Here is a 44386-nt window from a genome sequence, read left to right as displayed (position 1 = left end):
CAAATCGGAATGCCGGCCGGAATGAAATCGGAATGACTGGCCGGCTTCAAATTGGAATCAGTGGCCGGCTTCAGTGGAATACGCAAATTCGGTGCCCTCTGTAGGCGGTCTCGCCGGGTAGCCCGGCCAACGCCATTGCGACCAGAGCCTCGGGCGCGTTGCCAGATGCAGCAGCGGCTCGTTGAGAAAACCGGCCGGCGTCAGGTTAGGTCCTGACGCCAGCAGCGCACCGCCGACCACCGGCAGGATCGACTCGCTGCATAGATAGGTGCAGGTGGCGCGCGCCCAAACCGGCTGTCCGTAGTGGATGGCGACTTCGAAATTCTCTTCATCGAAATCGAACGGCGCCGAGCGCGCGCCAACATTGAGGATCACGCCCGGGTGCTGGCGCAGGAAATCAGGCAAGCGCGGACTAAGCCAGCGGCTGCCGAATGTCGGCAAAGTGGCGATGCTCAGGCTTGACCTGGCGTCGGCGGAGGACATTGTCCGCAGCATCGTTTCCTCGGCTTGCTGCAGCAACTTTCGTGCCTCCGGCAGGAAGCGCCGCCCGTCCTCGGAAAGCACCACGCGCTGTCGGATGCGTTCGAACAGCAACGCGCCGAGATAGACTTCCAGATCCTTGACCTGACGGCTGACGGCGCTCTGGGTGAGGTTGAGCTCCCTGCCGGCACGCGTGAAGCTCACGTGTCTTGCCGCGCATTCGAACGCCTGGATTGCAACCAGGTCTGGCATCAACTTTCTGCTCAATATCATGCGTATCTCGCATCAACCTAGTCGACATCGTCGCGAGATATGCCGGACGGACTCCGATATCACTCTTTTCCGGAATGATCTCATGTTTTCTCAGAAGCGAGACCGCACCGTGCAAAATGCTGCTTTCGTTGCATCCGATGACATTCGCTCCGCCTTTTCGGCGGCGATGTCAGGCATGTACCGGGTCGAAGTTCCCGCCTACGGCACGCTGATGGAACTGGTCGCCGGGGTGAATGCCGGAGTGCTGGATGCCACGCCAGTACTGCGCCAGCAGCTCGAGGCCACGGATTCGCTTGACCGTTTAGCGGAAGAGCGGCACGGCGCGATCCGCCTGGGAACGCCGGCCGAACTCTCGATGATGCGGCGAGTGTTCGCAGTGATGGGCATGCATCCGGTCGGTTACTATGACCTCAGCACGGCGGGCGTGCCGGTCCATTCGACGGCGTTTCGTCCGGTTGGTGCCGAAGCGCTAAGCCGCAATCCATTTCGCGTCTTTACCTCGTTGCTCAGAATCGACCTGATCGGCGACGAGGCTCTGCGAGCGCAAGTGGAGGGCATTCTTGCCGCTCGTCGAATTTTCACGGACATCGCCGTCGAACTCACCGAAAAGGCCGAGACGCAGGGCGGTCTGCATCGACAAGATGCGGATCGGTTTGTCGCTGAAATCCTCGAAACCTTCCGCTGGCACAATCAGGCGTGCGTTGGCATGGAGATGTATCACAGGCTGCACCAGCAACATCGGCTGGTCGCCGACGTGGTTTCCTTCAAGGGCCCGCATATCAACCACCTGACGCCGCGCACGCTCGACATCGACGCGGTGCAGACGGGCATGCCGTCGCGCGGCATCGAGCCCAAGGCGATCGTCGAGGGTCCACCCACCCGCCAATGCCCGATCCTGCTCAGGCAGCATCGTTCAAGGCACTGGACGAACCGGTCTCGTTCAGGCAGCGGCGGCTGGACGGCTTGCTCGCACACGGCGCGTTTCGGCGAGATCGAGCAGCGTGGCGTGGCGCTGACTCCCAAGGGCAGGGCGCTCTACGACAGCCTGCTGGATGCCACGCGCAAAATCATCAGGCCGGCGGCCGACGGGTCAAATGCCGCTGATTACGTCGAGGCGTTGTCGCGGACATTCCAGTCGTTTCCCGACACATGGGATGATATCCGCATTGCTGGTCTTGGCTATTTCACCTATTCGCTGACCGAGCGAGGGCGTCAGGTCGGCAGCGTCCATGCAGAAGGTGTCGATCAGCTGGTGGCGGATGGCTTTGTCCGTTTCGACCCGATCGTCTACGAGGATTCCCTGCCCGTCAGCGCGGCCGGTAGTTTCCAGTCCAATCTGGGCGATGAAGCGGGCCAGGATTTCGTCGCCAGTCCCAACCAGAAGCGCTTCGAGGCCGCCCTCGGCGCCGGCGTCCTCGATGAATTCGAGCACTATGCGGCGATCGAGCGGGCGTCGATCGACGACTGCCGACGCGCTCTGCGCGAAGTTCAGGCAGCGGAGTAGACAGTCGGCATGATCGGCGAGCGGCACAAGACAGCTTTTGTCGAAATCCTCGGCGCGGACGGGGTTGTCCAGGATTCCGGCAGCCTGGCAGCCTACGAGAATGGCGCGCGCTATGACCGGGGTAGCGCGCATGCGTGCTGCGCCCTCGCAGCACTGCGGAGGTATCGCGCTCATCCCGCAGTCCGGCAACACCGGCCTGGTCTCCGGCTCGACGCCGGACACCAGTGGAGCGCAGGTCGTGCTCAGCCTCGACCGGATGACACGCATTTTCGATCTCGATATCGACAACCGTTCGGTCCATGTCGACGCTGGAACCAGACTGTGCGTCAGAAAAATAATGTCACATTGACGACGCTGCAGATCATGGCAAAAGGCTTGCAAGTGTCTTTTGCAGAACTGCTCGCCGGCGGTAAGAAAGCTCCGGAATGGGCGCATCGGTTGGACGACAATGCGATCCGCAAGCGGTTGGCGCGGATCATCGATTTTGAGCGACAACGACGTACTTTGCACCGTTATGAGATGGCCGAACTCATCGGCGTGGCGGAGGCGACATTCACGAAACTGGAACGCGCGAGCGGCAACATCAGCGTGGATACGATTGCCGCGATCGCCAAGGCGTTGAAACTGAACCCAGCGACCTTCCTCTTTTCCGAAAAGATCCCGCCAACCACTGTTCTAGCTTTTTTCGACAAAGTGGAGAAGTAGGCTTCTATTCGAGAGCCGATCCAGCATAGACCCAGCAAACATGAAAGCGCACTGATGGCAATTTCACACGGGGCCTGATTGCATACACCTCAGCGCAGTCGGCCCTTCGGGTGCCGGATTTGGCTAGACTGCTCGTCGATAGGTCCAGAGCTGCGCCGGCGGTATGTTGCGGACGACGAAGTCATAGTGGGAAACCACGTAGCGGTCGGGCATCTTGATCACCGGCGACAGAGGCCCATAGGTAATTTGAATTACCGGCCGACCGGCAGGAATGCGGGCAAGCAAATCCTCAACCAGGGCAACGCGCTGTTCCATAGGAAAGCTCAGCAGCGGAACTGCACTGACGACACAATCGAACTGTTCACCTTTGCGCTCACCCAGAACTTCATTCAGCGCAAATGCGTTGCCCAATCTGAAGTCCACGCCCGGGAAGCGTTGCACCAGGCCGTTGTAGAAATTTCTGGAGTATTCGACCGACACCAACTGAGCGGTTTAATGCCCCTCTCCAGGATTGCCTTGGTGATGACGCCGGTTCCCGCGCCAAGCTCCAGGACCGGCATCCCGGACCGCGGGTTGGCCACGCTTGCCATCCGGCGCGCCGCATAAATCGAAGTGGGGATAAGAGCCCCCACGCCCTTCTTGTCCTTCTGCCAGCCTTTGAAGAATTGCACCTCTTCATCAAACCTCTTGCCGAGCAACTCCTTCAGTCGGAAAACCATGCTCTCTCCGTGCTCCGGCCATTTAGCGAAGCGCGTTGTGGCCAAGCTCTGCGAATTTTGCAAGCCCGTTACAACTTGCTTGCGTGTTAAGGCCCGTCACAGGCAGTCACGAACAGCGAGGGGGTCTTGCGCTCGCAGGGCCACGCAATTTTTGCTCTTCGCCCGCCCCTCTTCCGTCTTGACTAGCATGAGCTTACAGACTATCTCACCGCCACGTTAGCACTCGCCACTGTCGAGTGCTAACGACGCTCCGGCAACGGGCAACCATTCAATCTCCGCATCAGGGACATCCAAAAATGGCAAAGTCGAAGTTCCGCCCGCTTCATGACCGCGTGGTCGTTCGCCGGGTCGAATCCGAATCCAAGACCGCTGGCGGGATCATCATCCCCGACACGGCAAAGGAAAAGCCGCAGGAAGGCGAGATCATCGCTGTCGGCTCCGGCGCTCGTGACGAAGCTGGCAAGCTGGTCCCGCTGGACGTCAAGGCCGGCGACCGCATCCTGTTCGGCAAGTGGTCGGGCACCGAAGTCAAGCTCAATGGCGAAGACCTTCTGATCATGAAGGAATCCGACATCATGGGCATCATCGGCTGATATCAGGCCTTTCCGTCAACTGAATTCCCGGGCTCAATCCAAGCCCTTGCCAGGAGTTAAAAATGGCTGCCAAAGACGTAAAATTCTCCCGTGATGCCCGTGAGCGCATGCTGCGCGGCGTCAACATCCTCGCCGACGCGGTGAAGATCACGCTTGGCCCCAAGGGCCGCAACGTCGTCATCGACAAGTCGTTCGGCGCCCCGCGGATCACCAAGGACGGCGTCACCGTCGCCAAGGAAATCGAGCTTGAAGACAAGTTCGAGAACATGGGCGCGCAGATGGTCCGCGAGGTTGCTTCGAAGACCAACGACATCGCCGGCGACGGCACCACGACCGCGACCGTTCTGGCGCAGTCGATCGTCCAGGAAGGCCACAAGGCGGTTGCCGCCGGCATGAACCCGATGGACCTGAAGCGCGGTATCGATCTGGCCGTCACCGAAGTTGTCGCGGCGCTCGGCAAGGCTGCCAAGAAGATCAAGACCTCCGAGGAAGTTGCCCAGGTCGGCACGATTGCCGGCAATGGCGACGAGTCCGTCGGCAAGATGATCGCCGAAGCGATGCAGAAGGTCGGCAACGAAGGCGTCATCACGGTTGAAGAAGCCAAGACCGCCGAGACCGAGCTGGAAGTCGTCGAAGGCATGCAGTTCGATCGCGGCTACCTTTCGCCCTACTTCGTCACCAACGCCGACAAGATGGTTGCCGATCTGGAAGACGTCTACATCCTCCTCCACGAGAAGAAGCTTTCCAACCTGCAGGCCATGTTGCCGGTCCTCGAAGCCGTCGTGCAGACCTCGAAGCCGCTGCTCATCATCTCCGAAGACGTCGAAGGCGAGGCTCTGGCCACGCTGGTCGTCAACAAGCTGCGTGGCGGCCTGAAGATCGCCGCCGTCAAGGCGCCGGGCTTCGGTGATCGCCGCAAGGCCATGCTGGAAGACATCGCCATCCTCACCGGTGGCCAGGTCATTTCCGAAGACCTCGGCATCAAGCTCGAGAACGTCACGCTGGCCATGCTCGGCCGCGCCAAGAAGGTGTCGATCTCCAAGGAGAACACCACCATCGTCGACGGCGCCGGCAAGAAGGCCGAGATCCAGGGCCGCGTTGCCCAGATCAAGCAGCAGATCGAAGAGACCACTTCGGACTACGACAAGGAGAAGCTGCAGGAACGTCTGGCGAAGCTCGCCGGCGGCGTTGCGGTGATCCGCGTCGGCGGCGCGACGGAAGTCGAAGTCAAGGAAAAGAAGGACCGCGTCGATGACGCCCTCAACGCGACCCGCGCGGCCGTCGAAGAAGGCATCGTTGCTGGTGGTGGCGTTGCGCTGCTGCGCGCTTCGGCCAACATCAAGGCCACCGGCGTCAATGCCGACCAGGCCGCCGGCATCAACATCGTGCGTCGTGCGCTGCAGGCTCCGGCCCGCCAGATCGCGGCCAACGCCGGTGCGGAAGCATCGATCGTTGCCGGCAAGATCCTCGAGAACAAGGGCGCGACCTTCGGTTACAACGCCCAGACCGGCGAGTATGGCGACATGATCGCCATGGGTATCGTCGATCCGGTCAAGGTCGTGCGCACGGCTCTCCAGGACGCGGCTTCGGTCGCCGGCCTGCTCGTCACCACCGAAGCCATGATCGCGGAGGCTCCGAAGAAGGAGTCGGCTGGCGGCGGCATGCCTGGCGGCATGGGCGGCGGCGGCATGGGCGGCATGGGTGGCATGGGCTTTTAAAGGTCCACGCATCTCGACAATTTCGAAAGGGCGGCAAGCAATGCCGCCCTTTCTTCGTGCCCTTGCGCCGGTTGTCGGCGACCCGCAAGCCGGGGTATACGCCCGCCAAGGGTATGCTTATGTTTGAACGGATACTGCCTTTTTTCCTGGGGCTGGCCTTACTGTCGGGCAGCGGCTGCGCGCACAGCGATGATGGTACGGTGATTATTCCGAGATCGCTTGATGCCAGGCGATTCTTTGACAAAGAGCCGCCACGCCTGCAGCAGCCGCGGATCGAAGCCAGCGTGTTTCCGGTTGCGCCACAGGAGCCGGAGCGGCTCGAACCGCGCCGGACGGCACGTCGCAAGACATCAAAGAGAGTCGTTTGGCGGGCCGCAAGTCCGCCGCTCTCCTCTTCCGAGCCACACAAGCCGCTTGTCTGCAAGAACATCAGCGAGCCCGGCAAGCGGTACCGTGTGGTTTGCGAATAAGGCACTTGGTTTGGCCAGCATTCTACCCTCAGAGCGTCGCGGTGCCTTTCCGGATCAGATTGTCCAGAGCGACGCCTCCCTTCTTTCCCCATGATCCAGTCGTTCTAGCATTCCCAGCTTCACGAAACGGAACGAGTTTTGCCGGCGCTTCCCGCGAAGCGCTTGGCTGCCGATCAGAACAGTCTTTGAAAGAAAAGGCCGCGCTCTGCCGCGATCGCAACCGCATGGGCCAAGCTTTTGGCACCAAGCTTGGCCCGTGCCAGATCAAGATGAAATCGGACCGTGCGAGGGGATAGCGACAGTATCTCTGCGGTCCGTTTGACCTTCTCTCCCCTCGCGTACCATTTCAGGCATTCGATCTCTCTATCGGAGCAGACCGTCGGATGGCGTGGCCTTCCTTGGATTCGACCGATAGCATTGTGAAATTCACCGGCGAGATGCTGGAAGTCGCGAACCTCGGATTTGAGAAACGTCTGCCACGCCGCTGCGTTCTCGTTGCTCGTCACGGTCAGAATGCCGCGGTCGCCGTCGACACCCCTAACCGGGAACGTGACGCCATGCTTCCCGACACCATGTTCCCTCGCTTCACCGAAGAACGTGCGCACGGGCTTGTCCGATAGATCGATCTCCTTCCAATCAACCAATTTCACAGCACGCAGCCCATAGCGAAGCACGGGATCGATGTCGAAAAAATCCTTCTCGATGTAGCGTTTCACCCAGTCAGGCGAATAGGTGGTCACATAGAACGGCTTATTCGGTTCCTCGTAAACCGGCCCGACGGTAAGAAAGGCCGCCGTCTCAAGACCGTAACTTTCGACAATTGTGTTCAGAAGGTCCGCCGCGTCCGCAGGAGAGGCAACTGCGTGAATACGCTCCGTCACGTCGTGAAAATTTGAGTCAAATCTCGCCATATCCAGCTTACCTCCTTGCTATCGACGCGCCTCTCCAAGCCATTCGCGCGGCTATCTCCTCGCTGGATTCCAGCGTCTCACGACCTGTCAAAAGTGACAGGCAAAACCGCCAGTATACATAGGTTGCAACCCGCATTATTCCAGATTGGATGACCACAACCCGGCGTGGAGGAAACGCCTTGGATACGATTTTACTTTCGTCAAACGATGTGGCTCGGCAGACTAACTCCACGCGTGGCAAGCGCCGTGCATCACATCAGCGTTCCGCAACGGACGACCACGAAATTTGCCGTCTCTGCTCGGAGCTAAAACAATTAGACGCTGATCGGGAGGCTCTTTTTGCTTTCTTCCCCCCGCCTGCGCCGGGCAACCCTGCGCAGAGCAGGCAGTTTTTCACAAAGCTGAACTCGATTACGGCTCGCTATTTAGCGCTCGAACAGCGGCTTCGAAAGGCTCGCAGCGATATCAGGCAAGGCCGGCCACGAAGCCGCTGAGTTCGTCCAGCGGATGCCGCTGCGACCGCCACGGCAAGCGCGCATTCAGAGTATCGATTGCCTGATGGCCCCGCGTCAACTCGACACCGAGGCCCTGCCCGGCCCATCGGGGGCGGATCCGGATACGAGCACCCTCCTCCCCTCGCGGGATATGAGTCAGAGACACTTGCACAGCGATTAGCAAGATAGTTTACTGACTCAATGAATCTGAAGAGGAGTGACCCATGGGGAACCAGCAATCAACTTTTGCTTCGTGCACCTATCGCGGCGTCGACGGCTGCGACCTGGGCCAGACCGCGACGCTGGGAAAGCAGGCGTTACCTTGTGGCGTTGTCGCCATGGCATGGCTCGTACCCGCCACCTTGAAAAAATGGCTTGTCTGCTTACCGGTCCGGAAAGACGCAGCTGTCATCGTCGCGCGTTGTGCAACCAGCGAAATGGCCGCCGTCGCCGGCGAAAGGCGGAAAGCAGGGTAGCCGTCACCCTCCCCGATGAACTCGATCGTCGCATCCCCCTCTACGCCCAGATCGAGCGTCAGGCTCGCAAAACCCATCGCGGCATTTGGGCCAGCACCTTCCAGATGCCTTGGCTTCACCGGAATTCTCACCTGCAAACCCATGACCCCCGAGCACGATATGCGTTCTTTTCGTCACATCCTCCACCTCGTCGCATCCGCGGCCTTGCTCGCCGGTTGCGCCGAGCGAGCGCCGGACGCTTCACATTCGGCCGGCCCCGTTTCGGCTACGGACTCCTATTGGAAGCCTGATCGGGTCAGGCGCAGCCGGCAAGAATATGCGCCAGACTGGGGGCGCTTCCCGCCGGTCATTACCCGGCGAGCCGGCTACCCAACCGAAGCTCAGGCGAATAACGCCTTGCGCCGCTCGCATTGGAACTCCGTGCCTGTGCGCACGCTCATCACCAAGGAAGGCATCAAGACGATCTCCGTCCCCGCGGAAGCCCCGGACACGATCGCTGCAGGCGTTCGCGTCTTTGCCTGCCGGCCAGGAGCGCTCAACGGCTATACTGGCCGCGTGCAATTTTACGACGGCCCCGTCGTCGCCTGCGCTTCCGACCTCCTGTCTGCCGATGGTCGCGTGCTCGCCCGAGTACCCCTCAATTTCTACTACTGGCAAAAGGCTTGGCGCGTCCAAGACCCGAGGCCGTCCTACAAGTCTGTCCCGTGGGCCTATCAGGAACCCTCGCCGCCCAAGAGCAAGGGCTGGTTCGGCGACCGCTACTAAGCGGCGGCCGTCACACTGCCGCGTGTCGGCTGGCCAGATGCGGACAGAAGCCGACGGCCAAACCAACGGCGCCGGCGTCGGCAAGATTGTCCGCGGGCGTATGAGAGGTACGCGGCGAGCGGCTTTTACGACGCTCCGGATGTGTCGTCACGCAGCGTGCCAATTCCCCCCCGCGTCTCTTCGTGCAGATCCCAGTTCGAAGATTGCGACGACCGTCCTCGGCGATTTCGAGCGTATTGCGTGTGGTCGCGCCAGCAGTCATGGCGACCTTCACGCATGGAGGCCGCATCGCTCACCTCCGGCCGAAAAATCATGCTTCCCTATGCGAGACCGATCAGTCGTTCGGCCAAAGCGTTTCGCAAGGCTTTAGTTCAATCTCTTTCCTGGCGAAATCAGTGTCAGTGCATGGCATTGCTGAAGGTCGTCCACGAAGATCAAACTGCCGATATCGTGCATTCAGCATTCCGGGGGATCGAGCGGCAGGCCGCACAGCCCACCAATGGTAGCTACTTCGCGGTCGAAGTCATCTACCGGTCAGGTTCTGCTCTTCTGCTGGGAGCTCGCTTCGCACGAACACGTCCAGCACTTGCGCAATATCGACCCCTGACGGCGATCCGTTGCGCACCATACCCCTCGATACCGCCGAGCGCATGGCTCCAATGACACAGCATGCCGCGACGAGCGCTGCCAGGGCATCGCCGTCGGTCTCGGTCAATAGCTGCTCCGCCAGCGCCCTCGCTCCTCGCGGAATTTGATCGACATCTTCACCACCAAGCGACCACTGACGATTTTCTTCCGTCACGGCAACACCTCCCGGACTGTTCGATTTGACCATTGGCGGCCGAGCTGGCGGAGCGGATCTCCGATTGCCACCGTCAGCACATGAGACAGCCCGATCGCGACCGCGATCGAGAGCGTTGCCGTCGCCGGAGCGTCCAGGAATTGGCCAAGCGACCAGTTGAACAGCGCCAGCACCGGCAGATGGATCAGATAGAGGGAATAGGAGATGCCTCCCAAGCGGCGCAGCATCCGCCCCGGCCAGTTCACAGAATCATCCCGCAAGGTCGCCCTTGTCACGATCCACCCGCACATCAGCGCCAGCACGGCAGTCGCCACGCCATGCATCGCCGGCGGCAAGATCGCCAACATGAAGGCCGCGATCGACATCCAGAACGCCGCTTCCATGTTGCCGATCACCCGCACGTGTTCCGCCAGACGGGGCCATGCGCTTGTGCCCATGGTTGCTCCGATCGCCAGCCCGACCGCGATTGCATCGATGCGGAACGTCCAAAGCGTCCCGCCCCAGGGCCGCAGCGTGAACGTCCCGACCACGAGAACGAGTCCAGCCAGCGCGAGGAGCGCCCGCCGCGGTAGCAAGAACACCAGGAGCGGAGCCAGTAGATAAAATTGCATCTCGGCGGCAATCGACCAGAATGGCCCAAACGCAAAGGCGTTCCCGCATCCTGTGGCGCCCCCGAAACAGGGCGCCCAATGCGCATTCGAGATGAAGGCGAATGCCGCCTTCGCGTCTGCAGGCTCAACGCCGCTTCCCGGGATGATCAACCCGATCGAGAGGATGGCGCCGACGCACCAGGCCAGCGGCACGATCCGCATAGCACGCCTGACATAGAAGGCGGAGGCCGCCTCGAGCGCACCGCGCTCGAGGCGCAGGCTTCGCAATGAGCGTTCCACCACCAGGCCGGAAATCACAAAGAACAGGTCGACCCCGACGCTCCACGCCGGCGCAAACAGCAGAGCGGCGACCGTCCCGCCTTCTCCGAAGACCGGCCCGACATGCGACAGCACCACCAGCCCGATCGCCAGGCCTCGCAATTCATCCAGCCCCGATAGGCGGGCTTTTTGTCCCATCCAAATATCACGCTCGACAATCATCACAACATTGATTTAATCATAGGGCACACAAGCGAGGCAAGGAATGCATGCACGCCTGACATTTGTCGCAGTCGCGGCTGCCCTTAGATTGGCGCCCCACGCTTCGGCCCAGCCGCTCACGCATGATCCGAACGCCTGGCGCGCCGTCGCCTATGCCGATCTCGAGCTCCCGAACTCGGAAGCCGTGCCCTACGCCTCCCTATGGGCCGACCGACTGAAGAAGAACAACGACGCCTACGTGGTCAAAGGCGATACACGCTTTGCGGTCGCCAACGCGCCGGCTTCCGAGAGTCACATCGTCGTTCGCAGCCCGACCAAAACCGTCGTCCTCTCGGTCCTGCACACACTCACCGGCTGCTCGCCGATCCGCACCGATCCTGTCGGCAATGCCACGCTGAAACGATGTCCCATGCGCTTGGCGATCTACCAGAACGGCCGATCAACGGTCGCTGACGCAGGCTCCGGGTGTTTCATCGAATATGGCGCGCAACCGAATAACGTCCGCCCCGACCTCGCTCGGAATGGTGCGATGGGTGCATATGATGTTCAAGCCAAAACCATTCGTGCCGGCATCGTATTCCAAGGTGAAATCGCCCAGGAATGCCAATTCCGGGTCCCTGTCCCGCAACCCTAGGGGAAGCCGCGATGCCCGGTGCGTTTCCGGCAACTTCGCTATTCGAAAGGAGCGCAATCATGATCGACATGGAGAACCTGACGTTATTCAGGACACAAGCCTGCCACCGGCCACCACCAACTGATCAAGGCTTCCCTGACGGCGCGCGATGCGCGGCGTTGACCGCGGCTCCTGCCGGCGGCCACGGCGGGATGATGTTCAGGGGATCTGCCATGGCCAGCCCGACTATCTTCGCGACTCTAGCCGTCTTGATCTCGCCGGCAATCGCGCAAGAACTTGATCCGCTCAAGGCTCCGCAGGGATCATATGTAGCGTCCACACACACATGTGCCGACCTCGACCAAGGCGTCGGCGCTCTCGAACTTGCCGAGTTCGACGGCGACGCAATCACCGTCGGCGCAAGCACCTGCAAGATAGCAGGCACTCGTCATGCAGACGATGCGTTCCAAGCCTCATGTACAGAGCGTGGCAGCAGCTCCCCGGTCATCACGCCGATGAAGATTACGCGCCCATCCAGCGACGCGCTCTCCATCAATGGCGCCATCTATAATTTCTGCCCGGGGAAGTAAGATGCTGCGTCCCTTCCCAATACTCCTCTCCGCGCTCCTGGTCGTTGGACAAGCGCCTGTTGCGCAAGCGAATTCCTTCGATCAGGATGCAAGTTCTTGCGATCTCCATGACAAAACAACCTTGCGTTCCCTTTGTACGAACGGTGCGGGTCTGCCGAGCTATCCGTCCACGCAAGAGATGACGGAGCGCAGCCCGAACATCGCCAATATGATTGTAGACGCTGCCAACAAGTATGGCGTTGATCCCAAGCTCGCTCTTGCCGTATCCGCTCACGAAGGCGCGATGTCGGCATGTGCCGGCTCCTTCAGTGGCGTTCTTGGACCGATGCAGCTTACGGGGGCGACCGGCCGGGCCTACGGAATGGATCGGGGCATCTTGTCCGAAAACATTGAAGGCGGCGTAATGACGCTTCGCGATGCCGTCAAATCGTGCGGCGGCACGTCAAGTATTCGCTGCCTCGCCGATCGTTACAACGGCAGCACTGAAAGCCAGCGCCGTAACTGGACGAACGACGTAAACCGCCGCTATGCCGCCCTCAATCCGGCCGGCCAATCCATTCCTCAGGGATGCGGCGCGCAAGCGGTCTGCCAAATGGGACCAGGCGACTTTCCGACGCCCAACGGTGGTGAGACAAAACTCGCTTCATCCGCTCCCGCTCCCGCCGGGAGCGACATCAACGTTGCCCCTGGTCAGGTTTGACGCCGTCTCGCCATTGAGGGCCATGCCGTCGGCGCGCCGCCTTCAATGGGAGAGATTGCGCGACGAGAGCTTTACAAATCCCCGTTTCAGATGGCTTGCCAGCTCCTGGCGCACATCATCAGGCCATTGCTCCATCACGACGCAGTTCACTTCGGCCGCAACCAGCGACCAGTACAGCAGATCCGCGTATCGTCCTTCGAACAAAGCCGCCACGATGAACTGTCCGATCACCAAAGTGATCGTCTCGGGCTTGCCTTTCTTCCGCAGAAATTCCGAAACCTCTTCCACCCATGGTTTCGGGTGGCAATCGACAAACGCCGCCGTTTCCTTATAGAGCGCATTGTCTCCTGCGACTTGCCAGATATTCGCTTGCATCGTGAACCCTTCAGCAAAATGATGCCTTTGCATCGATGCTGGCGGATTTTCTGATGCGAGTCAAAGAAATATACAATAGATTTCTGCCATTCGTAGCAAATGAATCTATGCTGGTAGTTTAGCAGCTTCTACTTTTCTTGTATCTACTGGTTTGCCCTGCGTCCCTTTTTGGCCGGAGGCAGCCGCTTCTTCTCGGAGGCTGCCCCAGCGGGGCTGGCTGCCTCTTTCAAAGAAGGTACACCGCTGAACTCCGTCATCGAGCGCTTCACAGCACGCGTGGCCTCGATATGCCGCGCAATCTCGTTGAAGTTGAAGCCGAACGTCTCGATGTCCCGCTTGACGCTGTCGTCGTCACCAGTCCGACCAATGAGCGCCCACACCGGAACCTTCAGGTGCCGTGCCAGCCGCTCCAGGGTGACGAACGTCGGGTTCCCCTTCCCCGTCCGCAACTGGTAGAGCGTGCCGCGCGATAGCCCCGTAGCGTCGGCAAAACTCGCATAGTCCGGGTACTCGTTCTCGATTTGGCGAAGTCGCAGCGCGAGTAGGATCGAAAGCCAACCATCGCTGTCTTCTGTCTTGTTTTTGAATATCGGCACAGCTGCCCCCCTGCTTATCGGTCGGAATATGACGGCCATTTTTTGCAGAATGTCTAGTGCTCAGGGCTTGTAGCCGAAACGATAACTCATTGCCCTATTAAAGTGTCTCGGCATATCCTCCCATACTCCCGCAAAGTGACGGCGTACAGCTTTTGACCCGTCAAATCGTTCCAGATGCACGATAGCATTTGACCATCTGCATGCCCTATTGAAATGAATAATTAAATGAATCCGGTTTGGATCTCGTGGTCCCCTTACTAATGAATTTGTCGTGTGCCACCCAATCGGGAGGGACAGCCCTGATCTCTGCCCTTGCGGCAGGTAGGCCCTGCAATCGTTGCCCGATACCACTTCGAATGACCTGGTCAGGTCGGCCAGAAGCGAGACCTCGACGCCGGTGGTTCTGCCGATTACACTCAAGACGGGGCCGCAGGGCTTGCCCCGGAACCAATCTCTATCCCTGTTCGAGATGGAACGGCGCCGGGTAATACTCTGAAGCCGATACCGCCAAAAACGGCACCCTGCCCCCAGCCGTCGAAAAACGCTTGGTCCATGAGGGGCCAGCCTATCTCCAATGATCATTAGAATGACGATCAATCTGTGATATTATAATGATCAACATCGAAATAGGAGACTCGCCGTCATGTTCATGAGGTTCGCGTTTGCGATTTTCGCCGGCGGCGTGCTCGCTTTCTTCGCCCTGCCCGATCAGGAAGCCGGCCTTCGCATGCTCAGCTTTTCCACTGCTTTCTTGATCCTGTCCCTCGCCGCCGTCTGTGTCATCGAATTTCTAGCCCACAGTATCGGACGTCATCGTCTTCGGTCGTCGTTACAACTGTCGCGCTGTGATGACGATCTTCCTTTGCATGACGCTGCAAAGTTCGAGCGCTCCGCCTGGTCAACGTCCGGCGTCAGCCCCCAAGATCCGAAACTGGCCTGGCAGTACCGCGTCAACGATCAGCGCCTTGGCCGCTTCTAACTCTAACAGGCTCTTCTTGCCGGGATCTGCTCAATCACGCACAGAGGATCCTGCTCTTCCGTCAGGTCTGTGATCTCCTGATACGGTAGCCCCAAAGGATTCGAGGCTTGCACAAGGCAGCGTCCCGAATCCCCCAGGGCCCAGACCGAGACGCCCAGGAACGCCGCCATTGTGCCGATCGTCTGAAGGTCGGGTTGCGCGTCCGCGCGCAGTCATAAGGCGTTCCTGCGCAGACACCACCATGCTGCGGTTCGCGTGCAAATGGTTCTCGTAATTACCCTCATGATCAGGTAGCCCAAGCCTGCATCGCTGAGAGCGCCATTCGCAAACACTCGAGATTAGCGATCAGGAGCCGTTGCATCCGAGGCGATCCTGCCGTCACGTCACGAGGGCTAAGTCCTGGCCCTTGAACCGCACCGGCTATTTCGCCGGTAATGTTGAACGCGCTATTGAATCATTCTATTGATCCGATAGCGGGTTGGCGGCATTATGAGGTCCATGACAAAGGTGTCGTGGCCAAGCGCTGCGCAGGTATATCGCGCTTTAGGAGGGTACCCGGCGCGCGGCAGCTACTTGTGCCGTTGCCCAGTACCAAGTCACGGGCAGGGGAAAGGCGACCGCCATCCCTCCCTCTCTGTTCGTGACGGGGATTATCGTCTTATGCTCTACTGCTTTGCAGGCTGCGATCCCGTCGACATCCAGACCGCCATTGCGGACCTGGATTTGTCGAAGCGCGCGGCCGAGCCTCTGCGTCGTGTTCGTCCGGCGGCGCCCAAAACCACGGCAGCGGACGCGCTCGCGCTCTGGTCGAGAGCGACTGCGCTCGCCGGTACGCACGGCGAAGCTTATCTTGCCTCTCGCCGTCTGCCGGCGACGTTGCCAACTTTGCGCTATCTGCCGGATTATCGGTTGGGCAAGAACCGCTTTCCCGCGCTGGTGGCTGCTCTGCAGGCCCCAGACCGTTCAATCTGTTCGGTGCAACTCACCCTCTTGCACCCGACACGGCCAGAAAAGGCAGGGCTGGACGAGCCGCGCCGCATCATCGGCCCCAGCCGGGGCTTTGCCTTGCGGCTCGCCCCAGCGGCCGCCGTCCTTGGTATTGCCGAAGGCTATGAGACCGGCCATGCCGTAATGCTGCGATACGGCCTGCCCGTCTGGTGCTCACTGGGGGCACCACGTTTGCCGTTTCTTCAGCTGCCCGAATTCGTACAGCGGATCGTCGTCTTCGCCGATCCGGACAAGCCCGGCCTCAGCGCCGCCGAACGCGTTCGCGAAGCCAACCCTGAGCGCCAGGTCCTCATTCACAGACCGCCCGACGACCGGGATTTCGCGAAGCTGTGGGAGGACGATCCGACTCCCGAGACCCTACCCTTGGATCTTCTGCTGCGCGAAACACTCGGCGCAGACACCTGAACCTCTCGGCGGCGGTTCGCGCTGGGACTTGCAGGGCGCATATCCGATCACCCTGCGATCCTTGCTGTCACGCGTTAGCCTTTGGCGCCCGCCAGCAGCATCAGTCCCACCGACACCTCGACTGCGTAGCCCTTCGAAAAGCGCTAAGGCGGCGAGTGCGAACCGCTTGGTCGCGAATGATTGACACCAGGAAAAACGCGTTTCCGCCAGCGCTGAACAAGAAAGCCCGGAAGAAAGAATGGCCGGGCTCGGATACGGCCCGGCCAAAGAAGGTTAAAGCCTTCAGGGAGGAACACCGTCCGGTGGAAATGGGAGGAAACCATCGAACGATTTTACCTGTTTGATCTTATTTCAACGCCTTGGCGACGAATAGGATTCCAAAGATCATATAAAACGGCACAAATTCGTGCGCCACATTACAGAACGTCACAAGCGCGCGGTTCCGGTCTTGAGAGGTCACCATAGTGGCGTAGCTTCGTCGGATCATCCGGCACGAGGACATGACCGCGTGCTCTTCATGCACGCCATCGATGAAACAGTCTAGGTCGAGGACCGGATTGTCATCATGCTTCACCATCCCAGGCGAATCACGCCGCGGACGGCTACATCGCCGCCACAGCCGCTGCTTGCGGCTCTATGGTCGCCTACCTGAAACATCAGCCCCTTCGAGTCTGCTGGGTTAACCACTGTCAATCCATGGGAAGCATCGTTGAACCCAATGGGTTGAACGAAACATCGGTTCAATGATTTAATCATAAGCGAACGATCTAAAGTCGGATGGCACCTTATGAGTGACTTTGCTATTCTGGGTCGCACGGTTGGCCCGCAGCACCCGGAAATCCAGACGCTCTTGCGTCAGGCGCGGGATCAGCAGGCTCGCGTCTTGTGTTTGTGTCGGCATCCCGGGGTGCCGATGTACATCGCCGCCGTCGGCGAGGAATTGATCATCAAGCGCATGCCGAACACCGGCAAGGACCATGCGGTCGACTGTGATCGCTATGAACTGCCCCTTGCACTGTCGGGAAAGGCGGAGATCCTGGGTCAAGCAATCATCGAGGATCCTGCATCGGAGGCGGCGCGGCTGAAGCTGGCCTTCGCACTGACACAAGGCAAGGCGCGACAGGGATCATCCGGCGAGGGGGCTTCCCACCATACTGTGAAGGCCGATCCGAAGAAGCTCACGCTGCGAGGCTTGCTCGACTATCTCTGGGAAGAGGCGGAGCTGACATTAATGGCACCCGGCTTTGTGGGAAAAAGAAATTGGGGGTTGGTCCGGAAATTTCTTTGGGGCGCGGCCGATGCGAAGTCGAGCCAGAAGTTCCAGTTGCGCGAGCTGCTGTTTATGCCGGCAATGTACTCCCCTGAGCACAAGGATCGCCTGGCAGCGGATCGGGAGCGGGCTTTCGCGGCGGCAGCCAAGGCGAAGCACAAGAAGGTCGTGATCGGCATTGTGAAATCGCTCGATCCTGCCCGGTTTGGCGGCAAGCTGTCGGTCAAGCATATGCCCGACGCGCCGCTCTTCATGGATGAGAAAATGTTCAGGGCAGTGCCGAAGCGCTTTGCAGCAGAATTCGACCTGTGGCGACTGCACGAAAATTCGCACCTGATCACCATCGCAACGGTCATGCAGATGCCGTCCGGCATTCTGGCGATCGACGAAATCGGCTTTATGAACGTGACTGAGAGTTGGATTCCGTTTCAGCACAACGACGAAAAGGAATTGATCGAGGTCTTGACCGGGGAGCATCGGCGGTTTGTGAAAACGTTGCGCTACAACGTGCTGCCGGCGGTGCCGATGGCGTTCGGTCTTCTGACCGACGTTGACCAGCAGGGAACAGCGCTTTTTGTCGTACCGCACGATGCCAAGGAGGCGGTACGGGCGGAATTCGACCATCTGATTTCAAGCTGCGAGCTCGAGACCTGGCGCTGGGACGCAAGCGGCCCCCGACCGGCGCTACCGGGCAAACAGCAGCGTTCGCCTCCGCCCGGCAGGCAGGCTTTGGAATATCGACCGAACAACTGAAAAGCCGAAGCGCGTGCGAGGCTGCAGCTGTAATTGGACCCAGCCAGGACATAAAAATCGTGAACAAGCGAAAGACAAGATGACGGCAATGATTCGATGCGGTTGGCGAGGGTCCGTGAGCGCGATGAAGCGCGGACGACGGCTGGCGCATCCGTAGGGCAGGCTACGTCTGAGCTTGCGTCTGGCGCCGGCGTTTGCGCGGGAAGCGATCGTTGATCGGGGCCGTGACCAGGGAGTGCGACAAGGAGAAAGCGATGCTGAAGAAATTCGACATGGATCCGGGAACGGGCATTGTCATCGCAACAGTCCTCATTTTGGTGCTGTCCGGCGCCCGGCTTTTGAACCAGTGGGACAGTCTATCGTTTTGGCGAGAGCCGGGGCTGGTCGCGGCTATTGTTCTCGGATTGATTTCGGCGATTGCGCTTGCCGTCGCGTTCGTGGTCCGGCGACGGCCTCAGCAGAATATACAGTATGATCCAACGCGCCGGGGACCGGTTATCGATTTGCAGGCGGATTCGAAGACTGACCAGCCTGTTTAGATGCGTTTCGGATATCGCGGAGGATGATGGCATTCGGATCGGGCACGTCTGCAAACTGCCACAGGCCAAGATGCTGCTTTTTAGCGACCTCCTGCGCGACGATATAGGGAGCATGGACCGGAGCGCCGTTCGGAGTGACGGCCGCGAACGCCCAGCCGGTCGAGATCAGCGCCGTGCCGAGATCGATGCGAGAACCGGCCGCGGATCCTGAAGTAGGCTGCGCGACGCAAACGACGAAGCGCGTTTTGGTCGCGGCCTGCCAAGCGGCCGTGTAGCATTGAGGTTTGAGATCCCGGATGAGAGACACGAGCATTGCAAGGCTTGCCTCGCCGCAATCGACATGCCCCCCTGCCGCATTTGTGAAATATGTGCCTCGCAGGCAGGCTTGAACGCCGTAGAGACGGTGGGTCTCGCCGGCATAGGTCCAGGTGTCGCCGGTGCTGAACGATGCTGTGGCGGGGATCGGAAACCAGGGATTGGATTTGTCCTCGGCCAGTGCCGGAACACTGGCGAGGACGGCCGCGAGAATGCCGGCGGCGGCGAAGCCAGGTTTCATTATTGATACCTGCTCAGATTGAACCAGAACCGTTGTTTTCCGTCGGTCGTCGTGAGATCGAGATAGTTCGGCTCCGTCCTCTGCTCGCGCCGCGTCACCGCCGATGTTGGACGCGCACCGTAACCCGAACCTCTCGGGTTCGTGCCCCAAGAGGCATTCGTTGCATTCCGCGCAGCACAGAAAGCGCCGTTGCTGTCGGGCTTGTAGACGGTTTGTGAGCGAGAGCTGTTGTCGCTTCCGCTCGATTCCGTCTCGGGCGAGACGGCGATCGTGCCGTCCGGGCAGGGTTTGAATTTCTCATATCCGATACGACCGGAACTGCCGGCCTCGGGACATTGGGGCCAGGGCTCCCCATGCGCGACCATACGGAAAGCGCGCTCGACCGGAGGCACACATTCGCGGACGCTCGCCCAACCCTGCGAGTTGAGGATGCACAGCAAGACCTTGCAGCCAAAATCATCAGCATGGGCCGGCGCCGCCGACAAAACCGACAAGGTCGGCAAAAACGCCACAACGGGAAGAACCTTGCTCATTTTCATTGTGTCTGCCTCAATTTCGCGATTGCAGTTCATCGAGTCATTGTATTAATTCAGCATTCCAGAATCGGCAACGGCGCAGGGCTATTTTAATGATTCGATCCCGCAAAACGGTGTTGGCAGCGGGTGCGATCCTGGTGACGTGCCAAGCGGCGTCTGCACAGGAAGCTTCCCGGAACTTCCAGGGCAGCGTCACGGCACCTACCGGTCGCATCGTCAATGCGGCCGTCGACGCCAAAGGCCGGGTGATGCCGGCCTACCAGGTCGAAAGCCAGGACGTTCAGCGGATCGGTGCGGCGAGAGGTGCTGACAGCGCGGCCGCTACGGTGACACCGACCTTGGCTGACAACCCCTGCCCCGGCGTCGCCGCCCTGTCGAAGGAAGAAGGACAGCGGATCGTCGAAACGGTCGCGCGCCAGCAAGGCTTTGCTCCGCCGCTCGTCTTCGCGGTTGCCCGGGCCGAAAGCCGCTTCAATACCGGTGCGCTATCGCCCAAAGGGGCCTACGGCCTGATGCAGCTTCTGCCGTCCACGGCGGCAAGCTACGGGGTCAATATCTGCGATCCCGCGGATAATGTGAAAGGTGGGATCGGCTTTCTGCGGGACCTGCATCGCAAATTTCCGAACCCGATCTACATGCTCGCCGCCTACAATGCCGGCGAGATCGCGGTTCTCAAATACAAGGGCGTGCCGCCCTACCCCGAGACGGTTGGCTACGTCGCCAACGTCATCAATGATTTCTACCAATGGCCATCGGTCGGGTCTGAGGCGGTGATGCCCGCCGGGGCGGTGAGCCTTGACCTGGCCGGCGTTCAACCGGCTGCGGCCGGCGCAGCGGATCAACGAAATGATCCGACATCCCGCGCCAACTCCCGCAATGGCAGCACAATGACGTCTCGCGAAGCGACGGCGCCGGTCTGGCAAGGCGGGATGGTGCAAGACTTTGACTGAGGAGAAGCTTTGATGACCTTGTGGAAGATGTTTGCTGCACGCAGCACTGGTGTGGCGATGCCGCTCATGCTCTTGGCAACGCAGGCGATGGCTGGGGGCGGAAATCTCCAGCCGGTGCAAAGCACGCTGCAGACGCTGGTGCAGACCTTGACCGGGCCGATCGCGACGGCCTTGGCCGTTCTGTTCTGCATTTTCATGGGCTTCATGGCCTGGGCGGCACGCCTGTCATGGTTTGTGGCCGGAAGCTGGGTCTTGGGTATCGTGCTGGTCTTCGGCTCGGCTCAGATCGTCGAATTCTTTCAATCCGCGGTCGGCAGGTGATCGGCATGGCCGACGGCCGGATCGATCCTGGCGAGCCCAAATTGTTGATCACTCCGCTGGTCAAGGGCTTGACCCGAGCGCCGACGGTGCTCGGTATCCCCTACGAGCTTGCGGGGTTCATCGGCGTGCTGACCGCTGTCGTGTTCCTTGCAACCCATAATCTGGTCATGCTCTCTATCTGCGTGCCGCTCTATGCGGTTGCCAGGATCGCGATCATGCGCGATCCCATGTTCATCGAGATCATGTTCATCCGTTCACGCAAGACGCCGCCCCGAAGCGCCAGCTTCTGGGGTGCGCGCAGTTATCGGGTGTGACCGTGGCGATCGCACGGGCTCTTCGCGATGAACTGAGTTTCGGGGCCGTTTCTCGTCGGGAGAATCCGGTTTCGGCCCATATACCCTATTCGCGGCATGTGTCCGACGAGGTGATCAAGACGCAGGACGGCATGTTGATGTCCTTCGTTCACATGAGCGGACTGTGCTTCGAGACGATCGATATCGCCGAGATCAATTCGCGCCTGCTCGGCCGCAACGATCTCATTCGGGGGTTGGCGAATTCCCGCTATGCGATCTACTCGCATATCGTGCGCCGCGAGGTGAAGCCCGCGATCGAGTCGAGCTTCGAAAACAAGTTCTGCCAAGAGCTGGACCAGCGCTATACGGCGGCCCTGCGCACCCAGCGCATGTTCGTGAACGATATCTACCTGACCATCGTGCGGCGCGAGCTGCAAGGCACGGTCGGGACGGCGGATCTCGTGATCCGCAAGCTTTTGGGACGAAGGGCTGCGAACGGTCGCTCTTCGAGCGAGGAGCGGGCGCTGATCGAACTCACGGACGTGATGAAAGCCGTCAAAGAGAGCCTGCAGGCGTATGGCGCGCGGGTTCTCACCGTCGTCAAGCGCAGTGACGTTTGGCATTCCGAGCCGCTGGAATTCCTGGTGCAGCTCGTCAATGGCGGATTTCCGCGGCCGATGGCCCTGCCGCGCATGAAACTCGCGGAGGCGCTAGCGACAAAGCGGCTGTTCTTCGGCCCGAATGCGCTGGAAATTCGCGGGGCGTTCCCTGGCGAAACGCGATACGGGGCCATCATTTCGGTAGGCGAGTACCCCTCCATCACGGGACCGGGGATGCTCAACCCCATGCTGAAGGTGCCGCACGAATTCATCGTCACGCAATCCTTCGCCATCATCGACAAGCCCCAGGCGCTGACCCAGATGGAGCGGGTCGGGCGCAAGATCGACATGTCGGATGAAGCCGGCTCGATCGTGGCCGATCAACTTGATGAAGCACGCGATGAGCTTCTGTCCTCGGAAGCGCTCTATGGCTTGCATCATCTGACGGTGCTGTGCCTCGGGAAAACCATGGACGACGTGGCGCGCTGCGTGACCGATGTCGGCACGGCGCTGACCGAGGTGTCCGCCCTGTGGGTTCGCGAGGACCTGAATTGTGAACCTGCGTTCTGGGCCACCCTGCCCGGCAATTTCGCCTATGTCGCGCGCAAGTCCATGATCTCATCGAAGAACATGGCGGGCTTCTCCGCCTTCCATAACTATCCGAGCGGCCGGACCGGTGGGGTGCATTGGGGAACGCCGATAAGCGTCCTCGAGACGACGTCGCAAACGGCCTACTTCTTCAACTTCCATGTTCGAGACCTCGGCAACTTCACTCTGAACGGCCCCTCGGGCTCGGGCAAGACGGTGCTGCTCGGCTTTCTCGCGGCACAGGCGCAGCGCATCACGCCGCGCCCCAAGCTGGTGATGATCGACAAGGACCGCGGCCTGGATATCTTCGTGCGGTCGCTTGGCGGCCGCTATGAGGTTTTGAAGGCCGGCGAGCCTTCCGGCTTCAATCCGTTGCGCCTGCCCGATACGCCGCGCAACCGGGAATTTCTCTTCCAGCTTTTCAGCTTCATGCTGCGTCGATCCGACGGACACGCCCACTCGACGCGCGAGGAGCAAGTCATCCGCAACGCGATCGCCCAGGTGGCGAGCGCGCCGCCGGAAGGTCGAACCATGGAGGAGTTCGCCGAGCTGTTGCGCGGTGCGATGCGCGCCGGCGATGACGATCTCTATTCGCGCTTGCAGCCATGGATGAGGCCCGATCAGCGCGGTTGGTTGTTCAACAACGCGGAAGACTCGTTTTCGATGTCGTCCATCTTCGGCTTCGACATGACGAGCGTGTTGAGCGACGCAACGACCAGCACGGCAGCCTTGCTCTATATCTTCCATCGCATCGAGGAGCTGCTTGACGGGCAACCGGTCATGATCTTCCTCGATGAAGGCTGGAAGCTCCTGGACAATGATATTTTCAGCTACTTCATCAAGGACAAGCTGAAAACCATTCGTAAGCTGAATGGCATCATTGGCTTCGGCACGCAGTCAGCGGCGGACATTGTGAAGTCATCGATCGCCAACACGCTGATCGAACAGACGCCGACCAATATTTTTTTCCCCAACCCGAAGGCCGACGAGGAATCGCACAGGGCGTTCGGGCTGTCGGAGCGCGAGATCAAATGGATCCGCGAAACCCCGCCCGAAGCCCGCAAATTCCTGATCAAGCATGATCAGGACAGCGTCATTGCGCGCCTCAATCTGGGCGCGATGCCTGACGCGATCAAGATCCTCTCCGGTCGAATTGAGACGGTTCAGGAGCTCGACGCGCTGCGCGCGCGTGTCGGCGACGATCCGCAGGTTTGGTTGCCAATCTTTCTTGGGAGGGACGCGGAATGAAGACCATTATGGGCACGACGGCCGCCCTTGTGACGATTTTCGCGGGATCGACGGCCATGGCGGCCGTGCCGGTTTCTGACAGCCCTATTCTGTCGCAGCGGAGCGAGGACAAGGCCGACAAGGTTCAGATCAAGCTCATCCAGGAGGACACCAAGTCCGCCACGCAGGGCGTCAATTGCTCGGTAACGACACCCAAAAAGGCGCAGAACGTGAAGAGCCCGAAGGCTTCGGTCGATCCGGCGAGTGGCCAGGCGTCCTTGGAACAGGCCAATCCGGACATCAAGGGCTCTTCGGCGTTCGCCTCGACCGGCTCGGGATCGGGCGCTGTCGGCGGCAATGCCGGCGAAAGGGGCCAGTTGGATATCACCGGTCAGGTTCTCGGCGGCATGAATGGCAGCATGTCAACGGTGGCCCCCAACAGGCAGTCCTTCGAGACCATGGGTCACGATATCGGGACTGACAAAACGGTCATGGAAGCCTTCGACCGCAACAGCGCAATCCGCGCCCAAGGCGGGCTGACCTTCAACGAGGTGATCCAGGCGACAGGGTTCTTCGCCCAAGCTTTCAACGTGCGAAACATCGGCACTGCCACGCTGACAAGTCGGGGATCCTCCGGCCTAGTGGTGCCCACTCCCGCGTCCCCGCCGCCTGGTTCGGGTGGCTCGACAAGCTGTCCCGGGGCTACGAGCGGCGGCGGCACGGCCGGCAACCCGTGCTGCCCGTCCACGGACGGCGCATGCACTGCGCCGCGCACGACCGACACGGTTGAAAACGTCTCGCCCGTGCTTTCGCAAATCCAAAGGGACGCGAACCGCGCTCCCGTGACAATGACGACCGACGAACTGATGTCGGCCATCAAGCAATATCAGGCTCAATAGGAGAAGAGGGCTATGCGTGGAATTCCATTAACAGCGGCACTCTTGCTTGGCTTGGGCGGCATCGCCTTTGCGCAGGTGCCTACGATCGACGAGGCCAATCTGGAGCAGGCACGCCAGATTGCGTCGGCCACGAGCGAGATCCTCAACACCGACCGCAACATCATGAACTATACGCAAAAGACGCTGCAGGCCGTCACTGGCGACCGGTCGAGCCAGGCCGGCCAGCTCGCGCAGATGGCTTTGGGCAATGGCGGCTTCTCCATGGGGGACGCGCCTTCGCTTGGTAGCGTGATCTCGGGCGGCTCGTTGTCGTTCGCCGGCCTCGGCAATGGATCGCAGGGCATCGTTTCGAACATGATCAATGGCTTGCAGCTGGTGAAAACCATTTCGGGCCTGATCAATGGCCAGACGACGCAGATGGATAAGAACTACAGCGCCCTTGTGAACGTCGCGGCCACGGTCACCGGACTGGTGGACTCCTCGCAAAATGGGGTGAAGACCCGTTCCAGCGCTTTTCAGTCGGGCGCTCAACGGATCGGCACGGCGCAGGACATCAAGGGCTCGATCGATCAGAACAGCCAGATCATGGTGCAAACGGGTCTGACCGTGAACGAGCTGATCGGCGCGGTGAACACAGCTACCGCGGCCGCCAACCAGGAAAACATCGATCGTATGAACCTGATCACCCAGGCCTCGCGGGGGCTCGAATACAAGTCCGGCCAATGACGGTGCGCTTTCTTCTATCAGCGGCCGCCATCATTGGCGCTGTCGCGACCTCGGGGTGCGGCCACAAGCCGCTCAAGGCTCCATGCTCGCGCGACGAGGAACCAATGCGGCCGATGGCGTTCGCGGCGCCCGAACCAGGAACAGGAGCGAAGAAGCCATTCGAGTGCGGTCCGATGAAGGCACTCAATAGCGATCCATCTTTGTTTCCAGGTGGGACGGCGAAAAAATGAACTTCAATATCACGACGCTTCTGCAACAGGTCGATCAGTTCGGCAATAACTATGTATCGCAAGCCTACCAGAACCTCGCGTCGGCCCTGACCGGCGGGGGACAGGTGGGTGTCGCCGGCCTGATGCTGACGCTGTACGTGATATTCTGGGCCATCGGCATCTGGCAGGGAACCTCGACCGGATCTGGAAAAGAGATGGTCTGGCGCCTGTTCCGCGCCTTCGTCATCTACGCTCTGGCGACGAGCTGGGGGGACTTTCAAACATATGCCTATTCGTTCGCGAATGAGACACCTTCCGCGATCGGGAACAGCCTTCTGACGAGCGTTTCGGCCAATGTGACCGGGACATCGGCCGGGCTGAACTCCGTCAACTCCGTGCAGACGGCCCTGCAAAACATCTGGGATTCGCTCGCCAATTCCACCTCCGCCTTTATCAAGAGCCTTGGCGTGTTGAACTTCGGCGGCTACGTACTGGCGGCGATCATCCTTGTCGTCGGCGCGCTGCTCATCGGCTATGCGATCTTCCTCATTATCCTGTCGAAGATCTTTCTTTGGCTTTTGCTGGCGCTCGCCCCAGTGTTCATCATTCTTATGCTGTTCGGCTACACGACCCGGTTCTTCGCCGGCTGGATAACCGCGATCGTGCAGTACATGAGCGTGCAAATTCTGGTCTACGCCTTCTGTGCCTTCTTCATCTCGATTACCCAGACCTATTTCGACGCAGTCAACCGGTCGAATGGTGCTGCGACAACGACCTTGACCGAAGCCGCGCCGCTGATCCTGATCTGCCTTGTCGGCGTGCTGCTGCTGTCGCAAATCACCAACGTTGCCGCCTCGCTCGCGGGCGGAATTGGTATTGGAACGCCTTCGTTTGGGCGCTTCTACGGCGGCGCCTTCGCAGCGATGGGCCAAGCCGGTCAGCGCAGGCTGATGGGACGCTTGGGCTGGAGCACGCGGCAGGAACGTCTGGCGGGTCGCGAGCGGGCGCGCGTGAGCCTCGCACAGAGAAGGTATGAGGATTCAGCGGAATATGCACGGCTTTCCCGAAAGCTGACGGATCCCGCATAGGTTTGGGGCACCAATGAGCGATGTGAAGGAAAGCGCTGGGGGACCGGCGAAGGAAACCGAGTCTCCCTTGCCGTACTACGTGGATGCGGCAATCTGGGAAAAAGATATCGCGCGGCGCAATCGCTGGTCGCGATCTCTGGCGTGGTGTGTGGCAAGCGTCGCCTCGGTCATTGCCGTTGCAGCGGTGGGCGCGCTGATCCTTGCGCTGCCGCTCAAGACTTATGAGCCCTACATGGTGGTGGTCGACAAATCCACCGGGTTTGTCGAGGTCAAGCGGCCGCTGGCCGAGGGGCCTTTGCAGCAGGACGAGTCGATGGGGATGTTCGATATCGTCCGTTATGTGAAGGCTCGCGAGACCTACGATCCGAAGGCGCTGAAGGACAACTTCGATCTCGCGCAATTGCTGAGCGCCGGCGATGCCTCGAGGGAGCTCGTCGAGCTTTTCAGCCCGGCAAACAAGGTGGCGAACCCCGTCGTGCTCTACGGGCGAAACACCGTCGTGGCTGTGACCGTGAAGTCCGTGACGTTTCCTAACCAGAGGACCGCCCTGGTCCGGTTCATGACGGAGGAAAAGAGCCAGGCGAACACCGTGCAGCGGCATTGGGTGTCGTTGATCCGGTTCCGCTACACCGGCGTGCCGGCCAAAAACGAGATCCGCTTTCAAAATCCGCTCGGCTTCCAGGTGCTCGAATATCGGCGCGATCAGGAGACGGCGCCGGCACCCACCGCGGAGACACCGCAATGAAGGTCGCCGGCATCCTGATGGCAATCGGGCTCGGCGTTTGCGCGGTTCAGCCGGCCCTTGCCGAACAGACCCCTCGGGCGGGATCTCGTGACAGTCGCATTCGCTTCGTCTGGTATCAGAAGGACGATGTGGTGTCGGTGCCGGCCAGCTATGGGGCCTCGACCATGATCGAATTCGGCGATGACGAGAAAATCGAAACCCTCGGCGCTGGCGACGTCCCGGCCTGGAGCATCGAGCCCAACAAGAAGGGCAATGTGCTCTTTGTGAAGCCGATCGAGAAGAATGCGGGCGGGAATCTCAATGTCCTGACCAACAAGCGCAGCTATGTGTTCTTCCTCAACGGCGAGTTTCGGCCAGTTGCGCAACAGGTCTATGCGATCAAGTTCCGCTATCCCGAAGAGGCGTCGGACGCGGCGCTGATGGACGAAGCCCGGACCCGGGCGGCACAGCCGAACCGGCAGGGTTTCAAGGCCGAAAACGCCAACTCGTCCTATGCCTATAAGGGGTCGTCGGCAAATAAGCCGCTCGTGATCTACGACGACGGCGTGAAGACCTGGTTCCGCTTCGATCCGGCAAGGGAAGTGCCGGCGATCTATGTCGTCGATAGCGAGCGCAATGAGACGCTTCTGAATTATCGCCGCGAGGGCGCGTACATCGTCGTCGACAAGGTCAATTACCAATGGACGCTGCGCAACGGCAACGAAGCAACATGCGTCTTCAATCTGAGACTGAACAATGTGAACGAACCGACCGGGCTCGAACCTTACGAGCCGCAGCGTGTCGGCGGTGGGACTGTTCGGAAAGTGAGGGGGCCTGATGCCATCTCCCAATGAGTACAGAATGCTCGCCGAGGAAGGAACAGTGGTCGCCCCGCCAAAATTCGGGGCGAGCACATTCTTCAAGATCGTGGTGCCGCTGGGTGCGGTGGTCTTCGCCGGCTGGATGATCTATGCGGCGACGCGTGCGCCAGACAAGCCGCTGTTGACGGCGTCGGATGGCGAGGAGTTTCACACCACACAGTTTCCCGCACCGGGGCTCGAGACGCCGCGTCCCCAGCTTGATAACGGCACGCTGAAAATCCCGACGGCTCCCGACGAGCCGCCGGCGGCGCCGGGACAGCCGCCGTCGACGGTCGAGGCTCCGCCTCCCCCTCCACCAGCCTTGCAACCGCCTGCAGCTCCACCACAGGTGCAGGATGATTCCGAGGCCCGTCGTCTGGCTGAGGAAGAACGGCGCAGGCAAGAAGAAGAGGAGCGGCGCAAATGGGAGCGCTTGCGCGCCAAGCAGCTCGTCGTCGATAGCGGCGATCCGCCTGGCAGTGCATCAGCGCTCGGCGGCAATGGAGCGGATGCAGCGGCGGCCGTAAACGCGGGCGAGGGCGAGGAGGACCCCAATCGGCGTTTTTTGGCAAGGGCGAGCCAGAGCGGAGCGGATACATCGAAAGCCACGATGAACCCGCGCACGGACGCTCTGGTCGCCCAAGGGACGATGATCAAGGGCGTACTCGAGACCGCGATCCAGAGCGATCTTGCCGGTATGGTTCGGGCCGTCGTGTCGGAGGATGTGTGGTCGTTCGACGGTCGCAGGGTTTTGATCCCCGCTGGCTCCCGCCTTATCGGTGAATATCGCAGTGGTCTCGCAACCGGCCAAACGCGGGTGTTCATAGTGTGGACACGCCTGCTTCAATCGGACGGCATGTCGGTGCAGCTCGGCTCGACCGGCACCGACGAGCTCGGTCGCAGCGGCATGCCGGGCGAGGTCGACAACCATTATTTCGAGCGGTTCGGCTCGGCGATCCTTCTAAGTGTCGTGGGCGGTGCGACGCAATTCATCGCCAACCTTGGCAACGACCAGAATGGGTCGAACACCAACCAGACCTACACGGACCCGCAGACCGGACAGACGGTGACAGTCCAGACGCAGCCCAACCAATACCTGCAGAGCGCGCGCCAGATCGGCGCGCAACAGGTCTCGCAAAGCCTCAACCGCATTGCCGAAGAGGCGCTTCGAAATTCGATCAATATCGCGCCCACGATCCATGTCGATCAGGGGTCGCGCATCATGGTGTTCGTCCGCCGCGACCTCGATTTTTCGGAGTTCTATCCGGACCCGGTACGCGAGGCGTTGAGGAAGATACGACGTGAGCGGGCAGCAAAGAACCGTCTTTCTAAATAAGGCGCTGGAGCCGGTGCGGCGCTGGCTCGACGACGATCGCGTGGTCGAAATCTGTGCAAACGGGCCTGGGCTTGTGTGGGTCGAAATTGTTGGCTCGACACATATGGAGCCCTTCGACGTCCCCGAGCTCGACCGCGCCGCGATCACTTACCTCATGGAACGTATAGCGGCATCATCCTCGCAATCGATCAGCGAGGAAAATCCCTTGCTTTCGGCCGCCCTCCCCGGCGGCGAACGCTTCCAGGGCGTGCTTGCGCCGGCGACGCCGACAGGAGGCGCCTTCGCGATCCGCAAGCAGGTCGTGAAGGATATGCGCCTTGATGATTACCGGAAGCGGGGGTCGTTCGATACGATCTCCGTCCAGGATCCTGGCGAATTGAGCGAGACCGACAGCGCCCTTTGCGAATATCTCGACGCCGGCAAGATCGAGGATTTCCTCCGCCTGGCCGTGCGGGAACGGTATTCGATCTTGCTTTCAGGAGGCACATCGTCGGGCAAAACGACGTTTCTGAACGCGATTTTGCACGAGGTGCCTTCGGATGAGCGGATCCTCACCATTGAGGATACGCGAGAGGTTAAACCGCACCAGCCCAACTATCTGCCCCTCGTCGCATCAAAGGGCGACCAGGGCCTGGCGCACGTGACCGTTGAAACGCTGCTGCAAGCCGCCATGCGGTTGCGGCCGGATCGAATCTTCCTGGGCGAGATCCGGGGAGCGGAAGCCTATTCGTTCTTGCGCGCCGTCAACACAGGTCATCCCGGATCGATCACGACGATCCATGCGGACAGCCCGACCGGTGCGTTTGAGCAGCTAGCATTGATGGTCATGCAGGCTGGGCTCGGGCTGAGCAAGGCAGAGATCATCGATTACGTGCGGTCGGTCCTGCCGATTGTGATCCAACAAACGCGCCGGGGCGGCTGGCGCGGAACTTCGGCGATCTGGTTCAACCGCATGACCGAATGGAGAGCCGCCAGAAAGGTTCCCCAGAATGTCTCGCGTATTCGCTTATAGGCTTCTCCTCGGCCTCATCGGCCTCGCCGCCTTCTTTGCCCTTTGGAGCCTGGCCTACGAGCTGGTGGCGACATGGCGGTGGACTCCCGCGCTCCCCTCTGAAGGCGCCTCGCGCTGGGGGCTTTTGCAGTACCAGAACGCGCAACGCAGCCTAAGCGGCCTGTTCGTTGCCTGGCAGCATTTCAGCCAGCGCCTGGCCTATCATCCCACGCAGGGCGAGACGATCATCCGGGGCGCGATCGCGGTCGCGGTTGTCGTGGCGATCGGCGTCGGCCTGGTCTTTGCAAGCCTGATCAACCGCAAGCCAAAGCACTACGGCAATGCGCGGTTCGGCACGATCATGGACGCCGAAAGGAAAAACCTGCTGGCAAAGCAAGGCTTGATCCTCGGCAAGATGGGTGGGGCGACGATCCGCTCGGACGAGCCCGCGCACGTCTTGGTGGTCGGGCCGACCCGATCCGGCAAGGGCGTCAGCTTTGTCATTCCGAACGGTTACATGTGGCGGGGATCCTCGGTGTGGTTCGATCCGAAGCGGGAGAACTTCGAGGCGTTCGGTGCGCATCGGCAGGCGCTCGGCGATAAGGTCTTTTTCTTTTCGCCCGGCGAGCAGGATTCGCATCGCTATAATCCGCTGGATTTCATCCGGCGCGATGCGCGCATGCCGACGGACTGCGCGGTGGTCTCCTCCTTCATCATCCCCGAGGCGACAGGAAGTTCCGAGATCTGGGCGCGCGCCGGCCGGCAGCTGCTTTCGGCCATGATCGGCTATGTGCTGACGTCACCACGCTATGAGGGGCAGCGTCATTTGCGCGCCGTCGCGATGCTTCTGTCGACCGGCGTGGATTTTCTCAGGGTGCTGACGAATATCCGCAATGACGAGGAAAAATATCTGCCTTCGTGGGTCGTGCACGGGCTCAACCAGTTCATTGCGCTGGAAAAGGAAACGCGAAACTCAGCCTACTTCAACCTGACGGCGGCTCTCAACCCCTGGACCAATGATCTCGTTGCAGCCGCTACGGCGTCGACCGATTTCGATATCTCGAAGTTTCGCCAGGACCCGACGGCTCTCTTCATCGGCTGCTCGGTGGCGCAGCTCGACGTGTTCCGGCCCATCATCAAACTCCTGGTTCAGCAAATCCATGATGTGCTGATGGCTTCCTCGCCAGGCCCGGACGAGCCCTATCAGGTCCTGGTGATGATCGACGAGTTTCGCCAGCTCGGCAAAATGGAGTCTATCGTTTCCAAGCTGGCGATCAACGCGGGCTATGGCTTTCGCATGGTCCTGATCCTGCAGGATCTTGCCCAGCTTGACGAAGTCTATGGAAAAGCGACGCGGCACACCACGGTGACCGCGTGTCAGGTGAAGCTTTTCATCCGCATGAACGACGTGGAGACCTCGGAACATGTCTCTGTAATGCTGGGGCCGACCACGATCGAGGTGCCCACACCGATCATCAGGGCTGGTCAAGGTATATTTGGTGGCCGAGACAAGAGTTTAAGTTATCAGGAAAGGCCGTTCCGAACGGCGGCGGAGCTTCGGCAACTGCCGGCGAAGCAGGCCGTGGTTCTGGGCTCGAGCCCCCCTGGTTTCATGGTGCGCAAGATCACCTATTATAAGGACGCTCCCTATAAAGCGACCTACCAGGAATTTCGGCACCGGCGCCTGAAAGTGCCGCCTCTCTCCCGATGGCAGGATCTTCCGCTGCGCTCCATGGCGGACGTCGAAGCGGCGGCTAACACCGCGCCTGCGGCACCTTTCGAGTTGGGGGAACCCGATACCGTCGAAGCGTCGGTTTCGGGCGATACAGTCTATGCCGATGCGGCGCCGCCTGCGACTGGTGCGGCGGCTGAAAGGGCTGATCCCGTCGCGTTAAAGCCGAAAGTAAAGAGCGACAGCGCGGACGCACCACAGGCGCTGCCAAGCTCAGGCCTTCCAACGGGCGGTGAGGCTGAAGCAAAGAGCGAGGTGGCAGCTGACGTTCCGGAGTTGAAGCCGAAGCGGACCTATCAGACGGCCGATGATGCGCCGCGGCCGCTTCCCACCCTTGGCCGGCGATCGGCGCCGGCAGCATCAAAGGCGTCCGACCCGAGTCCGTCTGAAGGCAAGGCAAGTGTCTTGCAATTCCAAGTCCGGCCGGGAAACAAGTCCACGTCGATCGCCGCGCTGCTCGCATCGCTCGATCAGGAAGTGGAGGCCGGCGCTCGTTCCCTGTCACCGTCAGTGGATAGCGGAGATGTCGACGGGGGACCGTCAGCCGCTCTTGAGGCGCTGCAGGATCAAATTAGACGTCACGGCGATCGCTAGGACCTGAAATTCAGTTGAACACAAATGAGCGATTTGTGCCTTCGGTGCCCAAGTCGAGTGTGAGAACAAGACGAAGCGTCCCTAATCCGATGGCGTGCGCATCGAACCGTTTCGTTGCGCCTCCCGGTTCTTGGTGGGGATCCGAGGAGAGCCATGAACGGGCCGGGGTTCTAGGGACGTGAGCTGATTGCTGGTCCGTAAAATGCGATTGATTTTCGCTCTACCCAACATGTATCAAAACCGATACAGTGCACCCCGATGAAGGTGATTGAATGGCTTGGAAGCAGTAGGGCGGATGTTCGAGCGTTTCCTGACGATGCGCGGATAGAGGCCGGCTGGCAGCTCGAACTTGTCCAGCGCGGCGACGATCCCGACGACTGGAAGCCTATGCAGATCGTGGGGGCCGGCGTCAGGGAAATCAGGGTTCGGGAGGCATCGGGAGCGTTCCGCGTCATCTATCTGGCAACGCTGGAGGACCGCGTTTTGGTGCTTCATGCATTCCAGAAGAAGACGCAGGCCACATCCAAGAAAGACCTCGATCTGGCGGCTCAACGGCTAAAACGATGGAAGGCAGAACGATGAACGTAGAAATCTATGAGAACGTTTGGGACGCCCTGGCGGACACCGAACAGGAGGCAGCAAACCTTAAAGCGCGCTCGGCGCTGCTCTACGAAATCCGTAAGGCAGTCCAGCGTTGGGGCATTCCCCAGGAGGAAGCCGCCAAGCGGCTCGGCCTGACGCGCCCTCGTATCAATGATCTGCTGCGCGGTAAGCTCGCCAAGTTCTCGCTTGACGCCCTCGTCAACATCGCCGCCTCCGCTCACCTGGATATAGAAATCCGGGTGAAGGAGGTTGCATAATCACGAGATGTCTAATCCTCGTCTTTCCTCGGAGTACATCTTGCGTTTGGACGCGAGCGTGTGCCGAACGGAGCCGCTGCCAGAGCCCGGCTTAGGGAACAACGAGCCCACGCAGTGGTGCATGACGAGGCAACTACTGCTTTTGCGGCTTTTGTGAATCCGGCTCTTCGCCTTCGACTGGAGCGGTGTTGATGCTCCTCGACTGTAGGCGCTGCAGTTCTTCGAGCCGTTCGCCTTTGACGATCTCGGGATCAAGCCGCTCGTTGGGATTCTGCGCCAATGAACGCGCGGCTTCGCTTGCGGCTTGTGCCTCGCGGGCTTCCTTCGCAGCGATGCTTTCGGCGTTGCGCACCATTTCGCGGTCTTGCGCAACCTGCTCAAGCGAGGTCGGATCAGCCGATCCGGCTCGTTCGTCACGGATCTCCTGCTCGATGGCGCGATTGCGTATCTCGCGAGCGCGATCGGCCTCAAGCCGCTCAGCGGCCTCGATCTCCTGGGCGCGATGGATCAAAGCTTCGGCGCGCGTGCCGGCAATCCGATGGGCCTGGTCTTCACTGACATGCGTCACGCCACCTTCCTGCAGCGATTTGAGATCCGTCCGGATCGCCAACAGCTCCATGGTGGGCGCCGCGCGCCGTAAGAACTCCGCTTTGGTCTGGCCGTTCATCATGGCCGCTGTCTTGTTAACGGTCTCGTTGATCTGTTTTAGGTTTTCCCGCATCTGGTCCGCGGTGGCATCTGAACTCATTTGAACACCCTTTCCATCTCGAATAGCGACCACAACAGTACCGGATCGGGAAGCTTGCGTCATCCGATCAATGAATTGACTCGCTATCGCGTTATCCGGCCGGGAAGCAGCAACCGAGTGCCAGTCCCGAAGGCTTTCCTGGGTGGCCTGCAGCTGGCGCGCCGAAATCGGAATCTTGATCGGGTTTGCCCTCGCGTAGTCGATCCGCTGGCGGGCTTTCTCGATGACGTGCGGGTTTGCACGGGCGTAGGCGCGGTCACGCGCCTCCCTGCCCGGCCGCGGCTTTTCGGCCGTGGCCACAATCGCCTTGTCGCGCGGGCCATAGCTTTGTGATGACGCTCGATAGGCCGCGGAGGTCGCGACGATTTTCATGCCCTGCGCTTGTGCGTGCTGGGCATAGAGCGCGCGCCATTCGCGAAGCTGGGCCGGACCTGGTCGCAAGCGCTCACCGTCCTCACCCTTCACCGCAACGATGGCGTGGACATGAATATGACCGCCCTCCTCCGCCATATCGGCATGCATGCCGAAGGCGAATTTGTGATTGGGGAACTGCTCATGCAGGAACCCACGCGCGGCCCTTACCAGAGCTTGCCTGTCCTCGCCCGCCTTGGCCGACAGGATCATGTGCATGGTGTCGCGAGGCTTGTAGGAATTCAGGGTCTTGTCCCAGGACTGCGCGGTCTGCCGAACCGCCTCCTCAGACGCGATCGCGGCGCCGTCGGCGCCGATCGCCGCTCCGTCATGGCTAAGGCGCGCGAGCTGGAACACGACACCGGCTTTGCCGTGGCCGGGCTCCCCAATTGGCTTCACCGAAACGGTATCCTCCTTGACCCCAAGCGCCTCGGAGATCCGCGAGGCGATCGTGGCCCGGGTCGGTGCCGAGAACTGGCGATCCTGCTGGCGTCGATCCGAAAAGTGAAACCGATGCTTCACCTTGTCGTCCCCGTTCTCACCCCTCACGACGCTGTGTCCGGCCATGGTCGCGACGACGCGCGCGACGCTCGATCCGTCCTGCAGTGTGTCGATACGATAGGCGAAACCGTGGCCGGCGAAACCTGCCTGAACTGCCTGTGAAAGGCGCTCGGCATTCTCCTGTCCTGCCAGCGAAAGCCGAAACGTCGCCACATCCTCGCTCTCCCGCCGCTTGTCGAAACCCTTGCCCCACTGTTTCATTTCCTCGGCGACGGCTTCCCGCGTTGCCAGGATACGCGCGTCATGCGTCTCGAGCGCGACGCCCTCCTTCTGGATATATTGACCGATGGCGGCTGCCCTTGTGACGCCATGCCCGTAGGAAATCACCTTCAGAACGGCCGGCTGATACCCGGCCGCCAGCTTGTCGGCAGCGGCCCTCGGCGCAGGTCCGCCGGCGAGCTTCCGTCGCTTCGCTGGCAGGGCGAGGTTTAGGCGCCCGGCTTTACCGCGCGGCGGCTCCAGCTCCCCGGGAGACGAGCGCGGCACGGCCGGTTCCGGTGGCTGGCTTGCCCCGAGACCGCCCTCCCCCTTCCGGCCGCGAACCGTCTTGAACAACCAATCATCGTCATTTCCAGAAAAGGACAACAGTGCCCGACGCCGGCGCTTGCGGTTCTCTTCTTCAAAAGCCGCGCTCGCGCGAATCCGATCGGCTATGGCCTGTATGGAAGACTGGTCGAGGTTCACGCGCCCTCACCATCCAGTAGATGCGCCGCCTTCCGAAGTTTCAGGCCATGGGCGATCGTCATCGCCGTCAATTCGGCGTCGACAGCTTTCACCCTCTCATCCAGCGCTTCCCATATCGGCAACGCCGCCTCCATGGGGGCAGCGTGGCCGGAATGAATGGCATGGAGAAGCTGGCTGAGGTTTCGGCCGACCATCCGAACTTGTGAGGCCAACGCCGCGACAGTGCGTGAATTGTCAGCTGACAGAGCGGGACCGACATCCAGGCTGGCCCGGATAATGCGCCGCAACGTCTCCGCTCGGTCAAGCTGGAACACCTTGCAGGCCTCATCCAGGAGCGCGCCCGCCTCCGGCCCAATATCGATCCGGGAACGCTTTCGGGTGTCCTTGTGGGCGGCGCTGGTGTCCAAAATTCCTCGCTATGGCGGATGGGCCTCACGTCGAAGACGGTCCAGGTCGAAGCGAAGCGACGACCTGCTCAGCCAATTTGGACCCAAATTGCGTATCTTGTCAATTCAATATGAAACATTATACTGACTCACTGATACATTAATGCAGAGCCGATCATGCATCCTGGAACATTGCACCGATGTGCAAATTCATATTATCACACAGGCACTTATGCGCCTCGGCACTTTGTTGCATCGGCCCATAGGCATAATGCAAGAAAGTCACTTTGGCGCCAAATCGCCTATGCGCCTTGACGCCAAGGTACGCAACATTGGGAAAAAACAATGCCGGAACAACGCGCGGTGCAAATCACAGTGGCCTCTCCCAAAGGCGGGGTCGGCAAGACCATGACCACCATCCTGCTCGCTGGCGAGTTCGCCGCCGCCGGTCATCGGGTGACGGTGCTCGACACCGATCCGCAACTGTCCGCGGTGGAGTGGAGCAAGAACAGTCGCCGCGCCGGGTACGCGCTTTCAAACATCGACGTCATCCCCATCAGCTCGACCGACGACCTGATCGATCGCCTGGCGCAATCCGACGCCGAGGACCTGCTGCTGGTCGACGTCCAAGGCACGGCCGTGGCCGCCCTCGGACCGGCCGTCGCCAACGCCGACTTCGTGCTGATCCCGACGAAAGCGCACGTCTTCGATATCAAGCAGTGCCTCGGTCTGATCCGGCACATCCGCTCGCTTGGCGGACGCCATCGCGAAATTCCCTACGCGGTGATGCTCAACATGGTTTCGGGGATCGAACACAACACGATGGCCTTCCGCACGGCGATCCAGCTGCTGCGGCAGGCCGACGCCAGCGTGCTTGAGACCTTTTTGTCGCAACGGCCGACCTTCGCTTCAATCGCAACCGCCGGGACGCTTTACGAAGTCAAGCCCGTGAACAAGGCCGTCGAGGACGCTCGCGACCAGACGAATGCCCTGACCGCCGAGATCATCCGCAAACTGAACGGAGCCACCCGCAATGAATGAGAAAAGCGATCGGACCGCAAACCAATTGCCGCTGCCTGCCTTGAAACCCCGCGCCCGTTCGGATGATCCGTTCTCGCGCAACATGGCTGCCATTGTGGAATCCAGCATCAGCGAAACCGACAACCTGGAGCAGCAGACGAGAACCCAGTCTGCCAGAGCGGCGAAAGCGAAGCTCGAAAGGCCAAAGGCAGACGGCGAGACAGCCCGGCTGCACACACGCATTCCGGTCTCGCAGATGATCGAGCTGCAGGTCCATTGCGCGCGCAACAGAACAACCATGCAGGAGGTGGTGCAGGGCCTGATAACGGAATTCCTTGCCGGGCAGCCGAAGTAGCCGGACGCGCTATCAGCCCCGAAGAGATGTAGCCAATCCTCGTTGGGCCATAGTCCTGGGCGGTCGGTCGTACGAAAATCGACGGCCATCAAAGACGGTGCTGAACGACTGACGTTCGGTTCCATCCATCACCAGAGTGAATCGATCCGCGTCCGCTGATTCAAACCATTCATTGGACGCGCGCGTCTGGCTGCGCGATTCTGTCCGCAATGATCGCGCAGCTCTATCGCCTCTGTATCGAACGCCGCGACGCGGATCGGAACATGGCGCGCTTCTATGCACTGTCGATCGAGGAGACCCTGTTCGGCCAGACCTGCCTGGTCCGGCGTTGGGGCCGGATCGGAACCACCGGCCGCACGGTACAGCACTCCTTTGATACCGAGGGCGAAGCCGTCGCCCTTTTCCTCGAGCTGCTGCGCGCCAAGCGGATGCGCGGCTATCAGCCGCGATCCGCCCGACGCGCAGAAGCGATCCCGTCTTGACAGGTAGCCGGTAGAGCGACGGGAGCCATTTTTTGGAACAAAGTCGCTTCGTGTACCGGGCGCGGGCGCGATGTCGCCAGTGGGAAGTCAGTGATCTTGACACCGTGGCAAGATGTCGGCGGGCACTTGTGAGGCGATAGGTCGGCTGGAGTCGACAGCGAAGATCGTCCGGAGCACGACGAAATTCTCGGCGAACCGTTGAGACGTTCGACAATTCACCCGGCAGCCACTTTGCCCTCGACCAGGATGGTGACGACATCGCGCATGCGAACTTCACTAATGCGCTGGGCCAAAAATGTTCCCGCCATGTTCTGGCACGATCCCTGTTCCGCTATGCCACCGTCGTCGCCGTTCTGGCTTTGATCTTTTTGTCTGTCAGGATAGGTCAGGATGGCGGCGGGCACACACAAGCGGCTTGCCCGATCCGGCAAAGACGCCCGGTCTCCAGCGACCACGACTCCGGCTTGTATCGAGGAGGCAGCGATGATTACGGCTTCAATGCTGGGTATCGTTCTCATCGCACTGGCCGGGATTATCGTCATCCGGCGTTAGTGGCGATACATTGGAGCACCGAGCCGGATGATGGCTTCGGATTTTTGCGACATTGGGACCAAATGTGTATTTGGAGCCTATGATCGATATCGACAAGGATTGGCTCTCTTCCCAATACTCGCTCCGTTTTGACGCCATTGAATTGGTCGTTGACGGCGTGAATCGTACTTATCGGGCACGTGCGGGGCAGAAGTATTTCTATTCACGGCTCTACCGCGCATCGGGAAGGCCCCTTTCGCACATCATTGCCGAGGTAACCCTGCTGACGCAGTTTCCTGACCGCGCGGATGTGGGTGTAAGCCGACCTGTCGCCACGGCCGACAGATCCGCCCATATCCTTGAATTGGCATGTGGTGGTGGCCTTCGTCATGCCTGCCTTTTCGAAAGTGTCGAAGGGGACCCGATCGAGCTTACACCTGCTGGTATGGCGCAGTTTGGAGCGTCCATCGCGCACCTGCACCTGGCTATGCCAACCGCCATTGGCGGAGACATCCGAAGCCTTGAGCCTATAGCGATAGTCCAAGATACGTTGCTGGCACTTTCTCCCATCCTTGAGAGCCGCGAAGTCTCGGGAGTGATTGAGCACGACTACCTGGCATGCTTGCGGCGATTTGAGTTGCACTCCCTTCCAGCCGGCCTGTGTCACGGCGATGCCTGGACAGGCAATACTCGCGTTCACCAGGGGAAGGTCCACTTTTTCGATTTTGATGATTTTGGGCACGGCCCTCTTGTTCTCGACCTCGGCACGGCGGCATGGCACTTAGCGCGCGCCGAAAGCCCCAATTCCGGTGAGATGGTCGCTTCATTGATATCCGGATATGAAAAGATCCGCCCGTTGTCCAAGATTGAACTCGACGTGTTGCCCCTTTTCATGGGCCTTGCTGAAGTCCGCTCGCTGCTGTTTCTCGCGCGCTATTGTGCGTTGACCGATGACTTGTGGGCTGAGACGTTTCAAAAGGCGATGAACGTATTCGCGCTGTCGCAGCACTCCTAAGTTTGATGCGTAGCAAACGTCAGCTTATCATCTGAAACAATACTGGGTTTCGCGACGCGGAGGTTGGATCGCAAAATGAGTAATTCGAGCCGTCCAAACCCGAGCGAAATTCATCCGCTATCGGAAGCGCCCTACGTACAAGTGACCTCGCCTTCGTCACCGCGATCGATGTCGGTTGCCTGCACCTCGGCGAATTGACGACGCTTCGCGGGCAGATCGCCGGTGAACGCAAACGTCACCACTATCACGCGACTGGTATGACGCGAGCCTGCGGGCGCATGGGCAAAAAGCTGGCGCAAGCGCTCCCGTTCACCCTCTAGATCGTCGAGGGCGGGCTCGAGGGCGGGACGGCCGATCGAGCGATGATCGTCTCTGCTCCTGCTGGAGGTGCACGAGCGTCAGGATCTCCTTCATCAGCACCATGCGAGCAGCACAAACAATTCCAAGCGCAAATTTGGGGGTGGAGAGGGACACTCTCCGTTCTTGCATAGCTGCATTGCACAAAATGTGTTTGCGCATTGCACAACGTTTAGCCATTAAGCCTACAGCTGATGCACGCGATGGTTTCCTCCCATTCCATCGTATCAGCTGTTCCCCTCTGAAGGTTTTGACCTTCACACCTAAAGGGCCTCGGTTTACCGATGGCCCTATTTTTTTGGCGGCCGAACGTCGTTGATTGCCTTCGTCACTGTGTGGAACGCGGCGCGATCGCCGGTTCAGCCAGCAAGCTTTGGGTGTCATTTCTCCCTGGCGAAATCGACCCCTTCCGACAAAAGCCTGACCTTTGCCAGTCTTCTACGGGCAAGCGTTCGCGCCAGAAGTTCAAAGCCGCGTCCATAACATTCAACAATGAAAGCCAGTGTCATGAGATCGAGCAGAAAGTCGTCGATCGCATGTGTGAGCGCATCGGACCTTTGTTCGAATTGAAGTAGCAAGGCGCGCGCCTCTTGGATCGCGGCCCGACAATCGCCTGCGTCTATCAGGGAATCGATCCTGTCAAAGATCTGCAAGCGTCCTCACTCTCCCAAGCCACACTCAACGCATCGAACGCCGTTGGTGAGCGAGCTTTCAGCGAAAAAACAGGGTAGCGTTTCGCGAAAAGGCATCGCTCAGCAAAGTGCCCGTTGATGAAGCATGGCGCGTCAAACGACAAGCATGAATCCGGGCTTCACCCAGGTGATGTCGTCGAAGGAGAGTGAGCCGGCTCAAGTCTGCGTCTCGGCCGCAAAACTGGTAAGAAGGAACTGTGGCCGCATTCGTCGAAGGCAAAACAGTTTCTGTCTCAATTTTGCCAGCCGCCACGGTTCAGTCGAGATTACATGCGAGACGGCCAATAACGGAAAGCAAAGGCTCGCAAAAAATGAGTAGGGTGGCTGGGTCAGTTGAAGATTTGGCTGCGCCGACGACATTTGCGCCCCTCATGCAGCCGACCTTTCGTTCGATCTGGCTCGCCACCCAGGTTTCCAGCCTCGGCTGGTTGATGCAGACCGTTGCCATAAGTTGGCTGATGGCAACAATCTCGACTTCCGACTTGATGGTTGCGCTGGTGCAGGCCTCATCGAACCTGCCCGCTTTCATTTTGTCCGTGTTCGCCGGAGTTCTCGCCGACAATTTTAGCCGGCGCCGGGTCATGTTCGCCGGTCGCTGCCTTATGGTGATTGCCTCCGCAATGCTGACCGCGTCCGTGGCGCTGGGCTTTGTCAATCCGTGGATGATCCTCGGCTTCAGCTTTTTGATCGCATCTGGTGGCGCTCTCAACGATCCCGCCTGGCAAGCGTCTGTCGGCGATATCGTGGACCGACGCGATGTTCCCGCTGCCGTCACCCTGCTTTCTGTTGGCTTCAACACCGTCCGGACCGTGGGCCCGGCACTCGGCGGCATCGTGGTTGCTTCGTTTGGGCTTATGACGGCTTTCGCCGTGACTACGCTCACTTACCTGGTCCCTCTGGCCACCATATGGCGCTGCAAGTGGAGGGTTCGTTCTTCGCCTCTGCCGCGTGAGCCGATGAGGACTGCGATCTATGATGGGCTGCGCTTCACCGCGATGTCATCGGAAATCAAGGCGGCGATCGCGCGCGGAACCCTCTTTGGCCTGGCGAGCATCGCCATACTCGCGCTGCTGCCGGTGGTTGTCCGCGACCAGTTGGGAGGAGGCCCGCTCGCCTATGGCGCGCTCATGGCCGGCTTCGGGACCGGTGCCGTCTTCGCCGGCCTCTCCAACAGCCTGTTCAGACGGAGCTTGTCGCAAGAAAGGCTGATGAGGCTCTCCTGCGTCGCCTGCGCGGCGTGTTCTCTCTCCTTGGCAATGACATCCTCGATTGCGGTGGCGGCAATTGCACTTGCTTTGGGCGGCGCGGGTTGGGTCACCGCCTGGTCCGGGGTCGGTGTGAGCGTGCAGCTGGCGAGCCCGCGCTGGGTCGTCGGGCGCACAATCTCGATCTACTATGCCTTGATTGATGGTGGCATCGCGCTCGGCAGCTGGGTGTGGGGCACGGTTTCCCAGAACCATTCCCTGACTTGGGCGCTGGAGGGCTCCGCTGCAGCCCTGTTGCTCGTCGCCGCAGCCGGCGTTCTGTTTCCTCTTCGCGAGCGCCGCGAATCCGAACCCGATCCTTTGGGCGAATTCGACGCCCCAGCTGTCGCTCTCAATTTGAAGCCGAGAAGCGGCCCGATCGTGGTCAAGGTCGAATACCTGATAGCCGAGAGAAATCTCGAGGCCTTCCTCGACCTCATGCGGCAGCGGCGTCATGTACACAGCCGCGTCGGTGCGCGGAACTGGACGCTCCAGCGCAACCTGCAGAAGCCTATGCAATGGACAGAAACATTCCGCACGCCGACCTGGACAGACTACCTTCGCCTCAATCATCGTCTCACGGAAGTAGACAAGGAACTGGACGAACGAGTCTTCCAGCTGCACGCGGCAGAGTCCCCGCCTCAGATGACACTTTCCATCGAGCGGCCGACAAGCTCGGCCCGCAAGCCCGAGCACTCAGTTTTTCGCCATCCCCGTCATTGAAGTCCGGCCTGCACATATCTGGGGCATCAGCGATCGCTTACCTGTCGCGCTCAAATGGTGCGGGGCGGAGGCGGACGAGCCACCAAGATTCGACGGTCAGTGGCGGAGAAGAACAATAGGCTGCGAGTGTGATCGATCGGCCCCGCCTTGAAGAGCATCGACAGCCAAGCCGCCGCGAGTTGTCTATAAAACAGGACTGCAGAGGACACATCGGCTGCTCCAGGATTGAAGCTGCCGTGTCGAACTGTCCATGACAAACTAAGGAAGACCGTTGTTCCTGTGCTGGCGGAGCCTGGTCCGCAACAGCACGCGACTATCGCCGCATGCCGAGCTTGAATTTAAAGTCTTCCTCAGCCCGCCTCGCTGATCCGGGCCAGCGCAAGCTTGAGGCTGGCACTTTGTCCCTCCAGTTCGCCGAGACGCTCACGTTCGGCGGCGACCACATCCGGATTCGCGTTGGCAACAAACTTTTCGTTCGAAAGCTTGCCGGCGATACGACCAGTCTCCTGCTCGGTTTTTGCAATCGCTTTCTCGAGACGCGCCTTTTCGGCAGACACGTCGATCAGGCTGCCAAGCGGCAGGCAGATCGTCGCCTCGTTGAGCACGATCTGCGCCGAGCCCTTCGAGGCTGTATCGGCGAGCGAGATGTCGCCGACCCGCGCCAGCCGCTTGATCGCCGAATCCTCGCGAGCGAGCCGTTCGCGTGTCACGTCGTTGGCGCCAACCATCACGAGCGGCGCGATCGCCGCCGGCGGCACGTTCATCTCCGAACGCACCGAGCGGATGCCGGAGACGAGGTCGACCAGCCAGTTGATGTCGGCGGCCGCTTCCGCGTCCTCGAAATCAGGCGACGGCCATGCGGCATGGCAAAGCAGCGAGCCGCGCTCCTTGCCCTCGCCCGCCGTCTGTTCCCACAGCTCCTCGGTCATGAACGGCATCATCGGATGCAGGAGCTTGTAGATTTCGTCGAGCACGAAGGCGACGCAGGCGCGGCTCTCGGCCTTGGCCGCCTCGTCCGCGCCCATGAACACCGGCTTCAGCAGCTCCAGGTACCAGTCGCAGAACAGGTTCCAGACGAACCGATAGGCAGCACCAGCCGCCTCGTTGAAGCGGTATGAGGTGATGCCGTCGGTGATCTGGCGCGCCGCCCGCGTCAGCTCGGTCAGGATCCAGCGATTGACCGCCAGCTTGGCGTCGTTGAGCCAGAAATCGTCGTTGCGTGCGACTTCGTTCATCTCGGCAAAGCGCGTCGCGTTCCA

At 60.4% G+C, this 44386-nt stretch carries 47 protein-coding genes and 2 pseudogenes (1 of these 49 only partly in view); 33 read left to right on the top strand and 16 right to left on the bottom strand.

Annotation, left to right across the window (positions count from 1 at the left end; all coding sequences use genetic code 11):
* Window positions 1–76: 76 nt before the first annotated feature.
* Window positions 77–753 (bottom strand): annotated as a pseudogene (locus NKJ17_RS17380) (LysR family transcriptional regulator); the annotation flags it as partial.
* 82 nt (window positions 754–835) lie between these two features.
* Here NKJ17_RS17380 and hglS point away from each other — a divergent pair.
* The 3 genes from hglS to NKJ17_RS17365 all read left to right on the top strand — a co-directional run bounded on the left by hglS (window position 836) and on the right by NKJ17_RS17365 (window position 2962).
* Window positions 836–2257: a 2-oxoadipate dioxygenase/decarboxylase HglS gene (gene hglS, locus NKJ17_RS17375; RefSeq protein WP_352689558.1), complete on the top strand. Its 1422-nt coding sequence runs from the start codon at window positions 836–838 to the stop codon at window positions 2255–2257.
* Window positions 2258–2369: 112 nt separating this feature from the next.
* Window positions 2370–2606, top strand: a complete 237-nt coding sequence (locus tag NKJ17_RS17370; protein WP_502906555.1) for an FAD-binding protein — start codon at window positions 2370–2372, stop codon at window positions 2604–2606.
* The gene (locus NKJ17_RS17365; RefSeq protein WP_352689557.1) at window positions 2579–2962 is read left to right on the top strand and encodes a helix-turn-helix domain-containing protein; all 384 of its coding nucleotides are present in this window, start codon (window positions 2579–2581) and stop codon (window positions 2960–2962) included. Before NKJ17_RS17370 ends, NKJ17_RS17365 begins: the two co-directional genes overlap by 28 nt.
* 123 nt (window positions 2963–3085) lie before the next feature.
* Here NKJ17_RS17365 and pmtA read toward each other — a convergent pair.
* Window positions 3086–3681, bottom strand: a pseudogene (gene pmtA / locus NKJ17_RS17360) (phospholipid N-methyltransferase PmtA).
* Between the two features lie 296 nt (window positions 3682–3977).
* Here pmtA and groES point away from each other — a divergent pair.
* The 3 genes from groES (at window position 3978) to NKJ17_RS17345 (ending at window position 6462) form a co-directional block, all read left to right on the top strand.
* On the top strand, window positions 3978–4274 hold the full coding sequence (gene groES, locus NKJ17_RS17355) for a co-chaperone GroES (protein ID WP_006203049.1): 297 nt from the start codon (window positions 3978–3980) through the stop codon (window positions 4272–4274).
* Window positions 4275–4336: 62 nt separating this feature from the next.
* A complete protein-coding gene (gene groL / locus NKJ17_RS17350; protein WP_352689556.1) occupies window positions 4337–5992 on the top strand; it encodes a chaperonin GroEL in 1656 nt (551 codons plus the stop codon).
* Window positions 5993–6111: 119 nt separating this feature from the next.
* Window positions 6112–6462 carry a hypothetical protein gene (locus NKJ17_RS17345; RefSeq protein WP_352689555.1) on the top strand — a complete coding sequence of 117 codons (351 nt, stop codon included), beginning with the start codon at window positions 6112–6114 and terminating at the stop codon, window positions 6460–6462.
* A 173-nt stretch (window positions 6463–6635) separates the two neighbouring features.
* Here NKJ17_RS17345 and NKJ17_RS17340 read toward each other — a convergent pair whose 3' ends face one another.
* Window positions 6636–7373 (bottom strand): helix-turn-helix transcriptional regulator, encoded by a 738-nt coding sequence (locus tag NKJ17_RS17340; protein ID WP_352689554.1) that lies wholly within the window; start codon window positions 7371–7373, stop codon window positions 6636–6638.
* A gap of 753 nt (window positions 7374–8126) precedes the next feature.
* Window positions 8127–8486 (bottom strand): hypothetical protein, encoded by a 360-nt coding sequence (locus tag NKJ17_RS17335; RefSeq protein ID WP_352689553.1) that lies wholly within the window; start codon window positions 8484–8486, stop codon window positions 8127–8129.
* Window positions 8487–8739: 253 nt separating this feature from the next.
* Here NKJ17_RS17335 and NKJ17_RS17330 point away from each other — a divergent pair, with 253 nt between their 5' ends.
* Window positions 8740–9108, top strand: a complete 369-nt coding sequence (locus tag NKJ17_RS17330; protein WP_352689552.1) for a hypothetical protein — start codon at window positions 8740–8742, stop codon at window positions 9106–9108.
* 523 nt (window positions 9109–9631) lie between these two features.
* On the opposite strand, the gene NKJ17_RS17325 is transcribed toward NKJ17_RS17330, so the two are convergent.
* Window positions 9632–9910, bottom strand: a complete 279-nt coding sequence (locus NKJ17_RS17325; RefSeq protein ID WP_352689551.1) for a hypothetical protein — start codon at window positions 9908–9910, stop codon at window positions 9632–9634.
* A complete protein-coding gene (locus tag NKJ17_RS17320) occupies window positions 9907–10977 on the bottom strand; it encodes an acyltransferase family protein (protein ID WP_352689550.1) in 1071 nt (356 codons plus the stop codon). Before NKJ17_RS17320 ends, NKJ17_RS17325 begins: the two co-directional genes overlap by 4 nt.
* A gap of 208 nt (window positions 10978–11185) precedes the next feature.
* On the opposite strand from NKJ17_RS17320, the gene NKJ17_RS17315 reads away from it, so the two are divergent.
* From NKJ17_RS17315 to NKJ17_RS17305, 3 genes are read left to right on the top strand one after another with little or no spacing between them, the layout of a single operon-like run.
* On the top strand, window positions 11186–11635 hold the full coding sequence (locus tag NKJ17_RS17315) for a hypothetical protein (protein WP_352689549.1): 450 nt from the start codon (window positions 11186–11188) through the stop codon (window positions 11633–11635).
* A gap of 59 nt (window positions 11636–11694) precedes the next feature.
* On the top strand, window positions 11695–12204 hold the full coding sequence (locus NKJ17_RS17310) for a hypothetical protein (protein ID WP_352689548.1): 510 nt from the start codon (window positions 11695–11697) through the stop codon (window positions 12202–12204).
* A gap of 1 nt (window position 12205) precedes the next feature.
* Window positions 12206–12904, top strand: a complete 699-nt coding sequence (locus NKJ17_RS17305; RefSeq protein WP_352689547.1) for a transglycosylase SLT domain-containing protein — start codon at window positions 12206–12208, stop codon at window positions 12902–12904.
* 42 nt (window positions 12905–12946) lie between these two features.
* Here NKJ17_RS17305 and NKJ17_RS17300 read toward each other — a convergent pair whose 3' ends face one another.
* Both NKJ17_RS17300 and NKJ17_RS17295 read right to left on the bottom strand, forming a co-directional pair.
* On the bottom strand, window positions 12947–13279 hold the full coding sequence (locus NKJ17_RS17300) for a hypothetical protein (RefSeq protein WP_352689546.1): 333 nt from the start codon (window positions 13277–13279) through the stop codon (window positions 12947–12949).
* A 143-nt stretch (window positions 13280–13422) separates the two neighbouring features.
* Window positions 13423–13875 (bottom strand): helix-turn-helix domain-containing protein, encoded by a 453-nt coding sequence (locus NKJ17_RS17295; RefSeq protein ID WP_352689545.1) that lies wholly within the window; start codon window positions 13873–13875, stop codon window positions 13423–13425.
* A 643-nt stretch (window positions 13876–14518) separates the two neighbouring features.
* Between NKJ17_RS17295 and NKJ17_RS17290 the strand changes: the two genes are divergently transcribed.
* From NKJ17_RS17290 to NKJ17_RS17275, 4 genes are all read left to right on the top strand, one after another.
* On the top strand, window positions 14519–14854 hold the full coding sequence (locus NKJ17_RS17290) for a hypothetical protein (protein ID WP_352689544.1): 336 nt from the start codon (window positions 14519–14521) through the stop codon (window positions 14852–14854).
* A 660-nt stretch (window positions 14855–15514) separates the two neighbouring features.
* Complete coding sequence (locus tag NKJ17_RS17285) at window positions 15515–16267, top strand: DUF7146 domain-containing protein (protein ID WP_352689543.1); 753 nt, start codon at window positions 15515–15517, stop codon at window positions 16265–16267.
* A gap of 787 nt (window positions 16268–17054) precedes the next feature.
* A complete protein-coding gene (locus NKJ17_RS17280; protein ID WP_352689542.1) occupies window positions 17055–18290 on the top strand; it encodes a DUF1173 family protein in 1236 nt (411 codons plus the stop codon).
* A 254-nt stretch (window positions 18291–18544) separates the two neighbouring features.
* Window positions 18545–18829 carry a hypothetical protein gene (locus NKJ17_RS17275; RefSeq protein ID WP_352689541.1) on the top strand — a complete coding sequence of 95 codons (285 nt, stop codon included), beginning with the start codon at window positions 18545–18547 and terminating at the stop codon, window positions 18827–18829.
* Here NKJ17_RS17275 and NKJ17_RS34060 read toward each other — a convergent pair.
* Both NKJ17_RS34060 and NKJ17_RS17265 read right to left on the bottom strand, forming a co-directional pair.
* Window positions 18786–19142, bottom strand: a complete 357-nt coding sequence (locus NKJ17_RS34060; protein ID WP_502906554.1) for a hypothetical protein — start codon at window positions 19140–19142, stop codon at window positions 18786–18788. The two genes, NKJ17_RS17275 and NKJ17_RS34060, sit on opposite strands and share 44 nt — an antisense overlap.
* 242 nt (window positions 19143–19384) lie before the next feature.
* Window positions 19385–19924, bottom strand: coding sequence for a hypothetical protein (locus tag NKJ17_RS17265; RefSeq protein WP_352689539.1), 540 nt, complete (start codon window positions 19922–19924; stop codon window positions 19385–19387).
* Here NKJ17_RS17265 and NKJ17_RS17260 point away from each other — a divergent pair.
* From NKJ17_RS17260 to NKJ17_RS17195, 14 genes are all read left to right on the top strand, one after another.
* Window positions 19924–20871 carry a lytic transglycosylase domain-containing protein gene (locus NKJ17_RS17260; protein ID WP_352689538.1) on the top strand — a complete coding sequence of 316 codons (948 nt, stop codon included), beginning with the start codon at window positions 19924–19926 and terminating at the stop codon, window positions 20869–20871. The genes NKJ17_RS17265 and NKJ17_RS17260 overlap by 1 nt on opposite strands.
* Before the next feature lie 12 nt (window positions 20872–20883).
* Window positions 20884–21192 carry a TrbC/VirB2 family type IV secretion system protein gene (locus NKJ17_RS17255; protein WP_023819752.1) on the top strand — a complete coding sequence of 103 codons (309 nt, stop codon included), beginning with the start codon at window positions 20884–20886 and terminating at the stop codon, window positions 21190–21192.
* Window positions 21193–21197: 5 nt separating this feature from the next.
* Window positions 21198–21506 (top strand): VirB3 family type IV secretion system protein, encoded by a 309-nt coding sequence (locus NKJ17_RS17250; protein WP_023819753.1) that lies wholly within the window; start codon window positions 21198–21200, stop codon window positions 21504–21506.
* 2 nt (window positions 21507–21508) lie between these two features.
* The gene (locus tag NKJ17_RS17245) at window positions 21509–23920 is read left to right on the top strand and encodes a VirB4 family type IV secretion/conjugal transfer ATPase (protein WP_352689537.1); all 2412 of its coding nucleotides are present in this window, start codon (window positions 21509–21511) and stop codon (window positions 23918–23920) included.
* Window positions 23917–24798 (top strand): hypothetical protein, encoded by an 882-nt coding sequence (locus NKJ17_RS17240; RefSeq protein WP_352689536.1) that lies wholly within the window; start codon window positions 23917–23919, stop codon window positions 24796–24798. Before NKJ17_RS17245 ends, NKJ17_RS17240 begins: the two co-directional genes overlap by 4 nt.
* Before the next feature lie 51 nt (window positions 24799–24849).
* A complete protein-coding gene (locus tag NKJ17_RS17235) occupies window positions 24850–25524 on the top strand; it encodes a type IV secretion system protein (RefSeq protein ID WP_352492032.1) in 675 nt (224 codons plus the stop codon).
* A 226-nt stretch (window positions 25525–25750) separates the two neighbouring features.
* Window positions 25751–26821, top strand: coding sequence for a TrbL/VirB6 family protein (locus NKJ17_RS17230; protein ID WP_352689535.1), 1071 nt, complete (start codon window positions 25751–25753; stop codon window positions 26819–26821).
* A gap of 13 nt (window positions 26822–26834) precedes the next feature.
* Window positions 26835–27566, top strand: coding sequence for a VirB8 family type IV secretion system protein (locus tag NKJ17_RS17225; RefSeq protein ID WP_352689534.1), 732 nt, complete (start codon window positions 26835–26837; stop codon window positions 27564–27566).
* On the top strand, window positions 27563–28399 hold the full coding sequence (virB9, locus tag NKJ17_RS17220) for a P-type conjugative transfer protein VirB9 (RefSeq protein WP_352689533.1): 837 nt from the start codon (window positions 27563–27565) through the stop codon (window positions 28397–28399). Before NKJ17_RS17225 ends, virB9 begins: the two co-directional genes overlap by 4 nt.
* Window positions 28383–29741: a type IV secretion system protein VirB10 gene (virB10, locus tag NKJ17_RS17215; protein WP_352689532.1), complete on the top strand. Its 1359-nt coding sequence runs from the start codon at window positions 28383–28385 to the stop codon at window positions 29739–29741. Before virB9 ends, virB10 begins: the two co-directional genes overlap by 17 nt.
* Window positions 29707–30753: a P-type DNA transfer ATPase VirB11 gene (virB11, locus tag NKJ17_RS17210; RefSeq protein WP_023819761.1), complete on the top strand. Its 1047-nt coding sequence runs from the start codon at window positions 29707–29709 to the stop codon at window positions 30751–30753. The genes virB10 and virB11 overlap by 35 nt, the downstream gene beginning before the upstream one ends.
* Window positions 30731–33058 (top strand): type IV secretory system conjugative DNA transfer family protein, encoded by a 2328-nt coding sequence (locus NKJ17_RS17205; protein ID WP_352689531.1) that lies wholly within the window; start codon window positions 30731–30733, stop codon window positions 33056–33058. Before virB11 ends, NKJ17_RS17205 begins: the two co-directional genes overlap by 23 nt.
* A gap of 258 nt (window positions 33059–33316) precedes the next feature.
* Complete coding sequence (locus NKJ17_RS17200; protein ID WP_027054595.1) at window positions 33317–33640, top strand: type II toxin-antitoxin system RelE/ParE family toxin; 324 nt, start codon at window positions 33317–33319, stop codon at window positions 33638–33640.
* A complete protein-coding gene (locus NKJ17_RS17195) occupies window positions 33637–33918 on the top strand; it encodes a helix-turn-helix domain-containing protein (RefSeq protein ID WP_006205593.1) in 282 nt (93 codons plus the stop codon). The genes NKJ17_RS17200 and NKJ17_RS17195 overlap by 4 nt, the downstream gene beginning before the upstream one ends.
* 133 nt (window positions 33919–34051) lie before the next feature.
* Here NKJ17_RS17195 and NKJ17_RS17190 read toward each other — a convergent pair whose 3' ends face one another.
* Window positions 34052–36124, bottom strand: coding sequence for a relaxase/mobilization nuclease domain-containing protein (locus tag NKJ17_RS17190; RefSeq protein ID WP_352689530.1), 2073 nt, complete (start codon window positions 36122–36124; stop codon window positions 34052–34054).
* A gap of 194 nt (window positions 36125–36318) precedes the next feature.
* Window positions 36319–36729: a hypothetical protein gene (locus tag NKJ17_RS17185; RefSeq protein ID WP_352689529.1), complete on the bottom strand. Its 411-nt coding sequence runs from the start codon at window positions 36727–36729 to the stop codon at window positions 36319–36321.
* Window positions 36730–37053: 324 nt separating this feature from the next.
* On the opposite strand from NKJ17_RS17185, the gene NKJ17_RS17180 reads away from it, so the two are divergent.
* The 3 genes from NKJ17_RS17180 to NKJ17_RS17170 all read left to right on the top strand — a co-directional run bounded on the left by NKJ17_RS17180 (window position 37054) and on the right by NKJ17_RS17170 (window position 38565).
* Window positions 37054–37749, top strand: a complete 696-nt coding sequence (locus NKJ17_RS17180) for a ParA family protein (RefSeq protein ID WP_352689528.1) — start codon at window positions 37054–37056, stop codon at window positions 37747–37749.
* Between the two features lie 25 nt (window positions 37750–37774).
* Window positions 37775–38083 carry a hypothetical protein gene (locus tag NKJ17_RS17175; protein WP_352689527.1) on the top strand — a complete coding sequence of 103 codons (309 nt, stop codon included), beginning with the start codon at window positions 37775–37777 and terminating at the stop codon, window positions 38081–38083.
* Window positions 38084–38292: 209 nt separating this feature from the next.
* Window positions 38293–38565: a WGR domain-containing protein gene (locus NKJ17_RS17170; RefSeq protein ID WP_023819768.1), complete on the top strand. Its 273-nt coding sequence runs from the start codon at window positions 38293–38295 to the stop codon at window positions 38563–38565.
* Window positions 38566–38780: 215 nt separating this feature from the next.
* Here the strand turns inward: NKJ17_RS17170 and NKJ17_RS17165 are convergent, their stop codons facing one another.
* Window positions 38781–39083 (bottom strand): hypothetical protein, encoded by a 303-nt coding sequence (locus NKJ17_RS17165; protein WP_352689526.1) that lies wholly within the window; start codon window positions 39081–39083, stop codon window positions 38781–38783.
* A gap of 113 nt (window positions 39084–39196) precedes the next feature.
* On the opposite strand from NKJ17_RS17165, the gene NKJ17_RS17160 reads away from it, so the two are divergent.
* A complete protein-coding gene (locus NKJ17_RS17160) occupies window positions 39197–40111 on the top strand; it encodes a phosphotransferase enzyme family protein (protein WP_352689525.1) in 915 nt (304 codons plus the stop codon).
* A 131-nt stretch (window positions 40112–40242) separates the two neighbouring features.
* Here the strand turns inward: NKJ17_RS17160 and NKJ17_RS17155 are convergent, their stop codons facing one another.
* A complete protein-coding gene (locus NKJ17_RS17155; RefSeq protein ID WP_352689524.1) occupies window positions 40243–40410 on the bottom strand; it encodes a hypothetical protein in 168 nt (55 codons plus the stop codon).
* A gap of 438 nt (window positions 40411–40848) precedes the next feature.
* The gene (locus NKJ17_RS17150; protein ID WP_352549342.1) at window positions 40849–41121 is read right to left on the bottom strand and encodes a hypothetical protein; all 273 of its coding nucleotides are present in this window, start codon (window positions 41119–41121) and stop codon (window positions 40849–40851) included.
* A 350-nt stretch (window positions 41122–41471) separates the two neighbouring features.
* On the opposite strand from NKJ17_RS17150, the gene NKJ17_RS17145 reads away from it, so the two are divergent.
* Window positions 41472–43127, top strand: a complete 1656-nt coding sequence (locus NKJ17_RS17145) for an MFS transporter (protein WP_502906557.1) — start codon at window positions 41472–41474, stop codon at window positions 43125–43127.
* Window positions 43128–43477: 350 nt separating this feature from the next.
* Here the strand turns inward: NKJ17_RS17145 and NKJ17_RS17140 are convergent, their stop codons facing one another.
* Window positions 43478–44386, bottom strand: partial view of a valine--tRNA ligase gene (locus NKJ17_RS17140; protein ID WP_352689523.1) — the 3' end only. It continues 1935 nt past the right edge of the window; the window shows 909 of its 2844 coding nt (coding positions 1936–2844); the start codon falls outside the window, past its right edge; the stop codon is at window positions 43478–43480.

This window comes from Mesorhizobium sp. M0208 (assembly GCF_040322015.1).
Taxonomy (GTDB): domain Bacteria; phylum Pseudomonadota; class Alphaproteobacteria; order Rhizobiales; family Rhizobiaceae; genus Mesorhizobium.
The sequence above is the reverse complement of the archived record's forward strand: the minus strand, read 5'-3'. Positions and strand labels throughout refer to the sequence as shown.

Excerpts from the sequence above, each read along its gene's own strand:
- hglS (WP_352689558.1), top strand. The coding sequence starts at position 836 with ATGTTTTCTCAGAAGCGAGACCGCACCGTGCAAAATGCTGCTTTCGTT.
- NKJ17_RS17370 (WP_502906555.1), top strand. The coding sequence starts at position 2,370 with ATGACCGGGGTAGCGCGCATGCGTGCTGCGCCCTCGCAGCACTGCGGA.
- groES (WP_006203049.1), top strand. The coding sequence starts at position 3,978 with ATGGCAAAGTCGAAGTTCCGCCCGCTTCATGACCGCGTGGTCGTTCGC.
- groL (WP_352689556.1), top strand. The coding sequence starts at position 4,337 with ATGGCTGCCAAAGACGTAAAATTCTCCCGTGATGCCCGTGAGCGCATG.
- NKJ17_RS17345 (WP_352689555.1), top strand. The coding sequence starts at position 6,112 with ATGTTTGAACGGATACTGCCTTTTTTCCTGGGGCTGGCCTTACTGTCG.
- NKJ17_RS17340 (WP_352689554.1), bottom strand. The coding sequence starts at position 7,373 with ATGGCGAGATTTGACTCAAATTTTCACGACGTGACGGAGCGTATTCAC.
- NKJ17_RS17335 (WP_352689553.1), bottom strand. The coding sequence starts at position 8,486 with ATGGGTTTGCAGGTGAGAATTCCGGTGAAGCCAAGGCATCTGGAAGGT.
- NKJ17_RS17320 (WP_352689550.1), bottom strand. The coding sequence starts at position 10,977 with ATGGGACAAAAAGCCCGCCTATCGGGGCTGGATGAATTGCGAGGCCTG.
- NKJ17_RS17310 (WP_352689548.1), top strand. The coding sequence starts at position 11,695 with ATGATCGACATGGAGAACCTGACGTTATTCAGGACACAAGCCTGCCAC.
- NKJ17_RS17305 (WP_352689547.1), top strand. The coding sequence starts at position 12,206 with ATGCTGCGTCCCTTCCCAATACTCCTCTCCGCGCTCCTGGTCGTTGGA.
- NKJ17_RS17300 (WP_352689546.1), bottom strand. The coding sequence starts at position 13,279 with ATGCAAGCGAATATCTGGCAAGTCGCAGGAGACAATGCGCTCTATAAG.
- NKJ17_RS17290 (WP_352689544.1), top strand. The coding sequence starts at position 14,519 with ATGTTCATGAGGTTCGCGTTTGCGATTTTCGCCGGCGGCGTGCTCGCT.
- NKJ17_RS17285 (WP_352689543.1), top strand. The coding sequence starts at position 15,515 with ATGCTCTACTGCTTTGCAGGCTGCGATCCCGTCGACATCCAGACCGCC.
- NKJ17_RS17280 (WP_352689542.1), top strand. The coding sequence starts at position 17,055 with ATGAGTGACTTTGCTATTCTGGGTCGCACGGTTGGCCCGCAGCACCCG.
- NKJ17_RS17275 (WP_352689541.1), top strand. The coding sequence starts at position 18,545 with ATGCTGAAGAAATTCGACATGGATCCGGGAACGGGCATTGTCATCGCA.
- NKJ17_RS34060 (WP_502906554.1), bottom strand. The coding sequence starts at position 19,142 with ATGCTCGTGTCTCTCATCCGGGATCTCAAACCTCAATGCTACACGGCC.
- NKJ17_RS17265 (WP_352689539.1), bottom strand. The coding sequence starts at position 19,924 with ATGAAAATGAGCAAGGTTCTTCCCGTTGTGGCGTTTTTGCCGACCTTG.
- NKJ17_RS17255 (WP_023819752.1), top strand. The coding sequence starts at position 20,884 with ATGACCTTGTGGAAGATGTTTGCTGCACGCAGCACTGGTGTGGCGATG.
- NKJ17_RS17250 (WP_023819753.1), top strand. The coding sequence starts at position 21,198 with ATGGCCGACGGCCGGATCGATCCTGGCGAGCCCAAATTGTTGATCACT.
- NKJ17_RS17240 (WP_352689536.1), top strand. The coding sequence starts at position 23,917 with ATGAAGACCATTATGGGCACGACGGCCGCCCTTGTGACGATTTTCGCG.
- NKJ17_RS17230 (WP_352689535.1), top strand. The coding sequence starts at position 25,751 with ATGAACTTCAATATCACGACGCTTCTGCAACAGGTCGATCAGTTCGGC.
- NKJ17_RS17225 (WP_352689534.1), top strand. The coding sequence starts at position 26,835 with ATGAGCGATGTGAAGGAAAGCGCTGGGGGACCGGCGAAGGAAACCGAG.
- virB9 (WP_352689533.1), top strand. The coding sequence starts at position 27,563 with ATGAAGGTCGCCGGCATCCTGATGGCAATCGGGCTCGGCGTTTGCGCG.
- virB10 (WP_352689532.1), top strand. The coding sequence starts at position 28,383 with ATGCCATCTCCCAATGAGTACAGAATGCTCGCCGAGGAAGGAACAGTG.
- NKJ17_RS17205 (WP_352689531.1), top strand. The coding sequence starts at position 30,731 with ATGTCTCGCGTATTCGCTTATAGGCTTCTCCTCGGCCTCATCGGCCTC.
- NKJ17_RS17200 (WP_027054595.1), top strand. The coding sequence starts at position 33,317 with ATGAAGGTGATTGAATGGCTTGGAAGCAGTAGGGCGGATGTTCGAGCG.
- NKJ17_RS17195 (WP_006205593.1), top strand. The coding sequence starts at position 33,637 with ATGAACGTAGAAATCTATGAGAACGTTTGGGACGCCCTGGCGGACACC.
- NKJ17_RS17180 (WP_352689528.1), top strand. The coding sequence starts at position 37,054 with ATGCCGGAACAACGCGCGGTGCAAATCACAGTGGCCTCTCCCAAAGGC.
- NKJ17_RS17170 (WP_023819768.1), top strand. The coding sequence starts at position 38,293 with ATGATCGCGCAGCTCTATCGCCTCTGTATCGAACGCCGCGACGCGGAT.
- NKJ17_RS17165 (WP_352689526.1), bottom strand. The coding sequence starts at position 39,083 with ATGAGAACGATACCCAGCATTGAAGCCGTAATCATCGCTGCCTCCTCG.
- NKJ17_RS17160 (WP_352689525.1), top strand. The coding sequence starts at position 39,197 with ATGATCGATATCGACAAGGATTGGCTCTCTTCCCAATACTCGCTCCGT.
- NKJ17_RS17145 (WP_502906557.1), top strand. The coding sequence starts at position 41,472 with ATGAGTAGGGTGGCTGGGTCAGTTGAAGATTTGGCTGCGCCGACGACA.